The organism is Desulfovibrio oxyclinae DSM 11498, from assembly GCF_000375485.1.
Taxonomy (GTDB): Bacteria; Desulfobacterota; Desulfovibrionia; order Desulfovibrionales; family Desulfovibrionaceae; genus Pseudodesulfovibrio; species Pseudodesulfovibrio oxyclinae.
In genome coordinates this window covers 113815-170428 of sequence record NZ_AQXE01000010.1, presented here as the reverse complement: position 1 = coordinate 170428, position 56614 = coordinate 113815, and the positions used below count along the sequence as shown (strand labels likewise).

The window sequence follows — 56614 nt, the reverse complement described above, 5'->3', positions numbered from 1 at the left end:
CAAGCATTTTCAAGGATTTCTCGAATCCGATCCACCCGCGAACATGACCACGCGGATACGGCGGGATGAATATCTGGATCAACTCCTTGGTGAGTTCAGTCTCTATTGTGGAGACCTCCATGCCCTTGATCCGTGTTGGAGCGCGGATCCGAAATGCTTGCTGGTGGAATGTGAAGTGATGCTGTTGGACCCGGGGCGTTATGCCAGGGATGCGGACTTCGCAGCGCGTTTCCGGGAAAAATACGCTTCAAGGGATTGGACGAAGGATATCAGCAACCGGTTCGCCAACTGGCTGAACGGCGCGCTGGGGGGCAAGCTGCCCTTGGAAGATGCCGAGCAGGTGTTCTGGTCGGATGTTTTCCGTGAGGATGTCATGACGCCGCTTCTGAAAAACGTGGGAGAAAAACTGAAGGAGGAAGCGCATGTCTGATGCTCCTCAATTCGACGGGCTGCTCACCTTTCCCCGAATCAAGGTGCAGAACGTGAACTGCATCTCTTCGCCGTTGACATGGGGATTTCCTTCCATGACCGCTTTTATGGGACTGATGTGGGCTCTGGAAAGGCGGCTTGCAGGTCGCGAGGAGGGGGGTGAAGTCCTTTTCAACCGAGTGGGCGTGGTCTGCCATGCCTTTCAGCCTCATGTTTCGGATGATGGATTTTCGCACACCTTTCATCTGACACGGAACCCTGTAGGAAAGGACGGGAAAACCGCCCCGATCATCGAGGAAGGCCGCGCCAACATGGAGATAAGTTTGGTTTTCGGCGTGCAGAGCGATGTGCTTGGCGATGCCGTGGGCGAGCAGCAGATGCTGGCAAGGCAGATCGGTGATGTTTTGTTTTCCATGCGTATTGCCGGAGGCAGCATTCTTCCCATGGCGCACAAGCCGTTTTTCACGTCGCTCGGGGATGAGTGGGAAGAGCGCTTGAGCAAGTTCAGGTCGGTTCGCCGCAGATTGCTGCCCGGTTTCACCTTGATTGGCAGGGATGATCTTTTGAAAGAGCGTCATGACGATCTTTTGCAGGAAGATCCGACCGCGACTCCTTTGGACGCATGGCTTGATATGTCCAGGATCAATTGGCGCTGCTCAAGAATCGAAGAGGTGAACGAAGACACCGGCGAAGTGACGGAACGTGGGGAATGGAAGCGGGATGCCCGGGAAGGATGGATCGTTCCCATTCCCGTGGGCTACACGGCCCTTTCTCCCCGGTATGACAACAGCGAGGTGGACAACACCCGCGACGACTCAACCTCGTTCCAGTTCGTGGAAAGCATTTATTCGCTTGGGCAGTGGGTTGGTCCCCATCACCTGTCAGAACCCGCCGACATGCTGTGGCATGCGTCGTACGACGAAGAAAACGGCGTGTACCGTTGTATAAACAAGTCCAAACCAATGTAACCTTTCAGGAGATAAAAGTTATGAAAACCGCTTCCGTACTCGCTTTTGAACGCAAACTCGATCCTTCAGACGCACTTTTCTACGCAGGCAGCTGGGATCGGAAGGATGATGCAAACACGTGGGCACCCATTGCCATTCGCGAAAAATATGTTCGCGGAACCATTTCCAACAGGCTTTCGAAAAAAGAGTCCGATCCCGCTAAACTGGATGCTCAGATCGAAAAGCCGAACCTGCAAAGTGTTGATGTTGCGACGATGCCTGTAGATAGCGATACGTTGCTTGTGAACTTTACGCTCAAGATTCTGGGCGGCGTCGGCACACCTTCGGCTTGTAACAACTCTGAATATCAGGCCAGACTTTGTGAGGTGGTGCAAGGTTACACGGAAGGAACCGGCTTTGGTGAACTGGCTCGCAGGTACGCCGTGTGTCTCGCCAATGCGCGTTTCTTATGGCGGAATCGGCTCGGCTCGGAGGCCGTGCAGGTAAGGATTTCGCACGTGGAGGACGGTGAAGCAAAGACCTCATGGGAATTTGACTCATTGACGTTCAGCCTTCGTGATTTTGAGGTACCCCAAGGTGCAGCAGGAGGCATTGAAGAGCTTTCCGCTGTTATCAAGGATGGCTTTTCCGGGGGCAAGCCCGTGATCCTGAATGTTCAGGCGTTCGCCCGTGTGGGAGCAGGGCAGGAGGTCTTTCCTTCTCAGGAGTTGAGCCTTGAACGTGGTAAGGGGGATAAAAGCAAGACATTGTACCATGTAGAAGGTGTGGCCGGAATGCATTCTCAGAAAATCGGCAATGCGTTGCGGACCATTGACGACTGGCATCCTTTGGCCGAGGAGGTCGGACCAATTGCCGTGGAACCCTATGGTTCAGTCACGACCATAGGAAGGGCCTGCCGCCAACCCAAGATGGGAGTGGACTTCTATTCCCTGCTGGACAAATGGGTGTGCAAGGACAAGGCCCCGGATACGGAAGGACAGCACTTTGTCATGGCGACACTGATACGTGGTGGCGTATTTGGTGAAAAGGATTCCTAATATGACCCATTACGTTGATATTCAGATTCTCAACGTTCCGGAAATCTCTTCGGCCTTTGTGCTCAACATGGCTTTTGGCAGGCTGCATAATGAACTGGCCGTGAACGCAATGGATCGAGTGGGGGTCAGTTTCCCCGAGTTTGATGAGCGGCAGCATTCCCTTGGCTGTTGCCTGCGAGTCCATGGTAGCATTGGGGACTTGGAACAGTTGTTCTCCCGTCCATGGCTTGCCACGCTTCGCGATTACGTAAAGTGTGGTGAGTTGTCGGAAGTGCCGCAGACGGCGAAGCATCGTGTCGTGCGGCGCGTGCAGACGAAAAGCAATCCCGAAAGGCTACGTCGGAGGCTGATGAAACGGCATGGACTCACGGAAGCCGAGGCCCGGGAAAGGATTCCGGATACGGCTGTGAGACTGAGCACGTTACCGTTTATCAACATGCAGAGCAGCTCCACAGGACGGCGGTTCAAGTTGTTTATCGAGAATGGTCCCGTGCTGGACTCTCCGGTTGCCGGTCATTTCAGTTCCTACGGTCTTAGTCCGACTGCGACGATCCCCTGGTTCTGACCCTTTTATTTTGTTGAAAATGAAAAACAGCTATTCCAAAGGGTTAGTGTTTTCATTTTTAAAAGGGTTTTTGGGCCAACAATGAGCAACCCGACTGATGTTGTTGGAGAAGTGTCAGAAAAGTTCTTGTTCACTGCCGCGTAGGCAGCTCAGAAAGTTCCCCCCGTCGACGAACTCTTACTGGCGACGTTCACTGCCGCGTAGGCAGCTCAGAAAAGCATGGACACGTGCACACCGGTGGCGTCGAAGTTCACTGCCGCGTAGGCAGCTCAGAAAGTACTGCGCCAGATCGTCCGGCAGGTACGGGTGTTCACTGCCGCGTAGGCAGCTCAGAAAGCCCCCACCCGCGCAAATCCAGACCGGCCTCGTTCACTGCCGCGTAGGCAGCTCAGAAAATGGACCACCGCACGTCCCGGGCGATGGCCTCGTTCACTGCCGCGTAGGCAGCTCAGAAATGCGCGAAATGCACGTTCGCCACGTAGCAGTCGTTCACTGCCGCGTAGGCAGCTCAGAAAACATAAACGCATGGATGTTCCTCTTTTGTTTCGTTCACTGCCGCGTAGGCAGCTCAGAAAGAATTTGACAACCGCTTCGGCGGCATCTTCGCGTTCACTGCCGCGTAGGCAGCTCAGAAATGCTGTGGGTCAAAAACTACGTTACCACCTACGTTCACTGCCGCGTAGGCAGCTCAGAAATGATCAGGCATGGAGTTGGTAGCAGGCTTCCGGTTCACTGCCGCATAGGCAGCTCAGAAGTATGTCGAGCAGGTCTGTAGCCATGAATTTCATGCACAGTCAGTTAAAGGGGATGCAGCTATCGCCGTTTGCACGTGGTCGATGGCTTCAACCGTGAGGGATCAGGGCTGAAAGTGACTTCTCCCTATCAGCGGAGCGCGTGAACCGATCCTTGAAGCTGTTCATACAATAGTGTGCTACCCCCCGCGACTCATTCGTTGCGATAATTGCCCTGAACGCATCAGTCATCGACTTCAGGCCTGGGCAGGCCATACGGAAATTCAGCTTATCCAGCCAGACCGGCGAGCGACCGCACCTCGCTCTTGGGGTCCCCAAGAGCGAGGCTTGCCGTGGTGGCATAAGGCTCTACTTTACAGTCCCCTTAGAGGGGAGAGGATTACCGGTTGCTCTTTTCCTGAAGAAAAGCGCCATGGCACCGCCGCCCGCCAGAAGCAGGAAGATGCTTGATGGTTCCGGCACCGGCGCTGCGTCGAAGTTGATGCCAAAGGTTTCCTGACTGGTCATATTGAAGCTCAGGCCGTCGAGAAGGCCTTCGAAGCCGTCTGCCCAGGGGTTACCGGTCGCGACTGTCACGTAAAGGATTTCCTGATCCGCAAAGAGCAGACTGTCGCGTGCCAAACCATCGGCATCCTCAGCTGCCAGTGCGAGGAAATCCGCCCAGAGAGGATCGGTATAACCGCCGTAGTATCCGGGTGCGGAGTCAAAGAATCGAAGAGAGTTGGGGGTTGTCGTACCGCCGGTCATCCATTGCGTCCAAGACCCGGGTGTTTCGGTAAGATTCATGGAAAAATACGGTTCGGAAGTGACCCGATACCCGTACCAACCGCTGCCGGGACTGTTCTCGAAAGGTTTCGTGTAGATTTGCAGATACCAGTCCCCTGCGTTTTCAACATGAGTCGTGTCTTTTTTTGTCCAGTAGCTCATTGAAGCGATTTCTCCGAGCCTGACGTTCTCCCTGCCGAATATCTGGCTGGGGGTGAAATATGCCTGAGACTTGGAGTTGCCGCCGGACTGCCAGCTTCCACCGGCCCACTGCGGCTGCGGGTAATCACCTGCGGCTCCCACCACATCGGCCGGAGAAAGACCGCTGTAGTCCGGAGTAACGGTGATTGTCGAAGCCATGGCTTGTGATGCCAACAAGCAGGTCATGGTAAGCATTGCGAACAGCGTGATGCGGATGCGACGAGTCATGGGACCTCCCTTTAAGAAAACGTATAAATTCCGTTTTTGAATACAAGATCGGTGCCCTTGGGCGAGAAAACATTCATTTTAATGCGTTGAATGATTTGAACAGTACTTTTGTCGAGAGGATGAACTGAGCGAATTGTAAAAGTTTACTGATATATGTCGGCTCTTTTAACAGCCTTAAAAATGGAAGGTGATGTCAACCGTTTCAGAATTTGATTATTCGGATAATGAAAGGAACTGAATTAACGAATAAGCTTATTGAACCGATCCGGAAAATAGTACATGCTGAATGTGACGAAGCATGGCCCGACTTGAATACCGGGGAGGATTCTCTATGCGACGGGCGCTTCAATTCTTCATTCTGGCGCTGCTGGTCAGTATTTTACCGAAAAATGTCCTTGGAGCAGGAGGGCATGTTCTGCTTGTCAACAGCTATCATCAGGGCTTCCAGTGGGTCAGGGACTATACCGAGTCCATGATGAAACAACTGGACTCGGATGTGAGCCTGACCAGCTTCGACCTCGACACCAAACGTATTCCCGAAACACAGTTCGTCGCCAAGGCGAACGAAGCGATATCGCTCATTGACGTTGCCAAGCCGGACGTTGTGGTTCTGGCCGATGACAATGCGCTCATGCTGCTTGGGCAAAAGGTCAAGGATCGTGGTATTCCGATTGTTTTTCTCGGAGTCAACGGCAACCCCCGGGATGTTCTCAAAGAGATCAGCGGCATCACTGGCGTGCTGGAAAGGCCGTTGCTCAAACGCTCCGTTTTGAGCCTCAATGAAGTTTTTGATCAGCAGTTCCGACGCATTGCAGTGCTCTTCGATATAACGACCACATCCAAGATGCTGCTTGAAAGGTACTTTAAGAGCCACAGGATGCAGTTTGAAGGGTACCGTGCCGATCTTGAAATGTTCAACACGTTCGACGAATGGAAACATTTTGTCTCCACCTGCGTCCACAAAGGGTACGACGCGCTGCTGTTGGGCGTTTACAACAGGCTGCTTGCCGATGATGGCAAGACCATGGTTCCGTATCGGGACGTGGCGCGTTGGACAGCCGTCAATTCGGCTGTTCCGGTGTTTGCCTTCTGGGAATTTTCCGTGGCGCCAGACATGGCTGCCGGAGGACTGGTGCTTTCTGGGAAGGATCAGGGTGCATCGGCGGGAGACATGGTCATGCGCATTCTTCGCGGCGCTGATGTTTCTGATATGAGTCCCGTCATTGCGCGGCAGGGTATGCTGCTGTTCAGCCGAGGCGGCTTGCAGCACTGGAACCTGACCATTCCGGAAGAGTACCGGGAAATCGTGGAGCTGATAGAATAGAAAAAGGCGGCCCTCATCAGGAAGGCCGCCTTTTTCTATTCGATCTGTCGCTCAGGCTAGAAAATGTCGGCCATGGCGTACAGCTTTCCGGGCTTCTGTCCGGAGAGCCATTTGGCGGCACGAAGCGCGCCGGAGGCGAAAGTCTCGCGCGAGTGTGCACGGTGGGTTACCTCGATGCGTTCGCCGGGGCCGAAGAAGTACATGGTGTGATCGCCTACAACATCGCCGCCGCGCAGGGTCTGCACGCCGAGTTCGTCCTTGGGCCGTTCGCCGATGATGCCGTCGCGGCAGTGATTCTTCACTTCGTCGTAATCCCATCCGCGGGCTTCGGCGAGGCATTGCGCCAGCTTCAATGCGGTGCCGCTGGGAGCGTCCTTCTTCATCTTGTGATGAATCTCGGAGATCTCCATGTCGTAGTCCTCGCCAAGGGCCTGTACGAGCTGGGGCAGAAGCTTGAGCAGCACGTTCACGCCTACGCTCATGTTCGGAGCCCAGAACAGCGGGTGGTCCTTGGCAATGCCTTCCACTTCCGCCACCTGTTCCGGATTCAGACCGGTGGTGCCGATGACCACGGGGTTGCCGTGGCGTGCTGCGATTTTCGCAGTGGCGATGCTTGCCTCGGGGGAGGTGAAGTCCACGATGACCGCGCCGGGGCAGTCCGGCAGCAGCGCCTCAAGATCGTCGCCGCACAGGCAGCCGAAGGACTCAAGTCCGTCGCAGTTGCCGGGGCGTTCGCACACCGCTTTGAGGTTGAGATCCTCGTCCGCATTGGCAAGGTTGGCCAGTGTGGCGCCCATGCGTCCGCGGGCGCCCAGTATGATGACGTCGGTAGCCATTCGATTACTCTCCTTCCTGTTTGGCCTCTTCCCCGACCATGTCGAGGAACGTGTCGAAATCGATCACGTCAAGGCCCAGTTTGTTCGCCTTGTCCAGCTTGCTCCCGGCATTATCTCCCGCAACGACGTAATCCACCTTCTTGGAAATGGATTTGACCGTACGACCGCCGAGGGATTCCACTTTTTCCTGAGCTTCTGTTCGGGACATGCCGGACAGGCCACCGGTAAAGATGAATGTTTTATCCTTCAAAGGCAAGTCCGCTTCGTCCGCTTCCTGTTGTTGCATGATCTCGGCCTGCGGATCGAACCCTGCGTCGCGAAGTTTCTGCAGGAGGCGCAAGGTCGGTTCTGCCCTGAAAAAATCGTGAATGCTCTGGGCGACCTTGCCGCCGATGTCCGGCAGACTTTCCAGTTCATCACGGGAAGCCTTCGTCAGCGCCTCCAGACTGCCGTAGTTGGCCGCCAGCGTCCGCGCCGTCTGCTCGCCGACGTGTCGGATGCCGAGCCCTGCGATGGCTCGCCAGAGCGGGGCGTTGACGCGGGCATGTTCAACCGCATCCAGAAACTTCTGTGCAGACTTTGGTCCCATGCCGCCGTATTGGAGCAGGGTGGTCTTGGGCAGGGTGAAAAGGTCGGCAGGATCGTTGAGATGCCCGTCCTCGGCGAGTCGCTGTACCCATTTCTTGCCGACGCCTTCCATGTCCAGCCCGGCCTTGGAGACGAAGTGTATGAGCTGCTGAACGGTTTTTGCCGGACAGTGGGCATTTCCGCAGCGCACGGCCTCGCCGTCCTCGACCGTGTCGTGGCCGCAGACGGGACAGTGCTCAGGAAATTCGTATGGCGTGGAATTCTCGGCGTGTTCGATCACGGAAACCACCTGCGGGATGACGTCACCGGCCCGTTGAATGAGGACCGTATCGCCAATGTGCAGCTGTTTTTCCTCGATGTATGCCTTGTTGTGAAGCGTGGCGCGGGAAACTTCGACTCCGGCGAGGTGCACGGGTTCAAGCACGGCAACCGGGGTGAGCACTCCCGTGCGGCCCACCTGGGTGCGGATGTCATGCAGGCGGGTTTTGGCGCGGTGTGCCGGAAACTTGAGCGCAAGCGCCCAGCGCGGAGCGCGTGAGGTGAAGCCCAGCGCGCGCTGCATTTCAAGGTCGTTGACCTTCGCGACCACGCCGTCGATTTCCAGCGGGAGCGATTCGCGCTCTTCCTGCATTTTTTCAAAATAGTCAGCAACTTCGCTGCGCCCGGAGCAGAGGGTGGCCTGTTCGGGAATCTCGAAACGAAGCTCCTTCAGGGTGCGCATGATGTCCGCCTGCGTGCGGGGCTGCATGAGTGGGCCACCGCTCCATTCAGCGCGGCCGATGCCGTATGCCATGAACCGCAGCGGACGCGCATCGGCTACCTTGGGATCAAGCTGGCGGACTGAGCCTGCGGCCGCGTTTCTGGGGTTGGCGAATTCCTTCTCGCCCTGTTCGCGCTTCTCGCGGTTGAGCTCGTTGAAATCGTCAAGGCGCATGATGACTTCGCCGCGGACTTCAAGGAGGCTGGGTACCGAGTCGCCCCGGAGCTGTATCGGCAGGTTGCGCACGGTGCGCATGTTGTGGGTGACCACTTCGCCGGTATGCCCGTCGCCACGCGTGGCGGCCACGGTCAGCCTGCCGTTTTCGTAGACGCACTCCACGGCAAGGCCGTCCATCTTGGGATCCACCCAGAATTCGGGTTCCTTGTTGCCCAACCCCTTGACAACGCGGTCGCAGAAGGCGTTCCACTCGTCAAGCTCCATGGCGTTGTCGAGCGAGTACATGCGTACCGCGTGCTCGTACTGCTCGAAACCATCTGCGGGCTTGGCTCCCACGCGCATGGTCGGTGAATTGGCATCTGCCAGTTCCGGATGTTCTTTCTCCAGCGCGAGCAGCTCGCGAAAAAGTTCGTCGTATTCGAGGTCCCCGATCTGCGGGTCGTCGAGGACGTAATAGCGGTAATCGTGATAGTCTATCTGGTCGCGAAGCTCTTCGATGCGCTTGGCGACGTCCGTATTGGGCATGCTTTTCGTCCGGTCGGGTTAGAGTATCTGTTTGATGTCGTTCAGGTCGGTCTTGCGGCCAACCGCCAGCAGGGTGTCATGTGCGCCGATGACCTCGGCGGGCCCGGGATTGAACACCATGGCTCCGTCAGGCTTCTTTATGGCGATGATGATGACGTTGTAACGCGGGCGGATGTCGGAGTTCATCAGGTCCACGTCCACGAGCACGGATTCCGGGGAGACTTCCAACTCTTCCATCTGCAGGTCGAGACCGCCGCGGACGGCGACTTCGATGAAGTTGGTCACCTCCGGGCGCAGCACGCTCTGGGCCATGCGCAGGCCGCCGATGAAGTGGGGCAGTACCACGCGGTCGGCCCCGGCGAGTTCAAGGCGGGAGATGTGCGACTTGTTGCCGGCACGGGCCACGATGTTTACGTCGGGATTGAGCTGCCTTGCGGTGAGCGTAACGTAGACGTTGGAAGCTTCCGAAGTGAGGGCGCTGATGAGCGAGCGGGCGTTCATGAGCCCTGCTGCGAGCAGAGTCTCGTCACTCGTGGCATCGCCTTCCAGACACAGGACGCCGTCCTGTTCCATGACTTCAATGAGTCTAGGGTCCTGCTCGATGACCACAACGCTGTGGCCTTCGCCGAGAATCTCCTGCGCCACGATGCTGCCTATCCGGCCATAGCCGCAGACGATGAAGTGGTCTTGCAACCTGCTTATCTGCTTCTGCATTCTCCGTCTCCCCCAGAGAATTTGCAGCCTGCCTTCCACCAGTACCTGGGCAAAGGCGGCCGCGATGTATAAAAAACTGCCGACGCCTCCGATGATCAGGATCGTCGTGAAGATGCGTCCATAATCGGAGAGTTCGTGAACTTCAAGAAAACCGACGGTGGAGAGGGTGATGACCACCATATACAGGGAGCTGACGAAATCCCAGCCCTCGATGAGCATGTATCCTGCCACGCCGATGGCTGCCACGAGGAAGCTGAAGAGCGCCCCGAGCATGAGGCTCCAGTAGGTTCCCATCTTGGCTCGAAGGACCAGCATCCTTCCGTGGAGATTGCGTAATGTCATGGCTTAACCGTACTCCAGCATCCGTTCCCTGAGGAGTGCCACACGGTCGCGAAGTTGGGCGGCGCGCTCGAATTCCAGCTCCTTGGCTGCCTCGCGCATTTCCTTTTCCAGAGACCGGGCCAGCTTGAGCATTTCCTTGGGATCGGCGGGGATGTCCGGTTCCTGCCGTTTGCGTCCCTTCTTCTTGCCTTCGCCTTTCTCGGAAATCATGGCCAGCGGGTTTTCCACCGGCTTGATGATGGTCGTGGGCGTGATACCGTGCTCAAGGTTGTAGGCGATCTGTTTTTCCCGGCGGCGGTCCGTCTCTTCCATGGCGGCCTTCATGGAGCGCGTCACCTTGTCCGCGTACATGATGACGCGTCCGTCGGCGTTACGTGCGGCGCGACCGAAGGTCTGGATGAGCGAGCGCGGGGAACGCAGGAATCCCTCCTTGTCCGCGTCGATGATGGCTACCAGCGAGACCTCGGGAATGTCGAGCCCCTCGCGCAACAGGTTGATGCCAACCAATACGGTAAACTCCCCTTCACGCAGGGCGCGGATGATGGCCATGCGCTCCACCGTGTCGATGTCCGAGTGCAGATACTTGGCCGAGACGCCCATCTGGTTGAGGTAGTCGGTCAGGTCCTCGGCCATGCGTTTGGTGAGAGTGGTGACCAGAACCCGCTCGTTGCGATCGTGACGGGCGCGGCATTCGGTCATCAGGTCGTCCACCTGTCCCTCGGCTCCGCGCACTTCGAGATGCGGGTCGAGCAGGCCGGTGGGACGGATGACCTGTTCCACCACAAGGCCGTGCGAGCGGTCCATTTCCCAATCGCCCGGCGTGGCGGAAACGTAGACGGCCTGTCCCTTGCGCTCCAGAAATTCGTCGAAGGCGAGCGGCCTGTTGTCCAGCGCCGACGGCAGGCGGAATCCGAATTCCACCAGCGTTGTCTTTCGCGAGCGGTCCCCGTTGTACATGCCGCCCACTTGCGAGACGCTGATGTGCGACTCGTCGATGAACATGATGGAGTCCTTGGGAAAATAGTCCAGCAGGGTCGCGGGCGGCTGACCGGCCCGGCGTCCGTCAAGATGCTTGGAGTAGTTCTCGATGCCGTTGCAGTAGCCGAGTTCCTCGATGGTCTCCAGATCGAACATGGTCCGTTGTTCCAGCCGTTGCGCCTCCACCAGACGGTTCTGTTCGCGCAGTTCCGTGAGCCTGAGCCGTAGTTCCTCGCGGATGTCGGAGATGGCCCGGTCAAGGTTGTCCCGGTCGGAAACGTAGTGCGACGCAGGGTAGATGACCGTCTTGCGCAGGTTCGACTTCACCTCGCCGGTAAGCGGATCCGTCTCGGTGATGGAGTCGATCTCATCGCCGAAATATTCGATGCGGATGGCCATCTGGCGGCTGTAGGCCGGGATGATCTCAACCGTATCGCCCCGGACGCGAAAGGTGCCGCGATGAAAGTCGTAGTCGTTGCGCACATAATGGACTTCGATGAGCCTGCTGATCAGCGATTCCATGGGCAGCGTCTGTCCCTCTTCCACCGGCAGGATCATCTTGGCGTAGTACTCGGGTGAACCGAGGCCGTAGATGCAGGAAACCGAAGCCACGATGAGCACGTCGCGTCTGGTGAGCAGGGCGTGCGTGGCCGAGTGGCGCAGCTTGTCGATGTCGTCGTTTATGGACGAATCCTTTTCGATGTAGGTATCGGAGTGGGGCAGGTAGGCTTCGGGCTGATAGTAATCGTAGTAGCTGACGAAATATTCCACTGCATTGTTCGGGAAAAGGCCCTTGAATTCGCTGTAGAGCTGGGCCGCAAGGGTCTTGTTGGGCGCAAGAACGAGGGCGGGACGGTTCAGCTCCGCCACAACATTGGCCACGGTAAAGGTCTTTCCCGTGCCGGTGGCGCCCAGCAGCACCTGATCCTCAATGCCTGCCGCAAGGTTGGAGGTGATCTGCCTGATGGCTTCCGGCTGGTCCCCGGTGGGCGTGAACTCTGTAGCTAATTGAAAATCGGGCATGCAAACCTTTCGTCGGGCTTGTTCAGAATGTCGAAAAAGTGTACTATCACGCCAAGGTGCAATCCCCCTGACGACACAAGGAGCCGTCCCATGGAAATCACCGTTATCCCCCCGGACAGTCCGTTGCTCATAGACCGCGCCTGGGCGATCCGCATGACCATCAAGAGCTTCAAGGGCCGCCGCAACGTCGAGGTTCATCTGTTCCGTCCCGATTGGGATTCCGGAGAGGAGACCTCTTACGACTGGCAGGCGCTCGTGGTCAACAGTGACGACCCGGAAGGCCAGTGCCGCAGGCTTGTTCTGGAAGCGTTCACGGCACAGGAGCGCGACAGCATCGTAGAGTATCTCAAAGAGAGGTATTCCACAAGATTGTCGGCCATCACCTGCATGCCCCTGAAGTTCCCGGTGCCGGAGGGGCTTCCCGCTCTTTGCAGTGTGGATGAATCAAAGAACGTGGGATTCATCCGCTTCGAAAAGATTCCGGCCTATGATCTGGGCATACCGTTGCGCGGCCTTTACAATCTCGACGAGCATCCGCCCATCGTGGAATAACCGCTCTCGTCCATAACCACGGGCCCGCTGTCGGTAGAGCGACTCACCGATAGCTCCCCTGTATGCACCCTTTCGCTTTTTCCCGATAATCGTTTATATGGGATGATGCGAAAGGTATTTTGCACACAAGTGAAACGTGAACGGAAAAGCATACAGGAGAAATGCGGATGCCCGACGACAAGCATCAAGACAGTCATGAAGAGCATGGACACGGCGGCCATGAAGGACATGGCGGAGGCGGCCACGAGGGACATCACGACCACGACGGCCATGGAGGCGGACACGCGTCGCACCATGCCCAGATGGTCAAGGACTTCAAACGACGCTTCTACGTATCGCTTCTGCTGACGCTTCCGGTCGCATGGCTTTCCCCCATGCTGAGAGGATTTGCCGGTCTCGGTGAACCTGCCGTTCCCGGTCGGTTCATGATTCTTTTCGCCTTTTCCACGGTGATCTTCTTTTATGGTGGCTGGCCGTTCCTCAAGGGCTTCTTCAAGGAAGTATCCAAGAAACAGCCGGGCATGATGACCCTCATCGCGCTGGCGATAACCGTTGCCTACGGGTATTCCAGCCTCGTCTCGTTCGGCCTGCCCGGTCGGGTGTTTTTCTGGGAGCTGGCGAGCCTTATCGTGATCATGCTTCTCGGCCACTGGATCGAGATGCGATCCGTCATGAGCGCTTCCGGGGCCATGGAGGAGCTCGCCAAGCTCATTCCCGGCGAAGCGCACCGTCTCAAAGACGATGGTTCCACCGAGGATGTAAAGGTCAATGAGCTTCAGCCGGGCGACACGGTACTGGTCAAGCCGGGCGAAAGAGTTCCCACTGACGGCGAGATCGTCGAGGGGCATTCCAGCTTGAACGAGTCCATGCTCACGGGTGAATCACAGATGGTCGAGAAGTCGGAAGGCGACGAGGTCATCGGCGGTGCCGTGAACGGCGACGGCTCGCTGACTGTCTCCGTGGGCAAGACCGGCGATGACTCCTTCATCAATCAGGTCATGAGCATGGTGAAGGAGGCACAGGAGAGCAAGTCCCGCGCACAGGGGCTCGCTGATAAGGCCGCCATGTGGCTGACCTACATTGCGCTCGCATCCGGCGCCGTGACCATGATCGTCTGGCTCACGCTCTTCGACAAGGAGTTCATCTTTTCGCTCGAACGCACCGTCACGGTCATGATCATCACCTGTCCGCACGCACTCGGCCTGGCCATTCCGCTGGTGGTGGCCATGATTACCGCCATTGCCGCCAAGCAGGGATTCTTTATCCGCAACAGGACTCCCTTTGAAAAGTCGCGCAATCTTCAGGCCGTGCTCTTCGACAAGACCGGGACGCTCACCAAGGGCGAATTTGCCGTCAGCGACACGGTCGTGTTCGATGACACCATGGATGAAGGTAGGCTGACCAACATGGCGGCCGCTGTCGAGTCGCAGTCCGAGCACCCCATCGGCAAGGCCGTGGTGGAAGCCGCGGAGCAGCCCGGCAAGGCCGAGAATTTTGAAAACATCCCCGGCAAGGGCGCACAGGCCACCGTGGACGGCAGCAATGTGAAGGTCGTCAGCCGCAATTATGCGGACGAGCAGGGGATCGAGTACGACAAGGACAAGGTCACGGACCTTTCAGGAGAGGGCAAGACGCTGGTCTTTGTGCTGGTGGACGACAAGGCCGCCGGATGCATCGCGCTTGATGACGTGATCCGCGACGAGTCTCGCGACGCCGTGGCCAAGCTCAAGGAAATGGGCATTCAGGTCATGATGATTACCGGCGACAATCAGGCCGTGGCTGATCGTGTCGCCAAGGAGTTGGATCTGACGGACTACTTTGCGGAGGTCCTTCCCGACAAGAAGGCCGAGAAGGTCAAGGAAGTACAGGGGCGTGGCCTCATGTGCGCCATGACGGGCGACGGCGTCAATGATGCGCCCGCGTTGGCTCAGGCCGACGTGGGTATCGCCATCGGCGCAGGAACCGACGTGGCGCAGGAGACTGCGGATATCGTATTGGTCCGCTCCAACCCCGGAGATGTCGTGAAGGTCATCGAACTGTCGCGCACCAACCGCCGCAAGACCATCCAGAACCTCTTCTGGGCAACGGGGTACAACGCCTTTGCAATCCCCCTTGCTGCCGGCGTGCTCTACAAATGGGGCATTTTGCTCAACCCCGCAGCCGGTGCACTTCTCATGTCGCTTTCCACGGTCATCGTCGCAATCAACGCCAAGCTGATTCGAACTCCCGAAAGCGCCTGATGGCAACAGGCTGCAATACTTGAATTCAAGCCGGTTCCGTTCCTCGGGACCGGCTTTTTTTATCATGTCTACCACCCTTTTAGTTCAAAAACCTCATTCACGGTGCTATGCAAAGATGACCTTTCCCGTATCAAACCGGCGAGGTGTGGGGCATTCATGCTCCGGCAGGAAGAGAGTCCACGGCAACCGAGGAGGGCGGTGTGGTCCAGGTGGAGAAATCGCATTACGAATTCAAGCAGTATTTCGACAAGCGCCGATGGATGAGCCTCTACCATCAGGTTGACGAAGTGGTGTCGCTGTCACCGCGAAATGTCCTTGAGATAGGCCCCGGCGCAGGGCTCTTCGGTACGATTCTGGGAAAATATGATGTCCGGGTCGATGCTGTGGATTATGATGTGCAACTCAGGCCGGATATAGTGGCTTCGGCCACGGACCTGCCGTTACGGGATGAGTCGTATGATTGCGTTTGCGCTTTTCAGATGCTGGAGCACCTGCCTTACCAGGACTCCATGAAGGTCTTCGACGAGATGGTTCGAGTGGCGAAGCGTCATTTGGTCATTAGTCTGCCCGACGTGACGGGCGGCTGGCCGCTGACGGTCCACGTGCCGAAACTGGGCGTAAAAAGGGTGCTTGTGCCGAAGCCCGGATTCATGCTGAAGCTGCCGAAGATCATTGATCAGCATTACTGGGAGCTGGGCAGACCCGGCTATTCTGCTGGAGAAGTGCTTGAGGATCTTGGTCGGCGCAATGTGGAGTTGCTGAAAGAATACAAGGTGCACGAGTATCCGTATCATCACTTCTTTGTCTTCACTAAATACAGGCGGTGAAGTCTGAAATGCCGTCCAGACTGATCTATTAACAGCACGCCGTGTCGTTGGTGCGGTGAGTCGTTGCAGTCCTTTCGTGGTCGGGGCGAATGTCCACAGTCGGGAAGGGTGGCTGTTGATAGGGGACAGCCCTTCGTCGTGCAGGCGGATAGTCCCGTGATTTCGGCTTATTTTTAGCTGGACAAAGCTCCTTCCGCATTGCGAAAGGGCGCGATAGACTATAAGCTGTGGGTTGAACGGTATGACACGAAGCTCGTGTGGTGTATCGAAAAACAACCGGACGCAACGGGCTGGCCCCATGCGGTCGTATTTATCGGGAAAGGTGATGCCGGAAATAAAGATACTCGTGGTGGAAGACGATACCATCGCCAGCATGGACGTGCAGGCCAGTCTTGAGCGCATAGGTTACAAGGTGGCCGCGACAGCCTTGACGGGCGAGGATGCAGTGCGTCTTTGCGGTGAACTCGATCCCGACCTCGTCCTCATGGATGTGAGGCTTGAAGGGGAGATGGACGGTGTCGAGGCAGCGGAGCAGATCACCGAACTGTACGGTACGCCCATCATCTACCTGACCATTTTTTCAGACAATGAGACGCTGAGCCGCGCAAAAGTCTCCGGGCCTTACGGCTTTCTGCTCAAACCCGTGGACGAGCGCGACCTGCGTTCGGCCATTGAAGTTGCGCTTTACAAGCACAAGATGGAGCGGGAACTGCGGCAGGCCCGCAAGGAGACCGAGGCGGCCAATGCAGTGAAGACCTCGTTTCTGGCCACAATCAGCCATGAGCTGCGTACCCCCATGAACGGCGTGCTCGGGATGACCGAGCTTCTGCTGCTTTCCGACCTGCCCGAAGAGCATAAGAGTAATGTGGAGCTGATAAAAGAGTCAGCCATGTCCCTGCTTAACGTGCTGAATCAGATTCTCGACTACTCCAAGCTGGAGGCCCGGATACAGGCCCTGCGTGAAACCGAGTTCCGCATCCGCGAGCTGTTGGAAAGCGTGGTGACTCAGTATGAGGGGCCGGCCAGAGCCAAGGGCATAGAACTTGGTTTTTCTATGGATCCCAATGTGCCGGAATTGGTACTCGGTGATTCGGGAAAACTGCGTCAGGTGGTCAAGAACGTGGTGGAAAATGCGGTCAAGTTCACGTCCGAGGGACGTATCGACGTGGAAGCACGGCTGGCCCATCCGTCCGAATACAGGGGGGAACAGCCTGCCGAGGACCGGGTTCGTCTGCACGTGGCCGTCAGGGACACCGGTTGCGGTATCCCACCGGAAAAGCTCGGTGGCATCTTCGAATGCTTCACGCAGGTGGACGACTACATGACCCGCAAGGAAGGCGGCCTCGGGCTGGGACTCGCCATTTCAAGCCGTCTGGCAACCCTGCTGGGCGGTGAAATCTGGACCGAGTCCGAGGAGGGCAAAGGCAGCGTGTTCCACATCACCGCCGATCTTCAGCCTCAGGATGTGGTTGAGGCCGAAAGCGACAGCGGTACCGGTTCCCTGCGCGGACTGAGTATCCTCATCGCCGACGACGATCTTATCAGCAAAACCTATTTTTCCCGCATCCTCGAAAAGCACGGATGCAGTGTCGAGGCGGTGGACGACGGCTCCAAGGCCGTGCGCCGACTTGCGGAAGAGGATTACGATCTGGTGCTCATGGATATTCAGATGCCCGAAATGGACGGCATTGAAGCGACTCGTATAATCCGGGCCGGGAAAGGCGGCGTGCGCAAGCCTTCCATTCCTATTGTTGCCCTGACGGCCCACGCCATGTGGGGGGACGAGCAGCGATGCCTGCATGCCGGGATGGACAATTATCTTGCCAAGCCCGCGGACATCGACACCCTGTCTTCTGTAATCCGAGCGACGCTGGACGGCGGGGAAGAATCCGGTCATGTCGAATAAAAACAATGCCTTCATGAGCATCTATTCCGTCACCCTGACGGTTTTGCTCGGGTCGGCGCTCTACCTCGGATACATGCTCGTGGAGGCTTTTCTCCACGCGCTGCTTCTTTCCTGCGTGCTGGCCATCATGTGTTCGCCGCTCATGTTCAAAGCGCTGGAGCTGACCGGCGGCAGGCGCAAGGTCTCGGCGGCGCTGACCACCCTGACCATCGTGGTGGTCCTGCTGATTCCCATGGCGGTTGTCATGGTCGCCCTTGTCAATCAGGGACTTGATTCGCTGGCCGCCATCAACCAGTGGATTCGGGTGACCGACTTCGAGAAGCTCGCCGCTTCGTCGGAGGTGACACACTATCTCGCCTGGATTCACGACAAGATTCCGTTTCTGGATCTGGACGGCGGCGAGATCCGCACCCGGATCCTCGACTACTCGCGGGAGTTCGCCCAGACCATGCTTCAGTACAGCACGGTGCTGGTGCGGGATACCTTCCGCATCATCCTGCTTTTCCTGCTCATGATCTTCGCGCTGTTCTATTTTCTGCGTGACGGCACGCAGATGGTCGCTTTCATCAAGCGCGTCTCTCCGCTTCGCGAACGTCAGGAAGACTACATCATCGAAAGTCTCAAGCGCGTTTCTCGCGGCGTGCTCATGGGATGCCTGCTTGTTGCGGTGCTGCAGGGCATCGTCGGCGGCATAGCCCTTTCCATCTGCGGCATCCCCGGTGTGTTCTGGGGCGCCATGACCGCTTTCTGTTCGCTGGTTCCCGTGGTCGGCACGGGTATCATCTGGGTCCCGGCGGCCGTGTACCTGTTCATCACCGGGCAGTGGCAGCTCGGCCTGTTCCTGACACTGTGGTTCTCGCTCATCGTGGTCAGCATCGACACGTTCCTGCGGCCATACTTCATGCGCGAGGCGGCACGGGTCTCCACGTTCTACATTTTCATTGCCATCCTCGGCGGCATCTCGGCCTTCGGGATGCTGGGCATCCTTTACGGCCCGCTCATTCTCAGCTTCGTGATGGTCATGCTTCAAATCTACACCGAAGAATACGGGGAATCGTTCAAGAAAAAGGAGAACGACTAGTCCATGCGTTTCGCTCCGTTCATCATTCTCATCCTGCTGTTGACCCTCTGCGCATGTGCTCCCAAGGAAATAGAGCCGACGGAGACCGAGCAGACGCGTTTCGTGCTCCAGAAAGACGCGAAAGCCGAGGCCCGTTCCCTGTCGCCCGCCTATCAGGGGCTTGCTTCCTATGAAGACTTGCGGCCTGCTATCGAGCGCAGCCTCGAATACGTTCGGTACCGTCCCGCGGAACGGGTGGCCGCGTCCTATGGCGGTCTGATGGTGAAGTGGGGGCAGGTGCGCCGTTCCCTTGAGGAGCTCCTTGAGCTGCTGCCGCGGCTGGATGAGAATCCGGAGCTTCTTGACGAGCGGTTCACGTGGTTTCGTCTTGATCCCGGCACCCTGCTGACCGGATACTACGAGCCGCTCATCCGGGCTTCCAAGGTCAGGACAGATAAGTACAGCCACCCCTTGTACCGACAGCCCGAGGACCTCAAGACCATTGATCTCGGAAAGTTTCATCCGCGCTGGGAAGGGCAGCGGCTTACTTATCGCTCGGAAGAGGGCGAAGCCATGCCGTATTTCGACCGTAAGGACATCGACGGCGCGGGCGCGCTTGCCGGGCGCGGGCTGGAGATAGCCTGGCTGGCCGATCCCGTGGATGCCTTCTTCCTCCAGATTCAGGGCTCTGGACGACTCGTCTATCCTGACGGAAGCATGGAGCATGTGCTCTATGCCGGAAAGAACGGGCGTCAGTACCGCTCCCTCGGCCGCATACTCATCGACGACGGCCGTGTGTCCAAGGACGAGATGAGCATGAAGCGCATCCGGCAGTTCCTTGCGGCGCACCCCGAGGAACGCGATGATTATCTTTTCCGCAATCCCAGCTATGTCTTTTTCCGCCTTCACGACGAAGGTCCGTACGGCAGCATCGGCCGGACCCTGACTCCGTACGTGAGTGTTGCCGTGGATCCGTCCACCATTCCCCTCGGCTCGCTGCTGGCGCTTCGAACCGAGCTGCCTGCGGAAAACGGCGAGACCGATCCTTTTGCCTCGCTCGTGTTGGCACAGGACACTGGCGGGGCCATCAAGGGCACCCGCTGTGACCTGTTCTGCGGCTTCGGTCCGAAGGCCCGTTTCCTTGCCGGGCATCTTCAGCACGACGCGCAGATATTCATGCTCCTCAGCCGCTCGGCGTTGGAAGGATAGCGCTTCTCCCATCTTTTAGGGGTCTTGCTTCGGCAATGTCCTTTTCCTGTATCCGGCGGTCTAATGACCGCCGGAGTGGAAATGTTTAGTAGCTTGCCCCTCACGGGCGTTGTGGTAGATTTTCGGAGTCCGACCCGACCCGAAAAGATCAGCGCCGGAGGAGTGCATGACTGTTGTTCCCATGAAGAGAAGACCCGCTGAAGAAGCCACCGGAAGAGTCGAGGTGGTGGGCAGGGCCGTGGGCGAGGAAGCCGCCTTGTCTGCCGTGCCATTGTATTTCGAACCGGTCTCCGCAGGATTCCCCTCTCCGGCCGACGATTACGTGGAGACTGCCCTCGATCTCAACGAGTACCTCGTGAACAACCCCGCTGCCACGTTCATGGTCCGCGTCACGGGCGACTCCATGATCGAGGCGGGCATCCACGACGGCGACGTGTTGGTGGTGGACCGCTCCCGTGATCCCGTGCCCGGAAAGATCGTGGTGGCGGTGCTGGACGGCGAACTGACGGTCAAACGGCTTCAGGAGCGCGACGGGAAGCCTGTCCTGGTGCCGGAGAATTCGGCGTTTAGGCCCATCGTGGTGGAGCGCGGGCAGGAGCTGTTCGTCTGGGGCGTGGTTTCCGGCGTGGTCAGGAGGGTCTAGTGGAGCCGTTTTTTTACGCCATGGTGGACTGCAACAACTTCTACGTTTCCTGCGAACGGGTCTTCGCTCCCGCGCTGGAAGGGCGGCCCGTAGTGGTGCTTTCCAACAACGACGGCTGCGTCATCGCCCGTTCCAACGAGGCCAAGGCGCTTGGGATCGGCATGGGCGAACCGGCCTTCAAGCGCGAAACTTTTTTCAGAAGCCACGGCGTGACTGTCTTCTCTTCCAACTACGCACTCTACGGCGATATGTCTTCTCGCGTGCAGCAGGTCCTTACGTGCTTTTCTCCCGAGATTGAGCATTACTCCATTGACGAGTCCTTTCTGATCATGCGTAGCCGCGATCCCCGGAGGCTTTTGGAGCAGGCCGCGGAGATGCGCCGTACGGTGTACCGCTGGACCGGCATCCCGGTCTGCGTCGGGCTGGCGCGGACCAAGACGCTGGCCAAGGTTGCCAACCGCATTGCCAAGAAGCGGGAAGGGACCAATGGCGTCTGGCTCATGGACGGCGCCGCGCAGGTTTGCGATGAGCTGGCCGGGGTCCCCGTGGAGGACGTTTGGGGCATCGGCCGCAGGAGTGCGCGCAAGCTGCGGGCGTGCGGCGTGCGCAGTGCGCGGGACCTGACTTTGCGTACCCGGGACTGGGTGCGCGAAAAGCTCACCGTGTGCGGCCTGCGCACCATGATGGAGTTGCAGGGCATCCCCTGCCACCCCTTCGAGGAACAGCCGCCCGCCGCCAAGAGCGTTACCTGTTCCCGTTCCTTCGGCACTCGTATCACCCGGCTGGATGCGTTGGAGGAAGCGCTCTGCGCCTACGTGCAGCGGGCAGCCGAGAAGCTCAGGACGCGTGATCTTCAGGCCGGGGCCGTGCAGGTCCTTCTCTCCACCAACCGCTTTGCCGAAGACCCGCAGTACAACGGGAGCGGCTGCCTGCCGCTGGACAGGCCCACCTCGCACACGCCCAGCCTGCATCGCAAGGCGCTGTCCATCCTGCGCGACATCTACCGTGAGGGATACAAATATCAGAAAGTCGGCGTGCTCATGCTTGACCTGGCGGAGCGCGGGCAGCGGCAGCTCACTTTCGACGACTACCGCAACGCACCTGATGAGACGCGTCGCGATTCGCTCATGAAGACGCTGGATTCGGTCAATGCCCGTTTCGGTCGGGACAGTCTGCGCTTCGGCGGAGCGGGGCTTGGCCGCAAGGAATGGCATATGCGCCAGCGGCGGCTATCCCGAAGATTTACCACGTCATGGGCCGAAATCCCGCAGGTTCGCTGATCCTGAAAAGTGGGCGGAACTGCCGTTGCGCGCAAAAAAGGGGAACCGGCTCGGCCGCTTCCCCTTTTTCGTCATTCTGTGGCGGAAACTACAGGTTGTAGAGCTTTTCGCCCGGGATGACGTTGATGTTGTTCTTCTGGAGTACTTCGATGCCCTGCTCGGTGCGGTCGAAGCGGAAGATCAGCACGGCGGAGTTGCCGCTTTGCTGCACGAAGGCGTACATGTATTCCACATTGATGCCTTCGTTCTGCAGCAGGGTCAGGATGTGGTTCAGTCCGCCGGGCTGGTCGTCGATCTCGACGGCCACCACGTTGGTCCGGCCCACGGTGAAGCCGTGTTCCTTCAGCGCGGCACGGCCTTTTTCGAAATCGTCCACGATCAGGCGCAGGATGCCGAAGTCGGAGGTGTCCGCCAGCGAGAGCGCACGGATATTGATGCCGGTCTCTTCGAGGATGCGGGTCACCTCGGCCAGACGGCCGGCACGGTTTTCAAGAAATATGGAGAGTTGGTCGACTTTCATTTCGTCCTCTCTTGCGTCGATGGTTAGGAGTCGTTCCGCTTGTCGATGATGCGTTTGGCCTTGCCCTCGGACCGTTCGATGCCCTGTGGGTTGACCAGCTTGCACTTGACCGACACGCCGAGGAATTCCTTGATGTTCTTTTGTACCTTGGATTCAAGCCGTTGTAAATTCTTGATCTCGTCGGAGAACACGGACTCGTTGACCTCCACCATGACGGTGAGGGTGTCGAGGTTGCCCTGGCGTTCCAGAATGAGCTGATAGTGCGGGGTGAGGCCTTCGGTCTCGATGAGGATGGACTCGATCTGGGACGGGAAGACGTTGACGCCGCGGATGATCAGCATGTCGTCGCTGCGACCGGTGACGCGGGCCATGCGTGCGGTGGTGCGTCCGCATTTGCAGGGGGCGGTGTTCAGCGTGGTCAGGTCGCGGGTGCGGTAGCGCACGAGGGGAATGGCTTCTTTGGTCAGGGTGGTGATGACCAGCTCGCCGGTCTCGCCCGGGGGCAGCGGCTCGCCGCTTTCGGGATCGATGACTTCCACGAGGAAGTGGTCTTCCATCATGTGCAGGCCGTCCTGCGCCTCATGACATTCGATGCCCACGCCCGGTCCCATGATCTCGGACAAACCATAGATGTCGATGGCGGTGATGCCGAGGCGGGATTCGATGTCGCGGCGCATTTCCTCGGTCCATGGCTCGGCCCCGAAGATGCCGATGCGCAGCGGGAGTTTCTTGACGTCGATGCCCATTTCTTCTGCCATTTCAGCAAGGAAGAGGCTGTAGGAGGGAGTACAGCAGATCACGTCGGGCTGGAAGTCGCGAAGGAGCATGGCCTGACGGCGCGTGCCGCCGCCGGAGACCGGGACCACGGTGGCGCCCAGTTCCTCGGCTCCGTAGTGGGCGCCGAGGCCGCCGGTGAAGAGGCCGTAGCCGTAGGCGTTGTGGATCATGTCGCTGGGGGAAGCGCCTGCTGCCATGTAGCTGCGGGCCATCATGCGTCCCCAGTTGGCAATGTCGCGCTTGGTGTACCCCACGACCGTGGCCTTGCCGGTGGTGCCGGAGGAGGAGTGGATGCGCACGATGTTGTCGCGGCTGACCGCGAACAGACCGAAGGGGTAGTGGTTCCTGAGATCCTGCTTTTCGGTGAAGGGCAGGTGCTTGACGTCGGACAGGCTCTTGATGTCCGAAGGCTTGATGCCGCGCTCGTCAAAGCGTTTCCTGTAGAAGGGGACGTTGTGGTACACCCTTTCGCAAAGGGATTGCAGCCGTTTGAGCTGGAGTTGCTCCATCTCGTCCCGTGGCAGGGTCTCAAGATCCTGGTCGAAGATCATCTGTCGGTCCTCCTTCGGTTGCGTGCAAGAAAAAAGGCCACGGGGTGGAACCCGTGGCCTGTAGTGTCGGTGCTGACCGTCTTCCGCTCCACGAGTCCCCATCAAGTGGGGTTCATAAAGAGAAAAAAGACGGTAAAAAACTGTTTGAGCATGAACAGCTTCATGCAACAATCACCTTGATGGTGTCAAGCCTCAAGCGTACGAATGAGGATGATCAGTCCAAAAAACAACCGCTTGCGGTTTGTGTCCCGGGTAATTCGCAAGGTCGGCTGCGGCGGCTTGCAGGAGCGGGCGCAATCCATTACAGTTCGCCCGGAGTATCGATATGCTTGAAGATTTCATACAGCTCGTCGCGGGGTCCCGTACCTACCGCAGGTTCAGGGAGGATGAACGAATCGCTCCGGAAACCTTGCGTTCCCTCGTCCGGGCGGCGTCGCTCACGCCTTCGGCCGGAAACCTTCAGCCTTTGCGGTATGTCCTCGTGGGCTCGAAGAGACTCTGTGACAGGGTGTTCGACAGCCTCGGCTGGGCCGCCTATCTCGAAAGCTGGCCCGGTCCGGCGGAAGGACAGCGCCCTGCGGCCTATATAGTGATTTGCAGCCCCAAAGGGCGCGGAGCCCCCAAGATTGATGTGGGCATAGCGGCACAGACCGTCATGCTCGCGGCCCACAGCGCGGGGCTTGGTGGATGCATGATAGGCAGTTTTGATGCGAAACGCGTCGCCCGCATCCTTGAAATGGAAGATGAACACGACCCGCTTCTGGTGCTCGCGCTGGGCGTTCCCGATGAGAAAGTGGTTATGGAACCGCTTCCCAATGGCGGCGATGTCAGGTATTGGCGCGATTCGGAAGGGGTTCACCACGTACCGAAACGCGCTCCCGAGGATCTCGTGATCCGGGAGCTGTTTTAAGAAAAGCCAGAAAAACGGCGGAAATAGATGAAGAAAGAAAAGAAGTTCAGAGATATCGACAGCACCGAGAAGGTGGCGCTGGCCGCCAAGTGGCTCGACGACAAGCAGGCCTCCGACATCGTGATGCTGGACGTGCAGGGGCTTTGCTCCATCACGGACCAGCTTGTGGTCTGCTCCGCCCGAAGCGTGAAGCACGCCCAGTCTCTGGCCGATCATCTGCTCGACCAGTGCAGCAAGGAAAACCTCGAATTCTTCGGCATCGAAGGGCGGCCCAGCGGAGAGTGGGTGCTCGTGGACATGAACGACGTCATCGTTCACATATTCCAGAGTGACGTCCGCGATCACTACAACATAGAAGGCATGTGGTCCGAGGCCGAACGCACCGATTACCAGGGAGAGTAGCGTGAGCACAGCACCGACCCTCCTGCTCATTCTCGACGGATGGGGCATCGCCCCCGACGGCGAGGGCAACTGCGTGTCCTGCGCCTGCACCCCGAAGCTCGACGAACTGGCCCGGCGGTATCCCTCCACACAGCTCGAATGTTCGGGCCGCGCTGTGGGACTGCCCGACGGGTTCATGGGCAACTCGGAAGTCGGGCACATGAACATCGGTGCCGGACGCATTGTCTATCAGGACATGACCCGCATCGACATGGCCGTGGAAGACGGCAGTCTTTTTGAGAACCCAGCGCTGATCCAACTTGCCGAGCAGGTGAAGCAGGGTAGCGGCAGGCTGCATCTCATGGGTCTCGTCTCCGACGGCGGCGTGCACAGCCATCAGCGGCACATCGAAGCGCTTCTCGAATTTGCCCGCAGGCAGGGCATTTCCGAGGTGCTGGTGCATGCGTTCATGGACGGTCGTGATACCCCGCCCACCAGTGGCGCTGGGTATCTGGAGCGTCTTGGGCAGAGCATGGAGCGCATAGGTGTTGGCCGCATCGCATCCATCGCCGGTCGGTACTGGGCCATGGACCGCGACAAGCGCTTCGAACGCGTTGAGCAGGCGTGGAAGATGCTGGTGGACGGCGAGGGTGCGGAAATCGACGATCCCGTTGCAGCCGTGCGCGCCGCTTATGAGGAAGGTGAGAACGACGAATTTATCAAGCCCCGTCAGGTGCGTGGCGCGGACCACGCCATTGGCGATGGCGATGGCGTGTTCTTCTTCAATTTCCGTGCGGACCGCGCCCGCGAACTGTGCACCGCCTTTTTCTCGCAGGAATTTTCGGAATTCGAGCGCAAAACCGTGCCCGATCTGGCTGGTTTCGCCACCATGACGCGGTACGAATCCAGCTTCCCCATGCCGGTTGCCTTTCCGCCGCAGAGTCTGCAAAACACGCTGGGCGAGGTGGTTTCCGACCTCGGCAAGTCACAGCTTCGCATAGCGGAAACCGAAAAATACGCTCACGTCACCTACTTCTTCAACTGCGGACGCGAAGAGCCGTTTGACGGCGAAGACCGCGTGCTGGTCCCGTCCCCGCGTGAAGTGGACACCTACGACCAGAAGCCGCAGATGAGCGCGGAAGAGGTTACGGACAAACTCATCGAGCGGATCGGAGACTACGATCTCAGCGTCTGCAACCTCGCCAATCTCGACATGGTGGGGCATACCGGCGTGATCTCGGCTGCGAACACCGCATGTGAGACCGTGGATGCCTGTGTTGGCCGCATCGTTGACGCGGTGCTTGCCGCAGGCGGAAGGTTGCTGCTCACCGCCGACCACGGTAACGCCGAGGAAATGATCGGCCCGGACGGCGGCCCTCAGACCGCGCACAGCACCAACCTCGTTCCATGCATTTACATCGCGGACGACGCGCACTCCCGTCGTCTCGCTCCCGGTAAGCTCGGTGACATTGCCCCCACCATCCTTGACTTGTGGGGCGAAGAGAAGCCCGAGGACATGACCGGAAACAGTCTTTTCGAATCGGAGAATCAATGAGCCAGAACAGTAAGCCCCTGACTCCGGTGAAGCCCCGGAGCATGGAGATGATCTATCTTTATCCGTGTCCCCACTGTGGTCGCGAAGTGCCGCTGATAGCCCCCACCCGGCCCGCCATGGCCCAGTGCGATGCCTGTCGCAAGAGCTTTCCCATCGTCCCGGTGGACGAGAAGGCCATCCGTTTCATGAAGATCATGCTCGACGGCGGCAAAGCCGGGATCGATCCGGATTTTCTCTAGCCGCACTGCATACCCGAATAGCAAGGGCCTTCCTCGGAAGGCCCTTTTTTGGTGCCGATTATTCTGTTTCGTCATTCATAACCGGTCGCGCATGTTGGTCCCTTCCTTGCTTTGTTCAGTCCCGTTCACTGCGCGAAGGAGGAAGAATGGTTTGCAGTCATAGAAATTCGGTATCAATTGCAGTCAGTTGTTTTGTGCTTGGGGTCAGTCTGGCCGTTTTGCTGGTTCAGGCGCTTCATGCGAGCGAATCGCCATTATTGTCATCCGTGTTCACCGGTCTTTTGGCCATGGGAACGGGCCTTTGCGCCGCCGGTGTGTGCGTTTGGGGAATCTTTCGTGAAAAACGGGCCCGCACGAGAGGTGCAAAGCTGCGTGAACGGCTTGTAAAGCTTCTTCCCAAGTCTGAATCGACAAATTCACGATCTGACGATCTTGTGAGTCTTGTTGACGAGCTTGTAAAAAAGCTCGGAGAGCTTGAGGAGAAGTGCGAGCTTGGAGACAGAAATCTTAATGAAACCAAGTTCGGGCTGGACAAGGCCAGAGTACAGGTCAGGGAAACCCGCCAGCAGGCCGAGGCCGCACGGTGCCGTGGACTGCTGTCTGCCTCGGAAACCATGGGCGGCGCATTGCGTTCCATCAAGGAGCACGCACGTAGCCTTGAAGAGGCAATGAAACGTTCGGCGGATCATGCCGCCAGTCAGCAAAATCACCTTGCTTCGGCCGCTTCCGCCATGGATCAGATGAATGCGTCCATTGCGGAAACCTCCAGAGGGGCCGAGTCTGCGGCAGGCTCGGCGCAGGAAGCCCGCGATTGCGCGGCCGACGGAGCCGAGTTGGTCGAAAATACGCTTGCCGCCATCGATCATGTGGCCCGTGGAACCCGCGACCTTGCCGGTCGTGTGGAAAGCCTCGGCAAGCAGGCAGACGGGGTCGGCAGCATCATTGAGGTTATCAGCGACATCGCGGACCAGACCAATCTGCTGGCACTCAACGCCGCCATCGAAGCGGCCCGTGCCGGAGAGGCTGGACGCGGTTTTGCCGTCGTGGCGGACGAGGTTCGCAAACTGGCGGAAAAAACCATGCAGGCCACCAAGGATGTCGGCGTGGAGATCGGCGGCATTCAGGACGGGGTGAAGGCCACTGTCCAGGGCGTCGAGCAGGCTGTTTCCAGAGCCGGTGAGGCGGCGGAACTGGCGAAGAAATCCGGCGGTGCGCTCGGGGAGATCGTGAATCTTTCCGGTGAAAGTTCGGAGCGAGTGGGCGAGATTGCATCAGCTTCGGCCCAGCAGAGTGCCGCGAGCGATGACCTTGCCAGAACCGTTGCCGACGTGTCGGTTCTTTCCGGCGAGACAGCCGAGGCCATGGAAGCATCCGGTTCGGCCCTGACCAGTCTCGGCGGCAGCGTCGATGATCTGGGCGCACTGGTGGAAGCTTTTAGACTGGTCGGTGAAGGCAAGGCCGGAGCCGTGGTCAACGGGCTTGCGGAGAATCGCAGAATGCGCCCGGATGACAGAAAAGGCATGGAAGAGGCATTGCAGGAAGCCGTCAAACGGAATCGTTTCGTCGAATTGCTTTATGTCACCGATATGAAGGGAAATCAGATCGTGAGCAATGTGCACGGTTCCGTGGACGGTTACAAGGTGGACGCTTCAGCGCATGGTCGCGACTGGTCCGGCAAGGACTGGTTTCAGGGTGCAAAGGAAGATCTGTCGCTGTATGTGTCTGACGTGTATGTCTCCGATGCTTCGGGACAGCGCTGCATCACTGTTTCCGCGCCGTTTTATGCGGGCGGGTCGCAGCCGGTGGGGATCATTGCCGCGGACATCAGCCTTTCCTAGGGAGCGGACCGTCGTCCAAGCTGCATGAGGGCGTTGCCGAGGATGATCAGCACCAGTCCGCCGATGGTGGATGGCAGTATCTCTTCGCCGACGATGAAGTGGATGAGCACCAGCGACAGGAAAGGCGAGAGAAAAATGAGGTTGGCGATTCGTGCATTGCCGCCGCCGTCGGGCATGGAGGCGAACTTGAGGGCGGTGAGCCATAACGCAAAGGTTATCCCCATTTCGAAGACGCCTACGTAGGCCGCTCCGAGAAGTCCCGGCAGCGTTGCGGACGGAAGGCCGTCCGTGAGCAGGCAGGCTGCAAGTATGAGCGGCAACGCCGCAAGGAAGTTCACGAGCAGCCCGGCCACGGGGTCACCCTTGCCGCTGGTGTTGAATATCCAGTAGAGCGCCCAGATGACGGTGCTGAATAAGGCCAGCCCGACACCAAGCGGATCGGAAAATTGCATGTTGAAGAGGTCGCCACGTGTGGAAATGACCACTACACCGGAATAACTGACGAAGATGGCCGCAAGCTGCCTCAGGGTCATGNGTTGACCCAGAAGCGGGATGGACAGCAGGCTCAGTGTTACGGCCCACGTGTAGTTCAGCGGTTGTGCTTCCTGCGCGGGAAGCAGGTCGTACGCTTTGAAAAGAATGATGTAGTAGAGAAACGGGTTGAGGACTCCCAGCCCCGACGCTCGCAGCAGGTCTTTCCGGGGCATATGCAGTTCGCGCAGCTTTCCCTGCCATGCAAGAACGCCCAACAGAGCCAGAATGGAGGCAACGCAGGCCAGCAGGAGCAGCTGCACCGGCGTGAGGTGCCGCAGGGACAACTTGAAGGCAGAGGCCACGGTGGACCAGATGAAAACCGTTGCCAGCCCGAAGGTCATGGCCTTGCTGCGATTGGTCATGGAGCGCTCCTTGTTACTTCAAAACCCCGGTACCGATAGCTTTTTTTATACCCTGAGGGCAAGACGCAAAAACGCCCGGCAGCGTTTCGTTGCCGGGCGTGTTTTCGACTTTGTTCGACGCGTCTACAGGATGACGTGGCGCTTGATGTGGCCCACGGCCTCGTCGATGTCGTCGGTGACCCTGAACAGATCCAGATCTTCTTCCCTGCAGAATCCGTCGCGCACGAGGCGTTCCTTGAACCAGTCCACCAGCGGTCCCCAGAATTCAGTGCCGATGAGCACGATGGGGAAGGGGCGGATGCGCTTGGTCTGGATAAGCACCAGCGCTTCGGAGAGTTCATCAAGGGTGCCGTAGCCGCCGGGCATGGCAACGTAGGCCATGGCATACTTGATGAACATGAGCTTGCGGATGAAGAAGTAACGGAAGTCGCAGCGCACATCCACGAACTCGTTGGCGCCCTGTTCGAGCGGCAGGTGGATATGCAGGCCGATGGATTCGCCGCCGGCTTCTTTCGCGCCCTTGTTGCCTGCCTCCATGAGGCCGGGACCGCCGCCGGTGATGACCGAGAAACCGGCCTCGGCAAGCTTGGCGGAGAGCTGTTCCGTCTGCTTGTAGAGCGGTTCTTCCGGTTTGATGCGGGCGGAGCCGAAAACCGACACGGCAGGACCGATGTCGTTCAGGCTTTCGAAGCCGTCCACCACTTCGGACATGATCTTGAAGAGCCTCCAGGACTCTTTCATGGAGAGGTCGTCAATAAGGTACTGTTTGGACCTGGGCATGGTTTCTCCTTGAATTATACGGGCATTGCGGTGATAACAATGCATGGTTGCCTGATTCGCCCTTTTGGGGCATGAACGTGGGCGCCGTGGCCGAGCGGGTCGGCACATGTCGTTTAGCATTGAATTTCGTCATCGGGAAGGGCGGTAGAACCTTCTTTCGGACCCGGGAGTGAACATATGAAAATCACCTTCATGGGAGCCGCACGGGCGGTTACCGGATCCTGTTACATTCTTGAAAGGGAAGGCGTCCGTTTCGCGGTCGATTGCGGCCTGCATCAGGGCAACAAGGAAATCGAGGCGCGCAACCGCAACCTTGAGGACTACGATTTCGAGAATCTCGATTTCATTCTTGTGACGCACGCGCACATCGACCACAGCGGCCTGTTGCCCGCCGCCGTATCGCACGGCTACAAAGGTCCTATCTATATGACCGAGCCCACCAGCGACCTGCTGGACATCATGCTGCTCGATTCCGCGCATATTCAGGAAATGGAAGCGGAGTGGGCCAACAGGAAACGCAACCGGAAGGGGATGGAGCAGGTTTCCCCGCTCTATACCACCGCAGACGCCGAAGCCACGACCCCGCTTTTCAAGCCCGTCAAATATGGCACGGCCTTTGAGCCCGCTGACGGCGTGACGGTTACTTTCAAAAATGCCGGACACATTCTCGGCTCCGCTTTCATTGAAGTGGAATACTTGGATGAGGGCAAGCACACCAAACTCGTCTTTTCCGGCGACCTTGGCCGTCCGGAACAGCTCATCGTGCAGGACCCCTCGTTGCTGGACTGCGCCGACTATCTTTTTCTTGAATCCACTTACGGCAACCGCGTCCATAAGGACGCACAGAACACTCTGAATGAGCTGGCCGAAGCCATTCAGTACAGCTACTCCAAAGGTGAGAAGGTTGTCATCCCGGCCTTTGCCGTAGAGCGTTCCCAGCAACTCATCTATTCCCTTTTCCTGCTTCACAAGGAAGGAAAGCTGCCCGAGGATATGCCTGTCTACCTCGACAGCCCGCTGGCCATTCGCGCTACCGAGGTCTTCCGGAACCATCCGGAATTTTTCGACGAGCAGACCATGGGCTACATCGAAAACGGCGAGAACCCGCTGGACTTGCCGAACCTGCGCCTGACCCTGTCCACGGACGAGTCCATCGCCATCAACAACACCCCCGGTCCGGCCGTGGTCATATCCGCAAGCGGCATGGCCAACGCTGGCCGCATCAAGCACCACCTGCGCCACAACCTGTGGCGCCCCGGCGCGAGCGTGGTCTTCGTGGGCTATCAGGGCGTGGGCACCATGGGCAGGCGCATCGTCAACGGCGCGGACAAGGTGCGCATCTTCAACGAAGAGGTGGCTGTCAATGCCAAGGTCTTCACCATCAACGGATTCTCGGGCCATGCCGGGCAGGACGAGTTGCTGGACTGGCTGGAGGGCATCCGCGACAAGCCGGTGAAGGTCATCCTTGTCCACGGCGAGGAAAAGGCACAGGACGCCTTTGCCGAAGTCATCAGGGAGCGTTTCGGTTTCGACATTCACATCCCGGAGTACATGGAGGAACTGATCCTCGAACCGGGACGCGAGATGACCCCCGTGGTGGACGCCGCCGTTGCCCGGCCCCGCGTGGACTGGGAATTCCTTGTTGCCGACTCCGAGAAGCTGTTCGAAGAGTTCCGCAAACGCCTCGATGACGTCAAGGAACGTCCGTGGCCGGAGCAGACCGATGTCCGCGACCGCCTCATGGAAGTCAACCGGGCCATGGTCGAGCTCATTTCGGAGATGTAATTCATGCGTATCATCGGCGGAGAATTCAGGGGCCGCAGCATACGCACCTGCGAAGGGCCGGGATACCGGCCCGCCACAGGCAGGGTGCGGGAGTCGATCTTTTCCATGCTGGAGGCGCGCGGCGTGCGCTGGCAGGGTCTTCGTGTGGTGGACATGTTCGCCGGAAGCGGCAGCCTTGCCCTGGAGTCCCTGAGCAGGGGGGCGCAGACCGCGTGGTTCATCGAAAAGAACCGCAAGGCCGCCGGCGTCATCCGGCAGAACCTCTCCGATCTCAAACTCGGCGGTGCAAGAGCCCGCGTATTGTGCAAGGATATTTTCACCGTGCTTTCCCGCCCGCCGGAGAAACCGTTCGGTCTCGGGTTCATTGACCCGCCTTATGGCAAGGACCTCATGGCTCCGGCGCTTGAGAAGGCTCTGGAAAGNGGTTGGTTCGAGGATGGAGCGTTCATCCTCGCAGAAGTTGAAGCCCGCGTGACCGCACCCGACGAGGGGCGGCTCGGGCGTCTGGAACTCATAGCGGACCGTGAATACGGTCAGACCAGGATACTCGTATGGAGAACCTGAACCCAAGGCTGGCAATATACCCCGGCACCTTTGATCCGGTGACCAAGGGGCATGTCTCGCTCATCAAGCGCGGACTCGGTATTTTCGATCACATCGTTTTCGCCATAGCGCGCAGCTCCCCGAAGAAGACCCTGTTTTCTCTCGACGAACGCGTACAGATGGCGCGCGAGGTCTTCGCGGATGAAGACCGTATCATCGTGGAGCCGTTTCACGGATTGCTCATCGACTACGCCAGAAGGCGCGGCGCGGGTGCCATTCTGCGCGGCCTGCGGGCCGTTTCGGATTTCGAGTACGAATTCCAGATGGCGCTGATGAACCGCAAGCTGGATCGCGGCGTGCAGACCGCCTTTCTCATGACCGACTTCAAATGGATGTACCTCAGTTCCACCATAGTGAAGGAAGTGGCCAGCCACGGCGGCAATATAAAGGGACTCGTGCCCGAAGCGGTGGTTTCCCGTTTGTATGCCAAATACGCCACGCCACCTTCCTTGGAGGAGGAGACATGAGTCGAAACGGGACCGTCGTCTGTCTCGTGGGACCGACCGGGGCGGGCAAGACCGCCTCGGCCCTTGCCATGGCTGCGAAACGTCCCGTGTCGGTGATTAACTTCGATTCGAGGCAGGTTTACCGGGACTTTCCGGTCATAACCGCCCAGCCGGATCCGGAGGAGATGCAGGCCTGCCCGCATCTCCTTTACGGTTTTCTGCCTACGCACGAGAGCATCAACGCCGCCCGGTTTACTGAAATGGCGAGAAACGCCGTGGCCGAGGTGCAACAGGCCGGACGGCTTCCAGTGCTGGTGGGTGGAACAGGCATGTATCTGAAAACATTACTTTTCGGCATTGCGCCAATCCCCGAGATTCCGTCCGAAGTGCGTGCGGGAGTCCTGGAACGTCTGGAAACCGAGGGGCCGCAGAAGTTGCACCGCGAGCTTCAGGGGATTGATCCCGACTATGCCGCCAAAATTCATCCCAACGACAGCCAGCGCAATGCCCGGGCCATGGAAGTGTGGCTCGGCACAGGCAGAACCATGACTGACTGGCACGGCGAACAGCATAAGGAAGCCGAGTACGACTATCTGAAAATCGGGCTTGAGGTGGCGTTGGACGATCTCACGCCCCACCTTGAAAAGCGCATCGGCATCATGCTTGGTCGCGGCGCGCTGGAAGAGGCGAGGGCCGCCTGGAAGGCGTGCCCGGACCCGGATGCTCCCGGCTGGTCCGGCATCGGCTGCGCAGAGTTGCTGGAGCATGTCCGTGGACTTATCTCGCTTGATCGGGCCGTGGAGAAGTGGGTGAGGAACACGCGTGCCTACGCCAAACGTCAGCTGACGTGGTTCCGAAAGGAGACCGACATCGAATGGTTCAGCCCTGACGAATCGGAGGCAGTGGCAAATAGGGTGGAGTCGTGGCTTGCTCAGTTGCCGAGCAGCGACAGATGACGCGGCTGAAGGTGCCAGTGCAGCACGGATTGCGAAAACGTCGGACTGGTCTCGATGCAGGTAAGCCCGCCGTTGGCGAAGTGCAGCCTCACTCCGTCCGCACCGCCGAGCAGGCGGGACGCGAGATGTTCCAGCGAGGGCAGGTGCCCGACCACGAGGACCAGTTCGGCTGCGTATTCCTCAAGTGCTTCCAGGGACTTCTCAGGACGGGCCGATGGTTTGAAGCGGGTGTCCGCCGCAATGCCCTCCACCGGGTAGCCGATGGTCTTGGCGACGATTTCGGCGCTCTGTAGCGCACGAAGTTTGTTGCTGGTGATGATGCGGTCGAAGTCCATGCCGAGGGAGCGCATGGATATGGCGTTTCTGCGGATCAGGTCTATGCCAACCGGGCTCAGGGGTTGTTCCGGGTCGGCTTCCTTGGGTAGACATGCGCCGTGCTGCATGAGATGGACGAGCATTTGGTTTTCCCCCTTTTTCCGGTTAGCCTAGCGTATGGGCGGTTCTGCGGCAAGGCGTTCAAATTACGGGTTGCGATATCCGACACGGAACGGTACATGCGGACTGACCCGGAAATTCGGCATTCCTAGGAAGTAACACATGATCGTACGCAAATCTTTATTGACCCTTTTTCTTCTGCTCGTGTGCACACAGATGGCTTTCGCCTTTCGTGGACACGTCCAGAGCCACGAGGGTGCCTCAGTGCATTGGGGCAACGGCGAAGTGGTCTCATCCGTGACCGTGAAGCCTGTGGGTGATGTCCTCGACCCGGTGCGCCGCAAGTCGCTCGCCGTCCGAGAGGCAGCCGTCACCGCAAGAAAGCAGATGCTCGACGTAATCGAGCAGGTGCGCATCGACTCGAACCAGACCGTAGGCTACCGTCTGGCAGAGGATCTGGAGGCTTCCGAGGAAGCTCGCATGTTGCTCCAGAACTCCCCGTTGACCCTGCCCCTGCCTTCGGAAGAGGGGACGGTCGAGTCCATGGGAGAGGTTTCCGCCTCCATTTCCATGCGCGGCGCCATGGCCGAGCTCCTGCTTCCGACCACAATTCCTTTTCTGAGCGGCATCCCGCCGAAGCTGGACAAGGCCGAACAGGCCCCGCCGGAAGACATGGTTGACCCCATGGGGCTCGGCGTCAGGCCCGGGAGCGGCTACTCCGGCGTTATCATTGATGCGCGCGGACTCGACATTACCCCGGCTCTGTGCCCGGTGGTCTATGACGAAAACGGCGTGGGCGTGTACGGACCCTTCGTGGTCAGCCGTTCTGTGGCCGTGAATTCCGGTGTGGCGGCATATTCCAATTCCGATGAATGGGTCGTGGTGCGCAGCCGCGTCGGCGAAACTCCGCTGGTTGTACAGGCCACCGGCAAGGCCACTGCGACCAATCCCGTCATTTCCGCTTCCGACGCCGCTCTCGCCCGTGCCGTACTCGGCAAGAAGGGCATAGGCGATCAGGCCCGCGTGGTCATCGTGCTCGACAGGGAAACCGCACAGGACGCACCTGTCCTCGACGGTGAAACTCCTGAGGACGAGCAGGGCGGCATCCAATACGAAAGCTTCGACCTTGAGGAGTAGACTCGGTGCGAACGTTTTTTCTGACCCTGATCCTTACCTGTCTCGCGACGCTTCCGGCCTTTGCCGGAAATATAGAAGTCTCCGTGGTGGAGGAGGAGAACGAATCCTCCATGGAACTGCAGAACCGCGCCATGAATGAAGCCTTTGCCGAAGCCGTGCACAAGGAGGCGTTGAGACTGCTTCCGCCGCTCGGTGAAAAGCGTTCCGCGCTGTTGCGTGAAGAGCTCAAGGAAAAGGCCGGCTACTATGTTCTGGGCTACGACAAAGTCCAGACCGAGCCTTCCGAAGACGGCCTGACCATGCGCATGAACGTGAAAATCAACCGGCAGGCGCTTCGTGACGGACTCAAGGCCATGGGCGTGTTTTCCACGGCCAGAGAACGGCTGTCCACGGACGTGCGCGTGAAAGGCTTGAACGAGGAAGACCGCATGAAGCTGAAGGATCTCATGCTTCTGACAGGCATTGATCCTTCTTCTGACGTCGATTCTCCGGCCATCATGATTTCCAAGGACGAAAAGGAAATGTTCGATGCGCAGATGCGCATTCCGGGTCGCGTCTGGCGTGGACGCGGCAAGGATCTCGGCGTGGTCTGGAACGATCTCTGGAAGCGCTATTTCACTCGTCAGATGGCTCAGGCACCTAAGACAGGCATGGCGACGCTTCGCATTGCGGGGTGGTTCACTCCGGACGGTGTGCGTGAATTCGACCGCATCCTTCGCAAGTGGGACGGAGCGTTGTCCGACGTGCAGTTGCTGGAGCTGGATATGCAGGCTTCCGGCGTTTCCGGAATCTGGTCTGCACATATTCTCAACAGGGAATTGCTGACCGGTAGGCTGGAGGCGTTCCTGCCGGACCGGGGACTTTCCTACAGCATTGATGAAAAGGCCGACGAGAACGACAGTTAATCCCGCGGCATTGAGAGAATACAAAAAAAGCGGCGTCCCTCGGGACGCCGCTTTTTTGGGCTCGTTGAAATTTATTCTTTCTTTTCTTCATCCTTGGGGGTGACGTCGATTTCCTCGGGCTCGTTGCTCGCCTTTTTGAAATTGCTGATGGCCTTGCCGATGCCGTCGCCGATTTCCGGGAGTTTCTTGGCTCCGAAGATGACGAGTACGATGAGAAGAATGATGATGAGTTCCCAGACTCCGAATCCGCCAATCATATATGTTCCTCCGGTGTTGGTGTCCTTTGTCAGGCTGAAATCGCATATACACCCCGTGTGGCGGCAGGTCAAGACGGCTGCGACCGCCGCACGGTCGGACACCGTGATTCCCGTACTTTACATTTGGTCGCGCCGTACGTAAACCTTCCCCTGTGCGCCCGGCGCATACGTGGAGAACGCATGAGCGATATCAAACGAATGCCAGCCGACGACTGCCGTCACCATTGCCGCGGACGATGCCTCTACGAAGAGCGGCTGAATCCCGGCTATCAACGCAATTGGCGTTGCGGCGTTATGATGCAGTGGGAGGCTGCCTTCGACGATTTTCTTCATCGCGCCGAAGCTTTCAGCGTTGGCCCGGAACAGGTCGGAAAGTTCTGGAAGACGCGTTTCGAGCGTCTTGTGGGGCACAAGCCGGATTGTCCGAAGTTTCAGGCCGACGCAAGCGGGGTGCCGCCGTTCTGCCGTCATCACCACGATGCATTGTGCCTGCTGGGCCTTGAACGGTGTGAAGGGCGATGTCGTCGCTTTGCCCCGATGAAAGAAGACGCCGAGGAAACCTGATTTTGCAACCGGAGACTGCCATGCTGATACATTTTCCCGCCATGCATGCCGAACTTGCCAATGCCGGCGACGTTGACGGAGCGGTATTTTTCGACCCGGGCCTTGCCGCTGATGAGACGGACCGTTTTCGTCCGGAGAATCTGCCGCTCGATACCCGTACGGCTCGCGCCTTGGTGCGGGATTCCGTGAGCTTTGGCGAGCAGTTCAAGAACCCGTCCGAGATGGCTTTTTTCGGTGCACACACTCCGGAAGACTATTTTTCCGAATCGGAGAGCACCATCAAATCCCAGTTGCTGGTGAGCATCGGCGCCATGGCTCCGCGCGGTGGTCACGTTGACGCGGATGCGCCCCTTCGCCGCGCACAGTTCATCCTGCTGCTGGCTTGGGCCACCGAGGAGCGTCTCGTGGAGACTTCCGAACTGGAAAAGGGAGTGATGGATTCCTGGCAGCGTATGTCCGGTGAACTGGGCATTAACGAGGATGATGAGCGTAGCGGCGAGCTGGGCCGGATTCTCAGCAACACCGCGCCTTCTTCCCCGGCAGGGCAGCGGCTCGCGTGGCAGCGTGTCATGGAAGGAATGGCCGCCTTCATGCCGAAGGACGCCGTGCTGCTCTGCAGCGACTCCGAGATCATAGAGACCTGGCGTGAAGCCGGGCTGAATTTTACCTCCGCCGACAGGGACGAGCTGCCCTCGGAGGCGGAAGTGGTCACCGCTCCGGCATGGAAGCTTGCCGGACGTTCTCGCGCACCGGAGGAACTGCCGTTCACCGAGCGCGAGATAACCGTGGCCTGCATCAGTAAATAAAGAACGATTCAGGGAGTATTCCGTGATTTATCTCAACGACCTGATGAAGACCGACGTCTTCGAGAACATCAAGTGCATCGTTTTCGACTGCGACGGCGTCCTCATCGATTCCATCGAAGCCAACACCGCCTATTACAACATGGTGAAGGAACACTTTGGTCTTCCGCCCATGGACGAAAAGGAAAAGGCCTTTGCCCACAGCGCCACCATGGCCGACGCCATGCGGCATATCCTGCCGGAAAAGCACTGGAACGAAGCCTTCGACTACCAGAAGAAATTCGACTACGCCCGCGTCATGCCTTACATCAAGCGCATGGAAGGCGTTTTCGAGCTGATCTGGTGGCTGCGTGGAGCCGGTTGCCAGCTGGCCATCAATACCAGCCGCAAGGACACCATGCCGATGGTGCTCGAATCCATCGACCTGCAGGACACCTTCTTCCCCGTCATCACGGTCAACGAAGTGCGCAAGCCCAAGCCGCACCCCGAAGGCATGTACCAGATCATGAGCACGCTTGATCTCAGGCCCGAGGAGACCGTTTTCATCGGCGATTCCATCGTGGACTGTCAGGCCGCGCGAAATGCGGGAACGAGAATCTGGTCCTATCGTAACGAGATGATGGATGCCGATTTGTATATTCCGGATTACTGGGCTCTGAAGCGCGGCCTCATGCGTCTGTACGAAGGACCTGTCATCAGCTTTTAGCTCTTGATAAATCATCTGCCCTGTGACAGGGTGAAGTCATAGTGGGTTTTGCCCGCAAATGTGGAGGATATATGTCCCATCTGGTTTTCGCCATTGCAAAAATTCTCAGCATCGTCCTCAACGGATATATGTGGATCGTGATCATTTCGGCCCTGCTTTCCTGGGTCAACCCCGATCCCTACAACCCCATCGTTCGTTTTCTTCGCGGCCTTACCGAGCCCGTATTCCATAAAGTCCGGCAGTGGATTCCATTTGCCGTCGTGAGCGGCATCGACCTGTCGCCCATTGTTGTCATTCTGGCCCTCCAGGTTCTTGATATGGTGCTTGTCGCCAACCTCATGGATCTGGCCTTCTCCATGCGCGGAGGCGCAGTGATGTAAGGGAGGTGTCGCCGTGTCCGTTACCAAGATAGATCTTCTCAACAAACGTTTTTCCAAATCCATGATCGGCTATTCCAGGGCCGAGGTGGATCAGTTCATGCTTGAGGTCGCCGAGACTGTCGGTGAACTCGTGGATGCCGGAAAGGACATGCGCAAGAAGATCAAACGCATGGATGCGATGCTTCAGGAATACCGTCAGCGCGACGAGGCGCTTCGTGACACGCTCATGAATACGCAGAAAGTCGTGGACGATATAAAGACCTCGGCCCATCGCGAGGCCAAACTCATTCGGGATGAGGCGGAAAGCAAGGCGGAAGAGACCATCAGGAAAGGTCACGAACGCCTTGCCAGCGTCTATGAGGACATTGAGAGCCTCAAACGTCAAAGGACCCAATTTGAAGCCCAGCTGAAAAGTCTGCTGGATGCACACCTACGAATGTTGGAGCATTCCGACCCGGAAGTGGACCGCATCGAAGAATTGGAATCCAAACTGACGTTTTTGAAAAAGGCCGAATGAGCGAGCAACTCACCACAGAACCCCACGAATACATACGCCAGTCGCGACGCGGCGGGTGGCGTCTTTCCATCTGGGCACAGCCCGGCGCCAAGCGAAGCGAGGTTGTCGGGCCGTACCGGCAGAGTCTCAAGGTTCGCCTTGCCGCTCCCGCAGTGGACAACAAGGCGAACAGGGCGCTTGTGGCATTTCTCGCCAAACTGCTGGAGATCAAGCCCCGTCACCTGACTCTGGAGTCGGGGCATGCAAACAGGAACAAGGTGCTGGCTGTCGAGGCCGGCTGCAAACCGGACTTCAGCCGCCTGGAAAAAGCAGGCTGAGGAAAGGTCAATCATTACCAAAGGAGTGCTCATGGAAGCCAGAGAAATTGAACTCATCGAGAAGTTCCAGGTCGAAGATGCAGAGCTCAAGGCCCTATATGAACAGCACGTACAGTACGAAAAATTGTTGAATAAGCTGGAAGCAAAGAGCTACCTCAGCTCTGCTGAACAGCAGGAGGTCAAGGAGCTTAAAAAGAAAAAGCTCGCTGGCAAGACCAAGCTCCAGTCCATGTTGGAGCACTACGTTACGGGAGATTAGAATGGAGATGACCGGGGCCCAGATTTTATTGAAGTGTTTGGAAAAAGAGGGCGTAGACGTAATGTTCGGCTTCCCGGGCGGAGCCGTAATCGACATCTACGACGAAATCCCCAATTTTTCCGTAGAGCATGTCCTAGTGCGTCACGAACAGGGCGCCATCCATGCCGCGGACGGCTATGCCCGCGCCACCGGCAAGGCAGGGGTATGCCTAGTCACTTCGGGTCCCGGCGCCACCAATACGGTTACCGGAATCGCCACGGCCTATATGGACTCCATTCCGGTGGTTGTCTTCACCGGCCAGGTGCCCACGCCGCTCATCGGCAACGACGCCTTTCAGGAGGTGGACATCGTCGGTATCACGCGGCCGTGCACCAAGCACAGCTATCTGGTCACTGATGTAAATGATCTGGCCCGGACCGTCCGGCAGGCGTTCTTTCTCGCGCGCTCCGGACGGCCCGGTCCGGTCCTTGTGGACCTTCCCAAGGACGTCATGAACCGCAAGTGCAAGTTCGAGTGGCCGGAAGACGTGAGCATGCGCAGCTACAACCCCAACGTGAAGCCTCATGTGGGGCAGGTGCGCAAGGTTGCCAAGCTCATTCGTAACGCCGAGCGGCCGCTGATTTACTCAGGCGGCGGCGTGGTACTTTCCAAGAGCCACGAGGAGTTGCGCTGGCTTTCCGACAAGTTGGGTATTCCGGTTACCTCGACCCTCATGGGCCTTGGAGCCTATCCCGGCGACGGGGACAATTGGCTGGGAATGCTCGGGATGCACGGCACATACGCGGCGAACATGGCGGTGAATCACTGTGACCTGCTGCTCGCCGTCGGAGCCCGCTTCGATGACCGGGTCACCGGCAAGGTCAGCACGTTCGCGCCGCACGCGACCATCGTGCATATAGACGTGGATCCCACCAGCATCCAGAAGAACGTGTCCGTTCACGTGCCGCTCGTGGCGGATTGCAAGAGCGCGCTCGCCTCCCTTAAGAAGGAGATGCAGGCGCTCCACGATCAGGAAGACTGGAGCCTCAAGCATGACGAGTGGTGGTGCCAGCTCAAGGAATGGGACCGGATGCACCCGCTGACCTACAACGACGTGGAAGACGGCATCAAACCGCAGTACGTTGTGGAGATGATTCAGGATATCACGGAAGGCGAGGCCATAATCGCCACCGAGGTGGGACAGAACCAGATGTGGGCGGCGCAGTTCCTGAAGGTCAAGGAGCCGAATCGTTTCCTGACATCCGGTGGGCTCGGTACCATGGGCTACGGTTTTCCGGCAGCCATGGGCGCGCAGAAGGCCTTCCCGGACAAGCTGGTGGTCGATATCGCAGGCGACGGCTCCATCCAGATGAATATTCAGGAGATGATGACCGTGGTCTGCAACAAGCTGCCAGTCAAGATCGTCATCCTCAACAACGGATTCCTTGGCATGGTGAGGCAGTGGCAGGAGCTCTTCTATGATCGCAACTACTGTGAAACCTGCATGGACGCGCAGCCTGACTTCGTCAAGCTGGCCGAAGCCTACGGCGCGGAAGGGTATCGCATCACGCAGAAGAAGGATGTCGGCCCCGTGCTGAAGAAGGCTTTCAGCACAGACAAGCCGGCCATCATTGATGTACGCGTGACGAACGAGGAAAACGTCTATCCCATGGTCCCGGCGGGAGCGTCGTTGACCGAGATGCTTCTGGTGTAGGGAGGTTAAGCGGTATGCGACACACACTTTCCATCATGGTCGAAAACGAGCCCGGAGTCCTTTCCAGGGTCGCCGGTCTCTTCAGCGGGCGCGGATTCAACATCGAATCCCTGAACGTTGCCCCCACGCTCGAAAAGGGCGTTTCCCTCATGACCATCGTTGCCGAGGGAGATGACGCCATCATCGAGCAGATCGTCAAACAGCTCAGAAAACTCGTGCCCATCATCAAGGTGGTGGACATGACCGAACTGCAGTCGGTGGACCGCGAGATGATTATCATCAAGGTCAACGCCGAAGATTCCAAGCGCGCGGAGATTCTGCGCATTACGGATATTTTCCGCTGCAAGGTCGTGGACGTGAGCATGGATGAGCTTTCCATTGAATGCACCGGCGACCGCGGCAAGATCTCCGCGATTCTGAACCTGCTATCCAGATTCGGCATCAAGGAAATCGCCCGCACCGGCAACGTGGCCATGCGCCGCGCCATGCAGGCCGCCGAGTAGCGACACCCCCCGATTTCCCGCTGGACATTGCGCCCCCCGGCCTGTAATTGGCCGGGAGGGTTGCGCTGTCGTTATGTCGGGGGATTCTACGTCACCCCACCCCGCAGTTTGTATGCGGGAAAACCCCTCAGGAGAGAGCAATGAAGGTGTATTACGAGAAGGACGCGGATCTGAAATTTCTCAAGGGCAAAACCGTCGCCATCATCGGTTACGGTTCCCAGGGCCACGCCCATGCCCAGAACCTGCGCGATTCCGGCGTGAACGTCGTAGTCGGACAGCGCCCCGGCGGTCCGAACTATGATCTGGCCAAGGAACACGGCTTTGAGCCGGTGAGCGCAGCCGAGGCCGCCAAGCAGGCAGACCTCGTCATGATTCTGCTTCCCGATCAGGTACAGAAGACGGTCTTTGACAACGACATCGCCCCGAACCTCGAAGAGGGCAACGTCATCGCGTTCGGCCACGGCTTCAACGTGCATTTTCAGCAGATCGTGCCGCCCAAGGGCATCGACTGCATGCTGGTCGCGCCCAAGGGCCCGGGCCACATGGTCCGCCGCACCTTTGCCGAAGGTGGAGCGGTCCCCGCGCTGGTTGCCATCGAACAGGATGCCTCCGGCAATGCCCTCGACATCGCTCTGGCGTACGCCAAGGGCATCGGTGCCACCCGTTCCGGCGTCATCGAGACCACTTTCCGCGAAGAAACCGAGACCGACCTCTTCGGCGAACAGGCCGTGCTCTGCGGCGGTCTGACCGAGCTCTGCAAGGCCGGCTTCGAAACTCTGGTGGAGGCTGGTTACCAGCCCGAAGTCGCCTACTTCGAGTGCCTGCACGAACTCAAGCTGATCATTGACCTCATGTACGAAGGCGGCATGGCGGCCATGCGTTACTCCATCTCCGACACCGCGGAATTCGGCGACTACGTCACCGGCCCCCGCGTCATCTCTGATGAGAGCCGTGCAGCCATGAAGACCGTGCTGAAGGAAATCCAGAACGGCAAGTTCGCACGCGACTTCATCCTCGACAATCAGGCCGGACAGCCCATGCTGCGCTCCCAGCGCCGCCTCGGCGCCGAGCATCAGATCGAGGAAGTCGGCACCCGTCTGCGCGAAATGATGAGCTGGCTCAAGAAGTAGTCTCGGTTCAAGAACACACGAAGGGCGGTTCCCGAGAGGGAGCCGCCCTTTTTTGTGATGTGAGGATCAAGAGAAAAGGCGAAGGCCGAAGCCTTCGCCTTGAAGTGCGATATGCCTCCGGCGAACTAGGACGGGCTGCCTTTTTGCATGACCTTGTAGGTGCACAGCTTGCATTTGACGTTCTCGTTGCGCAGATAGTCGGCTTCTTCCATGCTGAGCAGTTCCCATGCATTGGAACGCTCCAGATCGATCATGCGGTCACGGTAGCCATAGTCTTCGTACGCGCCGTCGCGGATGGTGAAGCAGATGTGTCCGCCGGGCTTAGTGATGCGGATCAGCTCGTCGAAGCCTTTGGCGTCGACGTGTCCGTATGTGAAGGTTCCGGCGCAGACGATGCCGTCGTAGGCGTCATCCTTTATGTCCAGCGGCTTGCTCAGGTCGGCCTGCATGAGTTTTTTGTAGACGCCTTTCCCTTCAGCTTCGTCGAGCATTTCCTGAGAGTAGTCGAGTGCGTCGATGTTGTCATACTTCATGCGCTTGAGTGATTCAGCCACAAGGCCGGTGCCGCAGCCTGCGTCGAGAATGCGGCCCTTGGGGTCTTCGCAGACCTTGTCCAGAGCGCGTGCTGTAACCTCATGTGCCACGTACCCGAATGCGTCAACGGTGTCGGCATCGTAGTTGCCAGCCCAGTCCTTATAAGCGTCCATGAGTTCTTCGTGGTTGGTGGCGGTATAGACCTTGTCGAGCGTCTTGTTGTCGGTAACCATGATTCCTCCTAGGCGTTTTGAACTTCGTAGATGCAGTACTTGGCGGAGACGTCTTCCTTTCTCAGGTAGTCGGTATCGACCATTTGCTTGAGCTCGAAGGCCTTGTTGGCTTCGAGGTCGAGCATGCGACGCCTGTAGCCGTATTCCTGATAAGCGCCGTCGCGGATGGTGAAGCATATGTAGCCGCCGGGCCGCGTGATGCGGACCAGTTCGTCGAAGGCTTCGGGACCGACATGTGCGTAAGTGAAGGTGCCGACGCAGATGATGGCGTCGTAGGAGTTGTCCGCGAGCCGCAGGCGCCTGTTCATGTCGGCGTGAAAGACGTTGTCGTAGACGTCCTTCTGTTCGGCCTCGCGGAGCATGTCCCGGGAAAAGTCCATGGCTTCCAGTCTCTGGTAGCCCATTTTATTCATCACTTCGCCGACAAGTCCCGTGCCGCATCCGGCGTCAAGAATCCGCGCTGTGGGTTTGTTGAGATAGTGATCCAATAGCCCTGCAGCTACCTTTGGACCGACATATCCCATGCCGTCGCAGCAGTCAGTGTCGTACTCGGATGCCCAGCATCGGTAGGCTTCCACAAGTTCTTCGGCCGTCTGTGCCTCATAGGTCGCGACCCATTTCTCCGGTGTCTCTTGCATCATAACCCCCGTAAGGTTTTTGAAGCGCAAGAAGCTTCGCGATTATCAGAAATTTTTCTAATGCATTTTTACTCTATGCAGTTCCTCCTCAATGCATCATTGAAAACTAGCATTGTTTTTATATGTTGCTATCCGTTGCAAAACGCAGGTTATGAAGAAGCTTGAAAATGAGAAATGCATCTCGTTTTCGTCCTGCGTTTCTGGCGGACAAGCCAATTCTGTTTCGATTAGTGCGGAAGAAATACTCCGTTGCATCGTCTGTTAGACGGATTACCAGAGCTTGTCAAATCGGATAGGTCGGTTTTGCAATGGTCCTGCATTTGTCGAGAAACCCCTCTTACTGCTTATAAATATTGAACATTGACATTCCGTTGCGTGCTGACTCGAAAGGATCGGAAAAGATTTGATAATTTTTTTGCCCAATGGAAACAGCTTGCTCACCAAATCGAAATGTTGACGGTACAAACAGCTCACATGATCCCCCGCAGAAGAAAGACTGGTTCTGGGGCGTCTGCCTGAGAGCTTGAGTCTTCACCGAGTTGTCACAAGAAAAATCTCCTAACCCTGCTTTTTCCGCTTGACCCAACAGGGCGTTATAACTATTCAGTCTCCCTCGCGAATGAAGGAGGGCGATAGCATGATGGAAAATACAATTATTTTAGGTGTTTTAATATTTCTCTCGGAGGTCGTGGCGCTGACGCTCGGGACTGTCAGAACCATGATGACCGTGCAGGGCGAGACCAAGATGGCTTTTCTGCTTGGTGCGCTTGAAATGACCATCTGGGTGCTCGGAACGTCAGCGGTGATATCCAAGGTCGGGCAGGAACCGGCGCTTGGCATCTGCTATGCGCTTGGCTTTGCATGTGGAAACGTGACAGGCATCTGGGCCGAGCGGAAAATGGCACTTGGACATGTGGTGGTGCGTTTCATCAGTCCGGCTTCGGGCGCTGAGTTGGCGCAGGCCATGCGTTCGGAAGGCTTTGGAACCACGGTTGTCGCAGGCGAAGGGTCTGAAGGACCGGTGACCGTACAGTTCGTCGTCTGTCGCCGTCGCGACTTCAAGCAGGTAATCGGCATTGCCAGAAGCATTGATCCGAACGTGTTCTACACTTACGAAAGCGCCGGAGTGGCATGGTGCCATTCCCCGGCTCAGGGGCAGTGTCCGTCTGAATCCAGAACGGTTGCCGAGGCGAACTAGCTTCGCTGGGAGGTGTCTTTGAGAGATTTATTCCATTTTTTCCGCTTCAAAGCATAAAAAAACCGGCTTGAGAAAGCCGGTTTTTTTATGCGCGATATTTCAGCGGATTTTTAGTGGTGGCAGTCGTGATGATTGCATTCGATGAGTTGGTCCTTCACTTCTCCGGCAAGGAACTTTTGGGCGACCTCATCCACGTTGCCGGAGCAACCGCGAATCACTTCTATGCCGTTTTTACCGAGCACCTGAACCGCTCCCATGCCCATGTTGCCTGCCAGAAGGACTTTCACGCCCATGTCTGCCAGCACAGTGGCAACATTGGACTTGCAGCCACACCCTTCCGGAGCGGGGAGGGTTTCCGTATCGGCAATGCCGCCTTCCTGTACGGTCATGATGGTGAAATGCAGGCAATGGCCGAAATGTTCATCCACGAGATTGTCGCGGGTGGGAATTGCTATTTTCATCTAGCACCTCGCTTGATTGGTTGAGAATTAATCCCTATACATCATGCCGAAAATAAATGGAAGGCCAGCCTGAAATCATACCGAGCGCGTATGGATCGAGACTTGTTCTTCACGGTTTCCCAGCGTAGTAGGACTGCACGGAGGAATCAAATGTCAAAACGATATGAAGCTGCCATGCATACGGCGGAGCATGTTCTGAATGGTGTCATGGTTGCTATGTTCGACTGCGGGAGATGCTTCAGCGCCCGGATCAATCCTGGAAAATCCAAGTGCGATTACCATTTCGATCGTGCGCTGTCGGAAGATGAGGCGACCGAGGTGCAACGGCGCGTCAATGAACAGCTTGCTCGAAACCTGCCAGTGAGCGATGAGATGACTTCCGTTCAGGATGCCGCGTCGAGATACGATCTTGGGCGTCTGCCCGAAGGAGTCAACGAGGTGCGGGTGGTTCACGTGGGGGATTTCGACAGTTGTCCGTGCATAGGTCAGCACGTAAGCAAGACCGAAGATGTGGGAGTATTCAGGTTGACGACGCATGATTATTCCGAAGGCGTCCTGCGTATCCGTTTCAAGCTCGACTAGCCGTTTTCAAATGGCATGTTTGCGCCTGATGGCTTCTCGCAGGCGTTCTCCACAGGAGACGCACTCCCATACCTCCCTCACGATCAGCGGATTTCGCAGAGGATTCAGGTATCGATGATATGTGTTGGCGTCGCAACGCTTGCAGTATCTTACTTGAAACAGGCATCCCATGAACATGCAACCCTCCGTCACAAATGATGAAGTGCTCATGTTACAGGAGTATGTCGGCCCTGCGTCCCATTCCTGCCGGAGCAGATGTGTTTAACGCAATTGCTCCGGCCCAAACCTCATGGTAAAGATTGCTGTGTTCTCCAAAATAGTGACAACCTTTTTTTTCCTGCTCGTTCTTGGAGCTCAGGCAGCATCAGCTTCGTCGGAGCGGGTTGTGTATGCGCTTTTTTCCCGCGGGTGGCCGCCATTTGAAATGACCATGGATGGCGAGCCTGGGGGAATAGTGCTGGACGTGCTCGCCAGAGTACTTCCTCGCGACCTTGATCTGGAGGTTCGCACTGCCCCCGCTCCTCGCGTTTTTCTTAAAAAGACTGGCGGAGTTACTTATGCGAGGGCCGAAGCAAAAGAGTGGATGAGCGGGAATTATGACAATCTGCTTTGGTCGATTCCTATTCTGGAAGTCAACGATGTTGTTTTTTCAAGGGCATCGGATCCGGTTGAGTTCGATACTCTCTCCAGTCTTGCAGGAAAACGTGTCGGCTGCATTACGAATTATGTTTACCCGAAACTGCAGAGCCTTTTTGATTCGGGCCTTTCCCAGCGCTATGACGTGAACAGTGAACAGCTCCTGTTCCGCATGCTTCACGCCGGGCGAATCGACGTTGCCGTGATGGATCAGGCGCTTGGCAAGTGGATAATGCGTACCGAAGCGGAATTCGGAGTCGCGGATTATTTCATTTCATCAACGCCGGTGAACAGTGTCGGCCTTCGCTTCGTGTTTACCGCTTCTCCAGGCATGAAAGAGCGTATGCCGCAGATCAACGAACGCATCCGGCGGTTATGTGAAAGCGGCGAGATGGAAAGGATTGTTTCCTATTACGAATAATCTGTGGCGCCTGATCTAATCGTAATAAAGAAAACGGGCCCCGCTTTTGCGGGGCCCGTTGTGTTTTGGCCTTGTTTCGTTCGGGAGGAGAGGAGGCTTAGGCAGGCTCTTCCTCTGGCTTGGCACCGATGACGAACTTCACGAGGAAGAGGGCCAGCGCGGCAATGGCGCCTGCGATTCCGGCAATTACCGAGATGTTATAGCTCAGATTGAGGCCGATAGTGGCGTTGCAGATGAAGGTGACGCAGACGGCAGTCATGAAGGTGGCCGGCACCGTTGCGATCCAGTGCAGCTTGGCGCGCTGGGCCAGGTAGACGGCGGCTGTCCAGAGAACCAGCGTTGCAAGGCTCTGGTTGGCGAAGCCGAAGTAGCGCCAGATGGTGGAGAAGTCCTGAGTGGAGATGATGTAGCCCAGCACGAAGAGGGGCACGGCAACCGTCAGACGCTTGGCCACGGCGTTCTGCTTCATGTTGAAGGCTTCCGCCACTATGAGACGGGTGGAGCGGAAGGCGGTGTCGCCGCTGGTGATGGGCAGGACGATGACGGCCATGATGGCCATGAAACCGCCGACCTGTCCGAGCAGGCTCTTGGACACTTCGGCCACCACCGCTGCGGGGCTGCCTGCGGCAACGATTGCGGAGAGGGCTTCGGGGGAGTTGTAGAAGGACAGACCGAGGGTGCACCAGATCAGGCCGATGATGCCTTCGATAATCATGGCGCCGTAGAATACGGAACGGCCTTCACGTTCGTTTTTCACGCAGCGTGCCATCAGCGGAGACTGAGTGGAGTGGAAGCCTGAGATGGCGCCGCAGGAAAGGGTGATGAACAGCAGCGGCCACAGCGGCTTGTCGCCGGGGTGCGTGTTGGTGGTGAAGTCCAGCGCCGGCAGCACTTCGTGACCGGAGGCGAACAGGGCTACTACGAGCGCTACGGTCATGGTCAGCAGCAGTGCGCCGAGCAGCGGGTAGAAACGGCCGATGACCTTGTCGATGGGCAGGATGGTCGCCAGGAAGTAGTAACCGAAGATGGCTGCCACGAGCAGGCCGGTGTCGATGCCGGTGAGTCCGTTGAGCAGTTTGGCCGGGCTGAGCACGAAGACCACGCCCACGAGCATCAGCAGGACGAACGAGAAGACGCGCATGACCTGACGGGCGGACATGCCGAGATATTCGCCCACGACTTCGGGGACGCTGGCGCCCTTGTTGCGCACGGAGAGCATGCCGCTGAAGTAGTCGTGAACCGCGCCTGCGAAGATACAGCCGATGACGATCCACAGCAGTGCGGCCGGACCGTAAAGCGCGCCGAGAATCGGGCCGAAGATGGGGCCGATGCCGGCGATGTCCAGCACCTGAATGAAGATCAGCTTCCATTTGGGAAGCGGCATGTAGTCTATGCCGTCCTGCATGGAATAGGCGGGCGTGGCAACATTGCCGTTGGGGGCAAAGACCTTGTCCACGAACTTGCCGTAAGTGAAGTAGCCCGTGATCAACAGAGCTACGCAAAGAAAAAAGAATGACATTGGAAACCTCCGGAAAATTTTCGTTGCACCTCTTGCGGGGTGCCCTTTCCCTTAGAAGGTTCCGTTCTCGCGTTTCAACGGTTTGCGTCTGAATTGACCTTTTGGCCGGATGAAATGCCCTGTGCTGTGTTCAATGGGTCAGTGCGTGCTTGCTGCGGCAGCCTTCGGCATCTCCGGAATGCGGAAGTTGATGTCCGTTCCTTCCCCCGGCCTGCTTCGGATGTCGAGGGTGTATTGCGGTCCGTAAATGTGTTCCAGACGGTTGAGGCAGTTGCGCACCCCGATTCCCTGAGTGCGGGATTCCACGCAGTTCTTGGAGTAGAATTGCTGAAGCGTGTCGCCGTCCATGCCCGCGCCGTTGTCGGAAACATTGATCACGAGATGCCCGTCCTCGCATGAAGCCGAAATGGTTACCGTGCCGCCTTCCTCACCGGACAGGAGGCCGTGCCGAACGGAATTCTCCACCAGCGGCTGAATGGTCAGGGGCGGGATGGGCCACTTTGCGCACTCGTCACTGACTTCGATCTCGGCCTTGATGCGGTCACCGAAGCGGGCCTGCTCAATGGCCAGATAACTGCGCACCTGATCCAGCTCTTCCGAAAGAGGAATGAAGCCGCGGCTCAGGTCGAGGTTGCGCCGCATGTAGTAGGAGAGGTCCTTCAGCAGATCGCGGGCCTTTTCTGAGTTGGTCCGACAGAACGATGTGATGGTGTTCAGCGAGTTGAACAGGAAGTGCGGGTTGATCTGCGATTGCAGGCGGCGGATTTCCGCGTGAGCCAGCATCTGTTCCTTGACCTGAATGTCTTCGAGTTCGAGCTGGGTGGAGAACAGATTTGCCAGCCCCTTGGCAAGCTCGACGAGGGTGTTGTTCAACGGTGTTTTACGGGTGCCGTAGAACTTGAGCGTGCCGATGATGGTTCCGTCCTTGTAAAGCGGGACGATGATGGCGGAAGTCATGGGACATTCGGGATCGTCGCAGCGAATGTGCTCGCGTGTGTCGAGGAAAAGTGGGTCACCATTTTCCAGCACCTCCCGCGTGGCGAGGGTACGTACGCTATGGCCCGCAAGATGATGATCCTCGCCCGCTCCCACGTGGGCCAGCACGTTGCGGGTGTCGGTGACTGCCACCGCGCCCACTTCCACGCGCTGTCTGATGATGGTGGCCATGGCCTCGGCCGAGCCGATGGTCAGTCCGGACCGCAGGTAACTGACAGTGTGGTTGGCGATGTCCAGAATCTTCTGGGCGTGGATCGAGTCTCGCCGCTCGCGGTCGCGGGAGAAGATGTTGATTATCTCCACGAAAAGCGCGGCGCCGACGGTGTTGATGATGATCATGGGCGGCGCGATGAGCTGCACCAGCGCCACGGCTTCGCCATAAGGGCGGGAAAGAATGAGGATAAGGGCCATGTGCAGGCTCTCACCAAGCAGGGCAAGCGTGGCGGCGGCCTTCCAGTTCATGGCGCGGCCGGAGAACCACAGGCTGACCAGGCCGGCTGCGAGCCCCTCCATGGCGGTGGAAATTCCGCAGGGCCAGGCACTGAAGCCATTGAGGTCGGTCACGATGCGGTGCACTCCGGCGATGAGTCCGGAACCGATGCCGACCACCGGACCGCCGAACAGGCCGCCGGTGATGACCACCATGGCGCGCAGGTTTGCCACGGACTCGAAGACGAAGTTGCCGGTATATGTGCCAAGGATGCCGCACAGCCCGAAGAAGACGGTGAGCAGCATGGTTCGCGTCTTGCTTTGTCCGTGCGTAAAACCGATGCGCTGGGCCGGGGTGATGGTCATCAGCAGAAAGACGCCGCCGACGAGCAGCCCGAACCGTTCGGCCAGCGTGAGGATTATTTCATAGGTGCTCATGGCGCCCCCTAAAGCTCGATTGCTTCCTTGAATTCTCTGACGCGGGCCTTGCTGACGGTGATTTCTGTTTCCTCGGCATTGTCGAGTGTCAGGACGTATTTTCCGTTGAACCACGGAGCGTAGGCACGAACGCGCGAGAGGTTGACCAGTTGCGAGCGGTTGGTGCGGAAAAAGCCGAACCCGCCGAGTCTGGCTTCGAGCCTGTCGAGCGTGAGGTCGGACTGGCAGGGATATTCCCCGCCGGCGGTATTGGCGTACACGCGTCTGGAAGAGTATTCGAAGTAGTCCACTTCGCGAGGATTAAGCAGGACGTTTTTCCCGGAGTGTTCAACGCTCACCCGGGCTATGCCGGGTTTGATGCCCACTTCGGCAAGCAGCTTCTGAAGCGAGCTGGAGGAAGGTTCATTCTCTTGCGCTTCGTCGAGACGTTCACGCACCCGTTCAAGGCTTTTTCTGAGCCTGTCTTCGGGCACCGGCTTGAGAATGTAATCGACCGCGTTTTCCTCGAAGGCGCGGATGGCGTACTCATCATAAGCCGTAATGAAGACCACAAGCGGTGCCTCGCGTTCCTCCATGATTTCCGACAGCACGTGAAAACCGTTTTTGCCGGGCATCTGAATGTCCAGAAAGACAAGATCGGGACGGGTCTGCCTGACCAGCTCCACTGCCGAAGCCGCGTTGCCTGCGGTGTCGACCACCTCCACGTCGGGATAGCCCGAAAGAAGGTAGCTCAGTTCGTCGATGGCTGGCGGCTCGTCGTCCACGAGGAGAGTGCGTATGGTTTTGTCCTGCGTCACGAGGGTTCTGTAAGACCTCTTTTTGCGGTTGGCAACAGTGCAATTGCACTGTTGCCGGTGATACTCTGCTCAATCATGAAGAGAACTCCAAAAATTTCAGCTTTATGGAATGTGAAACGTGACAGGTTTGACTTCGCGTGAAACCGCTTGAGCTTCATCTGCGTCTTGACCGGGAAAACGCCGATTGTCTGATCTATATAATTGATGTGGATGATTTTGTTGATATAGTCGTGGGAATTCAAAAATGTTTTCACAGTTGATAGTTTGAGGTTTCAATGAAGTACCTGCAGGCGATCTCCATACGAAACAAGCTGATCCTTTCCAGCTCCGTATTTCTGGTATTGATTGTTATTCTGGGTTTCTTCCTGAAAGACAGCTTTGATCAGCACATTACTGTCACGACGGAAGAGTACCGGGGAAACGAGTACCAGCAGCCCCTTCAGAAAATCCTTGCGACAATCCCGGGGTTGCAGGCAGGCGTCCTTGCCGGACGTGAGGATCTGGCACGGGAGGCCGAATCGACCATCGAGTCGGCGCTGAGTGATCTCAAAAAGAAGCATGTTGAATATGCCGAGTCGTTGGAGGTCACGGCGGAAGGGCTTGGCAAACGCGGCAGAGAGCATCTTGAATACGATGATCTGGTCAGTCGTTGGCGGGACTTCCGGGGAGAACGTGGCGAGGAGGCCGCAAAGGAAATCTCGCGCTTTCGCGGGGATGTTTCGGAGCTGATCTCGCACGTTGGTGATACTTCGGATCTCATTCTCGATCCGGTCCTCGACAGTTACTACATGATGGACATGACGCTGCTTTCGATCCCGTCCGCTCATGTGCGCCTGAGTCGATTAGCCGAGTTCGGTTTGACCGTGTTGCAGCAGGGTTCGATCACTGCGCGCCAGCAGGCGCGGCTTCGTCTGTTCGCCAGCCGTGTCGAGTCGGATCAGGAACAGATTCAGGAATCCATGAACAAGGCAATGACCGAGGACGCGGGTAACCACGGCCGGTCCGACAGTTTGCATACCAGAGTCCCGTCAGCGTTTGACGCGTATGAAAAAGCCAATGGCCAGTTGATTGCCACCATGGAACGGATGGCTGAAGGCGAGCTTGATGAAGAGATTTTCATTGATGAGCTGCTGGAGGCATCGGCCAAGGCCATGGACCTCTGGCTCGTGTCCAAGACGGAACTGAACAAGCTCCTTGAAATACGGGCTGACCACTACAGGAGTCAGGAGCTGCTTGCTCTTTCCATTACCATTGCGGTTGTGGCTCTTGCCGTGCTCTTCGTTTTCTTTGTTGGCCGCTCCATTCTGGTGCCGCTGCGCAACGTGGTCAATTACACAGAAGAAGTGGCCTCGGGCAACCTGGATGCCACCTTCGATGGGCAATTGAGCGGGCTTCTCGGCAAGCTTCAGCAGTCAACACGGACTATGGTCCAGAACATCAAGGAGCGTCTGGCGGAAGTCGAGGAGTCAAAGGATTCCGCAATGCATTCCAAGCAGCAGGCCGAAATCGCCCTTGAGCAGGCCAGGGAGCAGGAGCAGACCATGGAGCGACAGAAGGAGTCGCTTGCCGAGACCGGAATCCAGATCGTTCAGGTTGCCGAGCGGGTCGCATCCGCATCGGAAGAGCTCTCGGCATCTGCCGACGAGCAGGCGCGCGGCGCTTCATCCCAGAGGGAGCAGTCGAACTCCGTGGCAACGGCCATGGAGGAGATGGTGGCGACGGTGGTGGAAGTGGCCAACAATGCCGCCACGACTTCCAAGGTTGCAGAGGAGGCCACGGTATCCGCCCGTGATGGGTCGGAAATGGTCAGCGTTGCTCTGGATTCCGTGGAGAGCGTATCCCGGTCGGCCGAAGAGTTGGAAGGCGTGCTTGAGACCCTTGACGGTCAGGCCGGAGAGATCGGCAGGATCATCATGGTCATCAACGACATTGCGGATCAGACGAACCTGCTGGCCCTGAACGCGGCCATCGAGGCAGCCCGCGCCGGTGAGGCCGGCAGGGGGTTCGCAGTGGTGGCAGACGAAGTGCGCAAGCTGGCCGAGAAAACTGTGAGCGCGACCAAAGAGGTTGAACAGGCCATCGGACAGATTCAAAACGGTTCCCGGCGTGCTGTTGATTCGATGGGAACGACCAAAAAGCAGGTGGACCGATCCACGGAATCGTCGAACAAGGCCGTCACTGCCCTTGATGACATCATGCTTCGCATCGAAGACATGAACAACCGGGTGGCCCAGATCGCCACAGCCGCGGAAGAGCAGTCCGCGGCTGCCGAGGAGATCAACAAGAGCGTGGACGAAATTACGGGTATTGCCAATGAAGCTGCCGAAGGCGCGGAGCAGGCCGCAGGCGCCACGGCAGACCTCGCGGAGCTTTCATCCGAGTTGCTGGAGCTTTCCATGCGCTTCAAGCAGAACAAGGAAGACAAGTCCAAACTTCGCAAGTCTCAGGGTCAGATGCGCGGTATTCTGCCGAAATTCTACAAGGAATTCATCCGCAAGGAGTACGGGGAAGGGGTGCACGACGATGTCATGGAGAGTATGGGTAACCCCACATTCATGCCGACCAAGAATTACCCCGACCAAGTGCTCAGGCAAATGGCCGATCTGGTTCATGAGAAGACCGGCGAGTCCGTAAAGGAATTTTTCACCAAGGTTGGGCAGCACACCATGTCCTCCTTCGTGAAGATGTACCGAAGGTATTTCAAGGGTGACAACCTCAAGGAATTCCTGCTTTCCATGAACAACATTCATGCAAACCTCACCAGAGACATGCCGGGCATCAAGCCGCCCAAGTTCGAATATGAGGACAAGGGCGACACGTTGTCCATGACCTACATTTCCTCACGGGATTACGGCGAATATTTTGTGGGCATCCTCAAGGCGGCCGCAGAATACTTCGGCCAGCGGATAACTGTGAAGGAAACAAAGATTGGTCAGGGGAGAGTCCGCGCCGACATTACCTTCAGGTAGTTCGGCCGGGACGCTGGATGGGAGGGACCGCCCGCGAATGGACGGTCCCGTTTTTTGAAGGAGTTATTCCTTTTCGCTTTCGGCCTGTTCAATGGACTCGCGAATGAACGAGTCGATGGAGCCGAACAGGTGCATGGCCGTTTCTGCCGCTTTCTCCTGCTCCATGCCGGAGGCGATGAGCGTGCAGGTGGCCGCAGTCAGGTTGGAAGATACAAGCATCCGGGTGTCCGGATTGCCGGGAAGCATGAAAGGATTGTCTTCGTTACTCATGTTGGATCCTCTTTTCTGTTTGAAAGTGGCTGACGGATAGCAGATGAGTCTCCAATTTCCAAGGGATGATCTGATTGCGTGACAGTTGACAGGGCCGTCCTGCCTATTCAGGCGGTCGCATGTGATCCGAACAGGATTATCGCGATGAGGAAACCATGTCATTATTGTCGGAAACAGCCACGGAGTAAAACAGCGTGAACGTATCCGGAAATAAGAGTTCGAAAAGGCAGGGCTTTTTCCGCGTCGGGAGAGGCAAAGCCATTCTGTATTCGCTGCTGGTAATCCTGTTCATGGGCGTTATCATGGCGTTTCTGGATCGTATGTACGCAGAGTTACTCATGCGGCAGGAGCGGGCCGAGGTCTCACGCAAGTCAAAACAGGTGGCCATGACCATCAATAACGCCGTGAACAGCAAATTTTCATTATTGCAGGGCCTCAAGGCGTTTACCGAAACCTATGTTGAGTACGCCCCGCGAAAGTCTGACTTCCCAGAAACATTCAAGATATTCGCCTCCGGACTGTATGCCTCCAGCAGCTGCATCAGGAACTTCATAGTAGCCCCCGGCGGGGTCAATCGATTCGTGTATCCTCTTGAGCGCAACAGAAAGGCCTTGGGGCATGATCTCATGAACGACCCGCGACCTCAGGTGCGGGCCGATGTCCAGCGTGCGGTGGAAAGCGGAAGGATCACCATCAGCGGACCGTACAAGTTGCGGCAGGG

The 56614-nt window shown here is 57.8% G+C and carries 57 protein-coding genes and 1 CRISPR repeat array (2 of these 58 running past the window's edge); of the genes, 39 read left to right on the top strand and 18 right to left on the bottom strand.

All coding sequences use genetic code 11. The features are described 5' to 3' along the window. The 4 genes in view from csy1 to cas6f are tightly spaced (at most 20 nt apart) and all read left to right on the top strand, a layout consistent with a single transcriptional unit that may run on beyond the window. Positions 1-430, top strand: the 3' portion of a protein-coding gene (gene csy1 / locus B149_RS17160; RefSeq protein WP_018125463.1) for a type I-F CRISPR-associated protein Csy1. It extends 944 nt beyond the left edge of the window; only the last 430 of its 1374 coding nucleotides appear in the window; its start codon lies beyond the left edge, outside the window; it ends in the stop codon at positions 428-430. Next, positions 423-1397, top strand: a complete 975-nt coding sequence (csy2, locus tag B149_RS0112275) for a type I-F CRISPR-associated protein Csy2 (RefSeq protein ID WP_018125462.1) — start codon at positions 423-425, stop codon at positions 1395-1397. Before csy1 ends, csy2 begins: the two co-directional genes overlap by 8 nt. A 20-nt stretch (positions 1398-1417) precedes the next feature. Then, complete coding sequence (gene csy3 / locus B149_RS0112270) at positions 1418-2434, top strand: type I-F CRISPR-associated protein Csy3 (protein WP_018125461.1); 1017 nt, start codon at positions 1418-1420, stop codon at positions 2432-2434. A 1-nt stretch (position 2435) separates the two neighbouring features. Next, the gene (cas6f, locus tag B149_RS0112265) at positions 2436-2999 is read left to right on the top strand and encodes a type I-F CRISPR-associated endoribonuclease Cas6/Csy4 (protein ID WP_018125460.1); all 564 of its coding nucleotides are present in this window, start codon (positions 2436-2438) and stop codon (positions 2997-2999) included. Positions 3000-3127: 128 nt separating this feature from the next. Next, positions 3128-3754: a CRISPR direct-repeat array (repeat unit 28 nt; unit sequence GTTCACTGCCGCGTAGGCAGCTCAGAAA). A gap of 345 nt (positions 3755-4099) precedes the next feature. Here the strand turns inward: cas6f and B149_RS0112260 are convergent. Then, positions 4100-4945 (bottom strand): PEP-CTERM sorting domain-containing protein, encoded by an 846-nt coding sequence (locus B149_RS0112260; RefSeq protein WP_018125459.1) that lies wholly within the window; start codon positions 4943-4945, stop codon positions 4100-4102. 331 nt (positions 4946-5276) lie between these two features. On the opposite strand from B149_RS0112260, the gene B149_RS17155 reads away from it, so the two are divergent. Beyond that, positions 5277-6269: an ABC transporter substrate-binding protein gene (locus tag B149_RS17155; protein WP_018125458.1), complete on the top strand. Its 993-nt coding sequence runs from the start codon at positions 5277-5279 to the stop codon at positions 6267-6269. A 56-nt stretch (positions 6270-6325) separates the two neighbouring features. On the opposite strand, the gene dapB is transcribed toward B149_RS17155, so the two are convergent. From dapB to uvrB, 4 genes are read right to left on the bottom strand one after another with little or no spacing between them, the layout of a single operon-like run. Then, positions 6326-7105: a 4-hydroxy-tetrahydrodipicolinate reductase gene (gene dapB / locus B149_RS0112250; RefSeq protein WP_018125457.1), complete on the bottom strand. Its 780-nt coding sequence runs from the start codon at positions 7103-7105 to the stop codon at positions 6326-6328. Between the two features lie 4 nt (positions 7106-7109). Then, complete coding sequence (gene ligA, locus B149_RS0112245) at positions 7110-9155, bottom strand: NAD-dependent DNA ligase LigA (protein WP_018125456.1); 2046 nt, start codon at positions 9153-9155, stop codon at positions 7110-7112. A gap of 18 nt (positions 9156-9173) precedes the next feature. After that, entirely contained in the window at positions 9174-10211 is a 1038-nt protein-coding gene (locus tag B149_RS0112240; protein ID WP_026167592.1) for a potassium channel family protein, read from the bottom strand. A 3-nt stretch (positions 10212-10214) separates the two neighbouring features. After that, positions 10215-12212 carry an excinuclease ABC subunit UvrB gene (uvrB, locus tag B149_RS0112235; protein ID WP_018125454.1) on the bottom strand — a complete coding sequence of 666 codons (1998 nt, stop codon included), beginning with the start codon at positions 12210-12212 and terminating at the stop codon, positions 10215-10217. 90 nt (positions 12213-12302) lie between these two features. Between uvrB and B149_RS0112230 the strand changes: the two genes are divergently transcribed. The 8 genes from B149_RS0112230 to B149_RS0112195 all read left to right on the top strand — a co-directional run bounded on the left by B149_RS0112230 (position 12303) and on the right by B149_RS0112195 (position 21929). Beyond that, complete coding sequence (locus B149_RS0112230) at positions 12303-12764, top strand: hypothetical protein (RefSeq protein ID WP_018125453.1); 462 nt, start codon at positions 12303-12305, stop codon at positions 12762-12764. 167 nt (positions 12765-12931) lie between these two features. Further along, the gene (locus B149_RS0112225) at positions 12932-15004 is read left to right on the top strand and encodes a copper-translocating P-type ATPase (protein WP_018125452.1); all 2073 of its coding nucleotides are present in this window, start codon (positions 12932-12934) and stop codon (positions 15002-15004) included. A gap of 200 nt (positions 15005-15204) precedes the next feature. Beyond that, positions 15205-15831, top strand: a complete 627-nt coding sequence (locus B149_RS0112220) for a class I SAM-dependent methyltransferase (protein ID WP_018125451.1) — start codon at positions 15205-15207, stop codon at positions 15829-15831. Positions 15832-16156: 325 nt separating this feature from the next. Continuing rightward, positions 16157-17737: a hybrid sensor histidine kinase/response regulator gene (locus B149_RS0112215; RefSeq protein ID WP_018125450.1), complete on the top strand. Its 1581-nt coding sequence runs from the start codon at positions 16157-16159 to the stop codon at positions 17735-17737. Then, the gene (locus B149_RS0112210; RefSeq protein WP_018125449.1) at positions 17727-18818 is read left to right on the top strand and encodes an AI-2E family transporter; all 1092 of its coding nucleotides are present in this window, start codon (positions 17727-17729) and stop codon (positions 18816-18818) included. The genes B149_RS0112215 and B149_RS0112210 overlap by 11 nt, the downstream gene beginning before the upstream one ends. 3 nt (positions 18819-18821) lie before the next feature. Next, entirely contained in the window at positions 18822-20006 is a 1185-nt protein-coding gene (gene mltA / locus B149_RS0112205) for a murein transglycosylase A (RefSeq protein WP_018125448.1), read from the top strand. Positions 20007-20172: 166 nt separating this feature from the next. Beyond that, positions 20173-20649, top strand: coding sequence for a LexA family protein (locus B149_RS0112200; protein ID WP_018125447.1), 477 nt, complete (start codon positions 20173-20175; stop codon positions 20647-20649). Beyond that, positions 20649-21929: a Y-family DNA polymerase gene (locus B149_RS0112195; RefSeq protein WP_018125446.1), complete on the top strand. Its 1281-nt coding sequence runs from the start codon at positions 20649-20651 to the stop codon at positions 21927-21929. The genes B149_RS0112200 and B149_RS0112195 overlap by 1 nt, the downstream gene beginning before the upstream one ends. A gap of 88 nt (positions 21930-22017) precedes the next feature. On the opposite strand, the gene B149_RS0112190 is transcribed toward B149_RS0112195, so the two are convergent. Together B149_RS0112190 and B149_RS0112185 are read right to left on the bottom strand one after the other, a co-directional pair. Beyond that, positions 22018-22449 carry an ACT domain-containing protein gene (locus B149_RS0112190; protein WP_018125445.1) on the bottom strand — a complete coding sequence of 144 codons (432 nt, stop codon included), beginning with the start codon at positions 22447-22449 and terminating at the stop codon, positions 22018-22020. Positions 22450-22472: 23 nt separating this feature from the next. Further along, positions 22473-23777 (bottom strand): phenylacetate--CoA ligase family protein, encoded by a 1305-nt coding sequence (locus B149_RS0112185; RefSeq protein ID WP_018125444.1) that lies wholly within the window; start codon positions 23775-23777, stop codon positions 22473-22475. Positions 23778-24102: 325 nt separating this feature from the next. Here B149_RS0112185 and B149_RS0112180 point away from each other — a divergent pair, with 325 nt between their 5' ends. The 5 genes from B149_RS0112180 (at position 24103) to B149_RS17150 (ending at position 28700) form a co-directional block, all read left to right on the top strand. Continuing rightward, the gene (locus tag B149_RS0112180; RefSeq protein WP_018125443.1) at positions 24103-24687 is read left to right on the top strand and encodes a nitroreductase family protein; all 585 of its coding nucleotides are present in this window, start codon (positions 24103-24105) and stop codon (positions 24685-24687) included. A gap of 27 nt (positions 24688-24714) precedes the next feature. Next, complete coding sequence (rsfS, locus tag B149_RS0112175; RefSeq protein ID WP_018125442.1) at positions 24715-25089, top strand: ribosome silencing factor; 375 nt, start codon at positions 24715-24717, stop codon at positions 25087-25089. Position 25090: 1 nt separating this feature from the next. Then, entirely contained in the window at positions 25091-26623 is a 1533-nt protein-coding gene (gene gpmI / locus B149_RS0112170) for a 2,3-bisphosphoglycerate-independent phosphoglycerate mutase (protein ID WP_018125441.1), read from the top strand. After that, entirely contained in the window at positions 26620-26862 is a 243-nt protein-coding gene (locus B149_RS0112165; protein ID WP_018125440.1) for a hypothetical protein, read from the top strand. The genes gpmI and B149_RS0112165 overlap by 4 nt, the downstream gene beginning before the upstream one ends. 434 nt (positions 26863-27296) lie before the next feature. After that, positions 27297-28700 (top strand): methyl-accepting chemotaxis protein, encoded by a 1404-nt coding sequence (locus tag B149_RS17150; RefSeq protein WP_211208187.1) that lies wholly within the window; start codon positions 27297-27299, stop codon positions 28698-28700. Here B149_RS17150 and B149_RS0112155 read toward each other — a convergent pair. Both B149_RS0112155 and B149_RS0112150 read right to left on the bottom strand, forming a co-directional pair. Next, positions 28697-29596, bottom strand: a complete 900-nt coding sequence (locus B149_RS0112155; protein WP_018125438.1) for a DMT family transporter — start codon at positions 29594-29596, stop codon at positions 28697-28699. The genes B149_RS17150 and B149_RS0112155 overlap by 4 nt on opposite strands. Before the next feature lie 123 nt (positions 29597-29719). Then, positions 29720-30376 carry an LOG family protein gene (locus tag B149_RS0112150; RefSeq protein ID WP_018125437.1) on the bottom strand — a complete coding sequence of 219 codons (657 nt, stop codon included), beginning with the start codon at positions 30374-30376 and terminating at the stop codon, positions 29720-29722. A 177-nt stretch (positions 30377-30553) separates the two neighbouring features. Here B149_RS0112150 and B149_RS0112145 point away from each other — a divergent pair, with 177 nt between their 5' ends. The 4 genes from B149_RS0112145 (at position 30554) to miaA (ending at position 34166) form a co-directional block, all read left to right on the top strand. Beyond that, positions 30554-32161 (top strand): MBL fold metallo-hydrolase RNA specificity domain-containing protein, encoded by a 1608-nt coding sequence (locus B149_RS0112145; protein ID WP_018125436.1) that lies wholly within the window; start codon positions 30554-30556, stop codon positions 32159-32161. Between the two features lie 3 nt (positions 32162-32164). Next, a complete protein-coding gene (gene rsmD / locus B149_RS0112140) occupies positions 32165-32725 on the top strand; it encodes a 16S rRNA (guanine(966)-N(2))-methyltransferase RsmD (RefSeq protein ID WP_018125435.1) in 561 nt (186 codons plus the stop codon). Next, the gene (gene coaD, locus B149_RS0112135) at positions 32713-33231 is read left to right on the top strand and encodes a pantetheine-phosphate adenylyltransferase (RefSeq protein ID WP_018125434.1); all 519 of its coding nucleotides are present in this window, start codon (positions 32713-32715) and stop codon (positions 33229-33231) included. Before rsmD ends, coaD begins: the two co-directional genes overlap by 13 nt. Beyond that, positions 33228-34166 carry a tRNA (adenosine(37)-N6)-dimethylallyltransferase MiaA gene (gene miaA / locus B149_RS0112130; RefSeq protein ID WP_018125433.1) on the top strand — a complete coding sequence of 313 codons (939 nt, stop codon included), beginning with the start codon at positions 33228-33230 and terminating at the stop codon, positions 34164-34166. The genes coaD and miaA overlap by 4 nt, the downstream gene beginning before the upstream one ends. Here miaA and B149_RS0112125 read toward each other — a convergent pair. Beyond that, a complete protein-coding gene (locus tag B149_RS0112125; RefSeq protein ID WP_018125432.1) occupies positions 34142-34624 on the bottom strand; it encodes a SixA phosphatase family protein in 483 nt (160 codons plus the stop codon). The two genes, miaA and B149_RS0112125, sit on opposite strands and share 25 nt — an antisense overlap. Before the next feature lie 139 nt (positions 34625-34763). Between B149_RS0112125 and B149_RS17145 the strand changes: the two genes are divergently transcribed. Beyond that, positions 34764-35738: a hypothetical protein gene (locus tag B149_RS17145; RefSeq protein ID WP_018125431.1), complete on the top strand. Its 975-nt coding sequence runs from the start codon at positions 34764-34766 to the stop codon at positions 35736-35738. 5 nt (positions 35739-35743) lie between these two features. Beyond that, on the top strand, positions 35744-36643 hold the full coding sequence (locus tag B149_RS0112115) for a hypothetical protein (protein WP_018125430.1): 900 nt from the start codon (positions 35744-35746) through the stop codon (positions 36641-36643). Between the two features lie 71 nt (positions 36644-36714). Here B149_RS0112115 and tatA read toward each other — a convergent pair whose 3' ends face one another. Then, positions 36715-36900, bottom strand: a complete 186-nt coding sequence (gene tatA / locus B149_RS0112110) for a twin-arginine translocase TatA/TatE family subunit (protein ID WP_018125429.1) — start codon at positions 36898-36900, stop codon at positions 36715-36717. 180 nt (positions 36901-37080) lie between these two features. Here tatA and B149_RS0112105 point away from each other — a divergent pair, with 180 nt between their 5' ends. From B149_RS0112105 to ilvC, 10 genes are all read left to right on the top strand, one after another. Further along, entirely contained in the window at positions 37081-37464 is a 384-nt protein-coding gene (locus B149_RS0112105) for a hypothetical protein (RefSeq protein WP_018125428.1), read from the top strand. 20 nt (positions 37465-37484) lie between these two features. After that, the gene (locus B149_RS0112100; RefSeq protein WP_018125427.1) at positions 37485-38270 is read left to right on the top strand and encodes a hypothetical protein; all 786 of its coding nucleotides are present in this window, start codon (positions 37485-37487) and stop codon (positions 38268-38270) included. 22 nt (positions 38271-38292) lie between these two features. Further along, complete coding sequence (locus B149_RS0112095; protein ID WP_018125426.1) at positions 38293-38973, top strand: HAD family hydrolase; 681 nt, start codon at positions 38293-38295, stop codon at positions 38971-38973. Between the two features lie 71 nt (positions 38974-39044). After that, on the top strand, positions 39045-39353 hold the full coding sequence (locus B149_RS0112090; protein WP_018125425.1) for a YggT family protein: 309 nt from the start codon (positions 39045-39047) through the stop codon (positions 39351-39353). 13 nt (positions 39354-39366) lie between these two features. Beyond that, on the top strand, positions 39367-39870 hold the full coding sequence (locus B149_RS0112085) for a DivIVA domain-containing protein (RefSeq protein WP_018125424.1): 504 nt from the start codon (positions 39367-39369) through the stop codon (positions 39868-39870). Next, positions 39867-40187, top strand: coding sequence for a DUF167 domain-containing protein (locus B149_RS0112080; RefSeq protein ID WP_018125423.1), 321 nt, complete (start codon positions 39867-39869; stop codon positions 40185-40187). Before B149_RS0112085 ends, B149_RS0112080 begins: the two co-directional genes overlap by 4 nt. Before the next feature lie 31 nt (positions 40188-40218). Beyond that, positions 40219-40446 (top strand): DUF465 domain-containing protein, encoded by a 228-nt coding sequence (locus tag B149_RS0112075; RefSeq protein WP_018125422.1) that lies wholly within the window; start codon positions 40219-40221, stop codon positions 40444-40446. Position 40447: 1 nt separating this feature from the next. Continuing rightward, positions 40448-42139, top strand: a complete 1692-nt coding sequence (gene ilvB / locus B149_RS0112070; RefSeq protein WP_018125421.1) for a biosynthetic-type acetolactate synthase large subunit — start codon at positions 40448-40450, stop codon at positions 42137-42139. A gap of 14 nt (positions 42140-42153) precedes the next feature. After that, positions 42154-42642: an acetolactate synthase small subunit gene (gene ilvN, locus B149_RS0112065; RefSeq protein ID WP_018125420.1), complete on the top strand. Its 489-nt coding sequence runs from the start codon at positions 42154-42156 to the stop codon at positions 42640-42642. 140 nt (positions 42643-42782) lie between these two features. Next, the gene (gene ilvC, locus B149_RS0112060) at positions 42783-43772 is read left to right on the top strand and encodes a ketol-acid reductoisomerase (RefSeq protein ID WP_018125419.1); all 990 of its coding nucleotides are present in this window, start codon (positions 42783-42785) and stop codon (positions 43770-43772) included. A 125-nt stretch (positions 43773-43897) separates the two neighbouring features. Here the strand turns inward: ilvC and B149_RS0112055 are convergent, their stop codons facing one another. Further along, positions 43898-44539, bottom strand: coding sequence for a class I SAM-dependent DNA methyltransferase (locus B149_RS0112055; protein ID WP_018125418.1), 642 nt, complete (start codon positions 44537-44539; stop codon positions 43898-43900). An 8-nt stretch (positions 44540-44547) separates the two neighbouring features. Then, complete coding sequence (locus B149_RS0112050) at positions 44548-45177, bottom strand: class I SAM-dependent DNA methyltransferase (RefSeq protein ID WP_018125417.1); 630 nt, start codon at positions 45175-45177, stop codon at positions 44548-44550. Between the two features lie 637 nt (positions 45178-45814). On the opposite strand from B149_RS0112050, the gene B149_RS17140 reads away from it, so the two are divergent. Continuing rightward, the gene (locus B149_RS17140; protein ID WP_051069562.1) at positions 45815-46375 is read left to right on the top strand and encodes a DUF2179 domain-containing protein; all 561 of its coding nucleotides are present in this window, start codon (positions 45815-45817) and stop codon (positions 46373-46375) included. A 110-nt stretch (positions 46376-46485) separates the two neighbouring features. Here the strand turns inward: B149_RS17140 and B149_RS0112040 are convergent, their stop codons facing one another. Next, entirely contained in the window at positions 46486-46836 is a 351-nt protein-coding gene (locus tag B149_RS0112040; protein WP_018125415.1) for a NifB/NifX family molybdenum-iron cluster-binding protein, read from the bottom strand. 150 nt (positions 46837-46986) lie between these two features. Here B149_RS0112040 and B149_RS17135 point away from each other — a divergent pair, with 150 nt between their 5' ends. Beyond that, complete coding sequence (locus B149_RS17135; protein WP_040372728.1) at positions 46987-47418, top strand: alanyl-tRNA editing protein; 432 nt, start codon at positions 46987-46989, stop codon at positions 47416-47418. Between the two features lie 289 nt (positions 47419-47707). Next, a complete protein-coding gene (locus B149_RS17130; RefSeq protein ID WP_083909224.1) occupies positions 47708-48475 on the top strand; it encodes a substrate-binding periplasmic protein in 768 nt (255 codons plus the stop codon). Between the two features lie 97 nt (positions 48476-48572). Here B149_RS17130 and B149_RS0112020 read toward each other — a convergent pair whose 3' ends face one another. The 3 genes from B149_RS0112020 to B149_RS0112010 form a co-directional block, all read right to left on the bottom strand. After that, positions 48573-49994: a carbon starvation CstA family protein gene (locus B149_RS0112020; protein WP_018125411.1), complete on the bottom strand. Its 1422-nt coding sequence runs from the start codon at positions 49992-49994 to the stop codon at positions 48573-48575. Positions 49995-50132: 138 nt separating this feature from the next. Continuing rightward, entirely contained in the window at positions 50133-51857 is a 1725-nt protein-coding gene (locus B149_RS0112015; RefSeq protein WP_018125410.1) for a LytS/YhcK type 5TM receptor domain-containing protein, read from the bottom strand. Positions 51858-51865: 8 nt separating this feature from the next. After that, on the bottom strand, positions 51866-52654 hold the full coding sequence (locus B149_RS0112010; protein WP_018125409.1) for a LytR/AlgR family response regulator transcription factor: 789 nt from the start codon (positions 52652-52654) through the stop codon (positions 51866-51868). Positions 52655-52929: 275 nt separating this feature from the next. Here B149_RS0112010 and B149_RS18350 point away from each other — a divergent pair, with 275 nt between their 5' ends. Continuing rightward, the gene (locus B149_RS18350) at positions 52930-55623 is read left to right on the top strand and encodes a methyl-accepting chemotaxis protein (protein WP_018125407.1); all 2694 of its coding nucleotides are present in this window, start codon (positions 52930-52932) and stop codon (positions 55621-55623) included. A 63-nt stretch (positions 55624-55686) separates the two neighbouring features. On the opposite strand, the gene B149_RS0111995 is transcribed toward B149_RS18350, so the two are convergent. After that, positions 55687-55893, bottom strand: coding sequence for a hypothetical protein (locus tag B149_RS0111995; RefSeq protein ID WP_018125406.1), 207 nt, complete (start codon positions 55891-55893; stop codon positions 55687-55689). A 194-nt stretch (positions 55894-56087) separates the two neighbouring features. Between B149_RS0111995 and B149_RS18015 the strand changes: the two genes are divergently transcribed. After that, a protein-coding gene (locus B149_RS18015; protein WP_018125405.1) for an ATP-binding protein crosses the window boundary here: on the top strand, positions 56088-56614 show its start. Its footprint extends 2173 nt past the window's final position; 527 of the gene's 2700 nt are visible here — the first part of the coding sequence; it begins with the start codon at positions 56088-56090; its stop codon lies off the right edge, out of view.

Coding starts and splice junctions, on each gene's coding strand:
- B149_RS0112215 (WP_018125450.1), top strand. CDS start 16,157: ATGCCGGAAATAAAGATACTCGTGGTGGAAGACGATACCATCGCCAGC.
- miaA (WP_018125433.1), top strand. CDS start 33,228: ATGAGTCGAAACGGGACCGTCGTCTGTCTCGTGGGACCGACCGGGGCG.
- B149_RS17140 (WP_051069562.1), top strand. CDS start 45,815: ATGATGGAAAATACAATTATTTTAGGTGTTTTAATATTTCTCTCGGAG.
- dapB (WP_018125457.1), bottom strand. CDS start 7,105: ATGGCTACCGACGTCATCATACTGGGCGCCCGCGGACGCATGGGCGCC.
- B149_RS0112200 (WP_018125447.1), top strand. CDS start 20,173: ATGACTGTTGTTCCCATGAAGAGAAGACCCGCTGAAGAAGCCACCGGA.
- B149_RS0112190 (WP_018125445.1), bottom strand. CDS start 22,449: ATGAAAGTCGACCAACTCTCCATATTTCTTGAAAACCGTGCCGGCCGT.
- tatA (WP_018125429.1), bottom strand. CDS start 36,900: ATGATTGGCGGATTCGGAGTCTGGGAACTCATCATCATTCTTCTCATC.
- B149_RS0112210 (WP_018125449.1), top strand. CDS start 17,727: ATGTCGAATAAAAACAATGCCTTCATGAGCATCTATTCCGTCACCCTG.
- B149_RS0112150 (WP_018125437.1), bottom strand. CDS start 30,376: ATGCCCAGGTCCAAACAGTACCTTATTGACGACCTCTCCATGAAAGAG.
- B149_RS17130 (WP_083909224.1), top strand. CDS start 47,708: ATGGTAAAGATTGCTGTGTTCTCCAAAATAGTGACAACCTTTTTTTTC.
- ilvB (WP_018125421.1), top strand. CDS start 40,448: ATGGAGATGACCGGGGCCCAGATTTTATTGAAGTGTTTGGAAAAAGAG.
- rsfS (WP_018125442.1), top strand. CDS start 24,715: ATGAAGAAAGAAAAGAAGTTCAGAGATATCGACAGCACCGAGAAGGTG.
- B149_RS0112100 (WP_018125427.1), top strand. CDS start 37,485: ATGCTGATACATTTTCCCGCCATGCATGCCGAACTTGCCAATGCCGGC.
- B149_RS0112165 (WP_018125440.1), top strand. CDS start 26,620: ATGAGCCAGAACAGTAAGCCCCTGACTCCGGTGAAGCCCCGGAGCATG.
- uvrB (WP_018125454.1), bottom strand. CDS start 12,212: ATGCCCGATTTTCAATTAGCTACAGAGTTCACGCCCACCGGGGACCAG.
- B149_RS17145 (WP_018125431.1), top strand. CDS start 34,764: ATGATCGTACGCAAATCTTTATTGACCCTTTTTCTTCTGCTCGTGTGC.
- B149_RS17155 (WP_018125458.1), top strand. CDS start 5,277: ATGCGACGGGCGCTTCAATTCTTCATTCTGGCGCTGCTGGTCAGTATT.
- ligA (WP_018125456.1), bottom strand. CDS start 9,155: ATGCCCAATACGGACGTCGCCAAGCGCATCGAAGAGCTTCGCGACCAG.
- B149_RS0112050 (WP_018125417.1), bottom strand. CDS start 45,177: ATGCAAGAGACACCGGAGAAATGGGTCGCGACCTATGAGGCACAGACG.
- B149_RS0112225 (WP_018125452.1), top strand. CDS start 12,932: ATGCCCGACGACAAGCATCAAGACAGTCATGAAGAGCATGGACACGGC.
- coaD (WP_018125434.1), top strand. CDS start 32,713: ATGGAGAACCTGAACCCAAGGCTGGCAATATACCCCGGCACCTTTGAT.
- B149_RS0112145 (WP_018125436.1), top strand. CDS start 30,554: ATGAAAATCACCTTCATGGGAGCCGCACGGGCGGTTACCGGATCCTGT.
- B149_RS0112090 (WP_018125425.1), top strand. CDS start 39,045: ATGTCCCATCTGGTTTTCGCCATTGCAAAAATTCTCAGCATCGTCCTC.
- mltA (WP_018125448.1), top strand. CDS start 18,822: ATGCGTTTCGCTCCGTTCATCATTCTCATCCTGCTGTTGACCCTCTGC.
- B149_RS0112075 (WP_018125422.1), top strand. CDS start 40,219: ATGGAAGCCAGAGAAATTGAACTCATCGAGAAGTTCCAGGTCGAAGAT.
- B149_RS0111995 (WP_018125406.1), bottom strand. CDS start 55,893: ATGAGTAACGAAGACAATCCTTTCATGCTTCCCGGCAATCCGGACACC.
- ilvN (WP_018125420.1), top strand. CDS start 42,154: ATGCGACACACACTTTCCATCATGGTCGAAAACGAGCCCGGAGTCCTT.
- B149_RS0112230 (WP_018125453.1), top strand. CDS start 12,303: ATGGAAATCACCGTTATCCCCCCGGACAGTCCGTTGCTCATAGACCGC.
- B149_RS0112180 (WP_018125443.1), top strand. CDS start 24,103: ATGCTTGAAGATTTCATACAGCTCGTCGCGGGGTCCCGTACCTACCGC.
- B149_RS0112015 (WP_018125410.1), bottom strand. CDS start 51,857: ATGAGCACCTATGAAATAATCCTCACGCTGGCCGAACGGTTCGGGCTG.
- B149_RS0112040 (WP_018125415.1), bottom strand. CDS start 46,836: ATGAAAATAGCAATTCCCACCCGCGACAATCTCGTGGATGAACATTTC.
- B149_RS18350 (WP_018125407.1), top strand. CDS start 52,930: ATGAAGTACCTGCAGGCGATCTCCATACGAAACAAGCTGATCCTTTCC.
- B149_RS0112105 (WP_018125428.1), top strand. CDS start 37,081: ATGAGCGATATCAAACGAATGCCAGCCGACGACTGCCGTCACCATTGC.
- B149_RS0112080 (WP_018125423.1), top strand. CDS start 39,867: ATGAGCGAGCAACTCACCACAGAACCCCACGAATACATACGCCAGTCG.
- cas6f (WP_018125460.1), top strand. CDS start 2,436: ATGACCCATTACGTTGATATTCAGATTCTCAACGTTCCGGAAATCTCT.
- B149_RS0112260 (WP_018125459.1), bottom strand. CDS start 4,945: ATGACTCGTCGCATCCGCATCACGCTGTTCGCAATGCTTACCATGACC.
- B149_RS0112240 (WP_026167592.1), bottom strand. CDS start 10,211: ATGACATTACGCAATCTCCACGGAAGGATGCTGGTCCTTCGAGCCAAG.
- B149_RS17135 (WP_040372728.1), top strand. CDS start 46,987: ATGTCAAAACGATATGAAGCTGCCATGCATACGGCGGAGCATGTTCTG.
- B149_RS0112125 (WP_018125432.1), bottom strand. CDS start 34,624: ATGCTCGTCCATCTCATGCAGCACGGCGCATGTCTACCCAAGGAAGCC.
- B149_RS0112055 (WP_018125418.1), bottom strand. CDS start 44,539: ATGGTTACCGACAACAAGACGCTCGACAAGGTCTATACCGCCACCAAC.
- B149_RS0112185 (WP_018125444.1), bottom strand. CDS start 23,777: ATGATCTTCGACCAGGATCTTGAGACCCTGCCACGGGACGAGATGGAG.
- csy2 (WP_018125462.1), top strand. CDS start 423: ATGTCTGATGCTCCTCAATTCGACGGGCTGCTCACCTTTCCCCGAATC.
- ilvC (WP_018125419.1), top strand. CDS start 42,783: ATGAAGGTGTATTACGAGAAGGACGCGGATCTGAAATTTCTCAAGGGC.
- csy3 (WP_018125461.1), top strand. CDS start 1,418: ATGAAAACCGCTTCCGTACTCGCTTTTGAACGCAAACTCGATCCTTCA.
- B149_RS0112020 (WP_018125411.1), bottom strand. CDS start 49,994: ATGTCATTCTTTTTTCTTTGCGTAGCTCTGTTGATCACGGGCTACTTC.